At 65.4% G+C, this 55104-nt stretch carries 51 protein-coding genes, 1 tRNA gene and 1 pseudogene (1 of these 53 cut by a window edge); 31 read left to right on the forward strand and 22 right to left on the reverse strand.

Features of this window, described 5'->3' with window-relative positions:
* Positions 1-603 carry the 5' end (the start) of a sensor histidine kinase gene (locus tag BW39_RS26035; RefSeq protein WP_043825040.1) on the reverse strand. 1377 nt of this gene lie to the left of the window's left edge, so 603 of the gene's 1980 nt are visible here — the first part of the coding sequence; it begins with the start codon at positions 601-603; its stop codon lies off the left edge, out of view.
* 168 nt (positions 604-771) lie between these two features.
* Between BW39_RS26035 and BW39_RS26040 the strand changes: the two genes are divergently transcribed.
* From BW39_RS26040 to BW39_RS26050, 3 genes are all read left to right on the forward strand, one after another.
* Positions 772-1473: a response regulator transcription factor gene (locus tag BW39_RS26040; protein WP_013800907.1), complete on the forward strand. Its 702-nt coding sequence runs from the start codon at positions 772-774 to the stop codon at positions 1471-1473.
* A gap of 407 nt (positions 1474-1880) precedes the next feature.
* On the forward strand, positions 1881-4136 hold the full coding sequence (locus BW39_RS26045) for an IPTL-CTERM sorting domain-containing protein (protein WP_235264287.1): 2256 nt from the start codon (positions 1881-1883) through the stop codon (positions 4134-4136).
* Between the two features lie 123 nt (positions 4137-4259).
* Positions 4260-5207 (forward strand): bestrophin family protein, encoded by a 948-nt coding sequence (locus tag BW39_RS26050; RefSeq protein ID WP_012207174.1) that lies wholly within the window; start codon positions 4260-4262, stop codon positions 5205-5207.
* 95 nt (positions 5208-5302) lie between these two features.
* Here BW39_RS26050 and BW39_RS26055 read toward each other — a convergent pair whose 3' ends face one another.
* The 3 genes from BW39_RS26055 to BW39_RS26065 form a co-directional block, all read right to left on the reverse strand.
* On the reverse strand, positions 5303-6418 hold the full coding sequence (locus BW39_RS26055; RefSeq protein WP_043825044.1) for an acyl-CoA dehydrogenase family protein: 1116 nt from the start codon (positions 6416-6418) through the stop codon (positions 5303-5305).
* 69 nt (positions 6419-6487) lie between these two features.
* A complete protein-coding gene (locus tag BW39_RS26060) occupies positions 6488-7669 on the reverse strand; it encodes an acyl-CoA dehydrogenase family protein (protein ID WP_012207172.1) in 1182 nt (393 codons plus the stop codon).
* 114 nt (positions 7670-7783) lie between these two features.
* The gene (locus tag BW39_RS26065; protein ID WP_043796599.1) at positions 7784-8464 is read right to left on the reverse strand and encodes a YceH family protein; all 681 of its coding nucleotides are present in this window, start codon (positions 8462-8464) and stop codon (positions 7784-7786) included.
* A gap of 98 nt (positions 8465-8562) precedes the next feature.
* On the opposite strand from BW39_RS26065, the gene purN reads away from it, so the two are divergent.
* Entirely contained in the window at positions 8563-9141 is a 579-nt protein-coding gene (gene purN / locus BW39_RS26070) for a phosphoribosylglycinamide formyltransferase (protein WP_012207170.1), read from the forward strand.
* A gap of 7 nt (positions 9142-9148) precedes the next feature.
* On the opposite strand, the gene BW39_RS26075 is transcribed toward purN, so the two are convergent.
* Positions 9149-9421: a DUF1653 domain-containing protein gene (locus BW39_RS26075; protein WP_043825046.1), complete on the reverse strand. Its 273-nt coding sequence runs from the start codon at positions 9419-9421 to the stop codon at positions 9149-9151.
* A gap of 92 nt (positions 9422-9513) precedes the next feature.
* On the opposite strand from BW39_RS26075, the gene BW39_RS26080 reads away from it, so the two are divergent.
* Both BW39_RS26080 and BW39_RS26085 read left to right on the forward strand, forming a co-directional pair.
* Complete coding sequence (locus tag BW39_RS26080; RefSeq protein ID WP_043825048.1) at positions 9514-10842, forward strand: RsmB/NOP family class I SAM-dependent RNA methyltransferase; 1329 nt, start codon at positions 9514-9516, stop codon at positions 10840-10842.
* Between the two features lie 115 nt (positions 10843-10957).
* The gene (locus BW39_RS26085) at positions 10958-12181 is read left to right on the forward strand and encodes a DesA family fatty acid desaturase (RefSeq protein WP_043825050.1); all 1224 of its coding nucleotides are present in this window, start codon (positions 10958-10960) and stop codon (positions 12179-12181) included.
* Here the strand turns inward: BW39_RS26085 and BW39_RS26090 are convergent.
* Positions 12156-12524 carry a hypothetical protein gene (locus BW39_RS26090; RefSeq protein ID WP_043825051.1) on the reverse strand — a complete coding sequence of 123 codons (369 nt, stop codon included), beginning with the start codon at positions 12522-12524 and terminating at the stop codon, positions 12156-12158. The genes BW39_RS26085 and BW39_RS26090 overlap by 26 nt on opposite strands.
* Before the next feature lie 212 nt (positions 12525-12736).
* Between BW39_RS26090 and BW39_RS26095 the strand changes: the two genes are divergently transcribed.
* Positions 12737-14221, forward strand: a complete 1485-nt coding sequence (locus BW39_RS26095) for an aminotransferase-like domain-containing protein (protein WP_043825053.1) — start codon at positions 12737-12739, stop codon at positions 14219-14221.
* Positions 14222-14341: 120 nt separating this feature from the next.
* Here BW39_RS26095 and rpmG read toward each other — a convergent pair whose 3' ends face one another.
* The 3 genes from rpmG to trxB all read right to left on the reverse strand — a co-directional run bounded on the left by rpmG (position 14342) and on the right by trxB (position 15987).
* On the reverse strand, positions 14342-14512 hold the full coding sequence (rpmG, locus tag BW39_RS26100; RefSeq protein ID WP_012207164.1) for a 50S ribosomal protein L33: 171 nt from the start codon (positions 14510-14512) through the stop codon (positions 14342-14344).
* Between the two features lie 20 nt (positions 14513-14532).
* On the reverse strand, positions 14533-14766 hold the full coding sequence (gene rpmB / locus BW39_RS26105; protein ID WP_012207163.1) for a 50S ribosomal protein L28: 234 nt from the start codon (positions 14764-14766) through the stop codon (positions 14533-14535).
* A gap of 267 nt (positions 14767-15033) precedes the next feature.
* Positions 15034-15987, reverse strand: coding sequence for a thioredoxin-disulfide reductase (gene trxB, locus BW39_RS26110; protein ID WP_034396780.1), 954 nt, complete (start codon positions 15985-15987; stop codon positions 15034-15036).
* Positions 15988-16248: 261 nt separating this feature from the next.
* On the opposite strand from trxB, the gene BW39_RS26115 reads away from it, so the two are divergent.
* From BW39_RS26115 to BW39_RS26125, 3 genes are all read left to right on the forward strand, one after another.
* Positions 16249-18612 carry a DNA translocase FtsK gene (locus BW39_RS26115; protein WP_043795743.1) on the forward strand — a complete coding sequence of 788 codons (2364 nt, stop codon included), beginning with the start codon at positions 16249-16251 and terminating at the stop codon, positions 18610-18612.
* A gap of 30 nt (positions 18613-18642) precedes the next feature.
* On the forward strand, positions 18643-19278 hold the full coding sequence (gene lolA / locus BW39_RS26120) for an outer membrane lipoprotein chaperone LolA (RefSeq protein WP_043825056.1): 636 nt from the start codon (positions 18643-18645) through the stop codon (positions 19276-19278).
* Between the two features lie 169 nt (positions 19279-19447).
* Complete coding sequence (locus BW39_RS26125) at positions 19448-20974, forward strand: methyl-accepting chemotaxis protein (RefSeq protein WP_043825059.1); 1527 nt, start codon at positions 19448-19450, stop codon at positions 20972-20974.
* Here the strand turns inward: BW39_RS26125 and brnQ are convergent.
* On the reverse strand, positions 20961-22274 hold the full coding sequence (gene brnQ, locus BW39_RS26130) for a branched-chain amino acid transport system II carrier protein (RefSeq protein ID WP_043825060.1): 1314 nt from the start codon (positions 22272-22274) through the stop codon (positions 20961-20963). The two genes, BW39_RS26125 and brnQ, sit on opposite strands and share 14 nt — an antisense overlap.
* A gap of 442 nt (positions 22275-22716) precedes the next feature.
* Here brnQ and BW39_RS26135 point away from each other — a divergent pair, with 442 nt between their 5' ends.
* Entirely contained in the window at positions 22717-24021 is a 1305-nt protein-coding gene (locus tag BW39_RS26135; RefSeq protein WP_012207157.1) for a replication-associated recombination protein A, read from the forward strand.
* Positions 24022-24053: 32 nt separating this feature from the next.
* On the opposite strand, the gene BW39_RS26140 is transcribed toward BW39_RS26135, so the two are convergent.
* The gene (locus BW39_RS26140; RefSeq protein WP_043825062.1) at positions 24054-24503 is read right to left on the reverse strand and encodes a winged helix-turn-helix transcriptional regulator; all 450 of its coding nucleotides are present in this window, start codon (positions 24501-24503) and stop codon (positions 24054-24056) included.
* A gap of 90 nt (positions 24504-24593) precedes the next feature.
* Between BW39_RS26140 and BW39_RS26145 the strand changes: the two genes are divergently transcribed.
* A complete protein-coding gene (locus tag BW39_RS26145) occupies positions 24594-25322 on the forward strand; it encodes an SDR family oxidoreductase (RefSeq protein ID WP_012207155.1) in 729 nt (242 codons plus the stop codon).
* Positions 25323-25402: 80 nt separating this feature from the next.
* On the forward strand, positions 25403-26038 hold the full coding sequence (locus BW39_RS26150) for a 2-hydroxychromene-2-carboxylate isomerase (RefSeq protein ID WP_043825063.1): 636 nt from the start codon (positions 25403-25405) through the stop codon (positions 26036-26038).
* Here the strand turns inward: BW39_RS26150 and BW39_RS26155 are convergent.
* Positions 26017-26364 carry a GFA family protein gene (locus BW39_RS26155; protein WP_013800923.1) on the reverse strand — a complete coding sequence of 116 codons (348 nt, stop codon included), beginning with the start codon at positions 26362-26364 and terminating at the stop codon, positions 26017-26019. The genes BW39_RS26150 and BW39_RS26155 overlap by 22 nt on opposite strands.
* A 305-nt stretch (positions 26365-26669) precedes the next feature.
* Between BW39_RS26155 and BW39_RS26160 the strand changes: the two genes are divergently transcribed.
* The 7 genes from BW39_RS26160 (at position 26670) to BW39_RS26190 (ending at position 32689) form a co-directional block, all read left to right on the forward strand.
* Positions 26670-27599 (forward strand): branched-chain amino acid ABC transporter permease, encoded by a 930-nt coding sequence (locus tag BW39_RS26160; protein ID WP_012207152.1) that lies wholly within the window; start codon positions 26670-26672, stop codon positions 27597-27599.
* A gap of 10 nt (positions 27600-27609) precedes the next feature.
* Positions 27610-28689 (forward strand): ABC transporter permease subunit, encoded by a 1080-nt coding sequence (locus tag BW39_RS26165; protein WP_013800924.1) that lies wholly within the window; start codon positions 27610-27612, stop codon positions 28687-28689.
* Positions 28690-28706: 17 nt separating this feature from the next.
* Positions 28707-29501, forward strand: a complete 795-nt coding sequence (locus BW39_RS26170; protein ID WP_012207150.1) for an ABC transporter ATP-binding protein — start codon at positions 28707-28709, stop codon at positions 29499-29501.
* Between the two features lie 3 nt (positions 29502-29504).
* Complete coding sequence (locus tag BW39_RS26175) at positions 29505-30251, forward strand: ABC transporter ATP-binding protein (protein ID WP_012207149.1); 747 nt, start codon at positions 29505-29507, stop codon at positions 30249-30251.
* A 252-nt stretch (positions 30252-30503) separates the two neighbouring features.
* Complete coding sequence (locus BW39_RS26180) at positions 30504-30866, forward strand: DMT family protein (protein WP_012207148.1); 363 nt, start codon at positions 30504-30506, stop codon at positions 30864-30866.
* Between the two features lie 142 nt (positions 30867-31008).
* On the forward strand, positions 31009-31656 hold the full coding sequence (locus BW39_RS26185; protein WP_013800926.1) for a DUF47 domain-containing protein: 648 nt from the start codon (positions 31009-31011) through the stop codon (positions 31654-31656).
* Positions 31657-31678: 22 nt separating this feature from the next.
* Complete coding sequence (locus BW39_RS26190; protein ID WP_012207146.1) at positions 31679-32689, forward strand: inorganic phosphate transporter; 1011 nt, start codon at positions 31679-31681, stop codon at positions 32687-32689.
* Between the two features lie 90 nt (positions 32690-32779).
* Here BW39_RS26190 and BW39_RS26195 read toward each other — a convergent pair whose 3' ends face one another.
* On the reverse strand, positions 32780-33286 hold the full coding sequence (locus tag BW39_RS26195; RefSeq protein WP_043825065.1) for a TM2 domain-containing protein: 507 nt from the start codon (positions 33284-33286) through the stop codon (positions 32780-32782).
* 7 nt (positions 33287-33293) lie between these two features.
* Complete coding sequence (locus tag BW39_RS26200) at positions 33294-33818, reverse strand: GNAT family N-acetyltransferase (RefSeq protein WP_043825066.1); 525 nt, start codon at positions 33816-33818, stop codon at positions 33294-33296.
* 146 nt (positions 33819-33964) lie between these two features.
* On the opposite strand from BW39_RS26200, the gene rpsP reads away from it, so the two are divergent.
* The 6 genes from rpsP to BW39_RS26230 all read left to right on the forward strand — a co-directional run bounded on the left by rpsP (position 33965) and on the right by BW39_RS26230 (position 38069).
* Entirely contained in the window at positions 33965-34219 is a 255-nt protein-coding gene (gene rpsP, locus BW39_RS26205; RefSeq protein WP_012207143.1) for a 30S ribosomal protein S16, read from the forward strand.
* 132 nt (positions 34220-34351) lie between these two features.
* On the forward strand, positions 34352-34921 hold the full coding sequence (rimM, locus tag BW39_RS26210) for a ribosome maturation factor RimM (RefSeq protein ID WP_043825068.1): 570 nt from the start codon (positions 34352-34354) through the stop codon (positions 34919-34921).
* Between the two features lie 12 nt (positions 34922-34933).
* Positions 34934-35704: a tRNA (guanosine(37)-N1)-methyltransferase TrmD gene (gene trmD, locus BW39_RS26215; RefSeq protein ID WP_043825070.1), complete on the forward strand. Its 771-nt coding sequence runs from the start codon at positions 34934-34936 to the stop codon at positions 35702-35704.
* Positions 35705-35814: 110 nt separating this feature from the next.
* Positions 35815-36195: a 50S ribosomal protein L19 gene (gene rplS / locus BW39_RS26220; protein WP_013800930.1), complete on the forward strand. Its 381-nt coding sequence runs from the start codon at positions 35815-35817 to the stop codon at positions 36193-36195.
* Between the two features lie 87 nt (positions 36196-36282).
* Positions 36283-37011, forward strand: coding sequence for a CoA pyrophosphatase (locus tag BW39_RS26225; RefSeq protein WP_043825071.1), 729 nt, complete (start codon positions 36283-36285; stop codon positions 37009-37011).
* 68 nt (positions 37012-37079) lie between these two features.
* The gene (locus BW39_RS26230) at positions 37080-38069 is read left to right on the forward strand and encodes a CobD/CbiB family protein (RefSeq protein ID WP_034398910.1); all 990 of its coding nucleotides are present in this window, start codon (positions 37080-37082) and stop codon (positions 38067-38069) included.
* Positions 38070-38157: 88 nt separating this feature from the next.
* Here the strand turns inward: BW39_RS26230 and rsgA are convergent, their stop codons facing one another.
* Genes rsgA through BW39_RS26245 form a run of 3 tightly spaced genes read right to left on the reverse strand, consistent with a single transcriptional unit; the run spans position 38158 to position 40795 of the window.
* Complete coding sequence (gene rsgA / locus BW39_RS26235) at positions 38158-39126, reverse strand: ribosome small subunit-dependent GTPase A (RefSeq protein ID WP_013800931.1); 969 nt, start codon at positions 39124-39126, stop codon at positions 38158-38160.
* Between the two features lie 18 nt (positions 39127-39144).
* Positions 39145-39477 (reverse strand): 4a-hydroxytetrahydrobiopterin dehydratase, encoded by a 333-nt coding sequence (locus BW39_RS26240; protein ID WP_043825072.1) that lies wholly within the window; start codon positions 39475-39477, stop codon positions 39145-39147.
* 16 nt (positions 39478-39493) lie between these two features.
* A complete protein-coding gene (locus BW39_RS26245) occupies positions 39494-40795 on the reverse strand; it encodes a M48 family metallopeptidase (protein ID WP_043782752.1) in 1302 nt (433 codons plus the stop codon).
* 30 nt (positions 40796-40825) lie between these two features.
* On the opposite strand from BW39_RS26245, the gene orn reads away from it, so the two are divergent.
* The 3 genes and pseudogenes from orn to BW39_RS26260 all read left to right on the forward strand — a co-directional run bounded on the left by orn (position 40826) and on the right by BW39_RS26260 (position 45440).
* Entirely contained in the window at positions 40826-41440 is a 615-nt protein-coding gene (gene orn / locus BW39_RS26250; protein WP_043825074.1) for an oligoribonuclease, read from the forward strand.
* Positions 41441-41764: 324 nt separating this feature from the next.
* Positions 41765-43819, forward strand: coding sequence for a DEAD/DEAH box helicase (locus BW39_RS26255; protein ID WP_043825076.1), 2055 nt, complete (start codon positions 41765-41767; stop codon positions 43817-43819).
* A gap of 151 nt (positions 43820-43970) precedes the next feature.
* Positions 43971-45440, forward strand: a pseudogene (locus tag BW39_RS26260) (diguanylate cyclase domain-containing protein).
* Positions 45441-45462: 22 nt separating this feature from the next.
* Here BW39_RS26260 and BW39_RS26265 read toward each other — a convergent pair.
* The gene (locus BW39_RS26265) at positions 45463-46695 is read right to left on the reverse strand and encodes a multidrug effflux MFS transporter (protein ID WP_043825077.1); all 1233 of its coding nucleotides are present in this window, start codon (positions 46693-46695) and stop codon (positions 45463-45465) included.
* Positions 46696-46961: 266 nt separating this feature from the next.
* On the opposite strand from BW39_RS26265, the gene BW39_RS26270 reads away from it, so the two are divergent.
* Positions 46962-47960: a TRAP transporter substrate-binding protein gene (locus BW39_RS26270; RefSeq protein WP_043825080.1), complete on the forward strand. Its 999-nt coding sequence runs from the start codon at positions 46962-46964 to the stop codon at positions 47958-47960.
* Between the two features lie 36 nt (positions 47961-47996).
* Here the strand turns inward: BW39_RS26270 and BW39_RS26275 are convergent.
* Both BW39_RS26275 and BW39_RS26280 read right to left on the reverse strand, forming a co-directional pair.
* Positions 47997-48072 (reverse strand) — tRNA-Lys (locus BW39_RS26275).
* Between the two features lie 184 nt (positions 48073-48256).
* Positions 48257-49234, reverse strand: coding sequence for a GMP reductase (locus BW39_RS26280; RefSeq protein WP_043825083.1), 978 nt, complete (start codon positions 49232-49234; stop codon positions 48257-48259).
* 330 nt (positions 49235-49564) lie between these two features.
* Here BW39_RS26280 and BW39_RS26285 point away from each other — a divergent pair, with 330 nt between their 5' ends.
* On the forward strand, positions 49565-52033 hold the full coding sequence (locus BW39_RS26285) for a UvrD-helicase domain-containing protein (protein WP_043825086.1): 2469 nt from the start codon (positions 49565-49567) through the stop codon (positions 52031-52033).
* A gap of 24 nt (positions 52034-52057) precedes the next feature.
* Here the strand turns inward: BW39_RS26285 and BW39_RS26290 are convergent, their stop codons facing one another.
* The gene (locus BW39_RS26290) at positions 52058-52690 is read right to left on the reverse strand and encodes a hypothetical protein (RefSeq protein ID WP_013800941.1); all 633 of its coding nucleotides are present in this window, start codon (positions 52688-52690) and stop codon (positions 52058-52060) included.
* Between the two features lie 283 nt (positions 52691-52973).
* The gene (locus tag BW39_RS26295) at positions 52974-54926 is read right to left on the reverse strand and encodes a PhoX family protein (RefSeq protein WP_043825089.1); all 1953 of its coding nucleotides are present in this window, start codon (positions 54924-54926) and stop codon (positions 52974-52976) included.
* Between the last annotated feature and the right edge of the window lie 178 nt (positions 54927-55104).

Here is a 55104-nt window from a genome sequence, read left to right on the forward strand (position 1 = left end):
GTTGTGGGTCAGCACCACGAAGGCCAGCAAGGTCATGGCCATCAGGCTGCGCATGCGCAGGGCCAGGGCCGCGCCCGCGATCAGCAGGGTCAGCACCAGATTCACACCCTGGTGCACGCCCGATGCCCACTCGACGCTGGACAACCAGGCCATCAGCCCCGTGCTGCGCCAGACCGTGGCGTACAGCTGCATGGCGCTGCTGGTCTCGATGCGCAGTACAAAGGGCTGGCCAGCGCGCAGTGGAAACACCAGCTGGCGCACATGGATGCGCTGAGCCATGGGCACGGTGTCACCGCTTTCCCTCGCCTGCCACAGGCCGTGCGCCTGCTGGTAGAGCGTGACCCTGTCCAGATAGGTGGGCGTGATCTCCAGCCACAGCGCATCGTTGTCGGCCAGCCCGCTTGTGGGCGCAAGCGCAGGCGCGGCAACCCTCACCCAGTAAGCATGGCGGGTATAGCCCTCGTTCAGAGGCGTGCGCCGGGTTTCGAAGGCATCATCGGGCAGGGCCGCGACCTGTTCAATGGTCATGCTGCGGCCCGCATCGGCAAGCACTTGCATGGGCAGGTCCTTGCCAAGACGCAGTCCCTTGTCAGGGGGAGGCATGGACGCCGGGCTCAGCACGAAAAATGCAAGCAACCCGAGCGAGACCATGATCCATGCAATAAATGTAAATTTTTGTGTGTTTCTCTGAACTGTGAGCATTCGAGAGTGTTCGTGCATGGCGGCGGACGTTCGCCCCAATGAAAATCCGCGCACCAATAGGCAAACATCATGCAGCAGACACTAGAGCCATCGATCGAGTTCACCGTCGCCGTCGTAGAGGACGACGAGGATATTCGTATCAATGTGTGTCGATTTTTAACAAAGTCTGGCTTGCATGCCTGGGGCACGGATTCTGCAGAAGACTTCTACATAAAGCTACTGCGCGAGAAGGCAGATCTGGTCGTCGTCGACCTGGGCCTGCCCGGCGAGGACGGCCTGAGCCTGGTCAAGCGCCTGGCCGAGCAGGAGATTCCCGTCGTGGTGCTCACGGCACGCGGCGATCTGGACAGCCGCATTGCCGGCCTCAATGCCGGCGCCCTGCAGTACTTCGTCAAGCCCACCGACATGAACGAGCTGGTGGCCGGCATCCGCTCCCAGCTGCGCCGCAACACGGGCCAGCCGGCCCGGGCGGCGGCACCTTTCCTGACCTGGCGCCTTGACCCCCTTTCGGCCTGCATGGTCGCGCCCAACCACCAGATCATTGCCCTGACCAGTCGCGAGCTGGAATTGCTCGGCTGCCTGATGGCAACCCCCGGAACCATGGTGGCCAAGCAGACCTTGATCGAGACCATGGGATACGCCGATGTGGATGACGGCTTCCACCGCATCGAATCGCAGCTGACGCGGCTGCGCCGCAAGACCCTGGATATCTCCGGGCTGGCCCTGCCGGTGAGGGCAGTGTTCGGCCGAGGGCTGGTGTTCGTGCCTTAAGCGCCTTTTTCTTCTCCATTTCAGCTTTTTGAACCGCAGCCGTCCGGGCATGCGGAAGGGATTCGTTCGCCCATTTTTTTGCTGCAGAAGCGCGTGCGCGCGCTTGGGCGGCTTGGTGCTGGCTGCGTGCGCAGGCGGACGGCGTGGGCCGTCGGAGTTTTCAACCGTGATCAAACACACATGAAGAGAGGAATGGTATGGCGAGACAGAGTTTGCATATCCGGCCCACAGGGCCGCGCATGAAGGCCTGGAGGCAGGCCAGAAGTCTGGTTGCAGCCGGCACCCTGGCAATGGTGGGTGCAGTTGCGCAGGCGGCATTTCTGAATGGGGACTTCGAGGCAGGGGACCTGACTGGCTGGACCCCCCAGGCCTGGACCAACAATGGCACCCAGGCCAATCCAAAACGCTTGAGCGAGTTGCGCCTGCAGCCACCTGGCACCAAGTCCCATCTGGTCGAAATCGCCAGCGGCTCGGAAAGCGCTGCAGACGAAGTCCTGTTCCGTGGCGACGCTGGCCAGTCCGCCCTCAAACTGACTTTGGCGGGCTCCCACTCAGCCCGTATCAACCTCAAGGCGAACAGCGCCACCCCAGCCAGCAACGTGATACCGCGGTCCAGCAAGGTCACGGGGGGACTCGCCGGCTGGACCCAGCAGGTCAATACGGCAAGTTCCATCACCCAGGAAGTGACGCTGACTGCAGATGACATCGACCAGGACGGCAAGATCCACATCCGATTTGTCGCGGCGCCCGTGCTTGAGTACGCCAGCAATCACGGAGGCGAGGATCGCCCCTACTTTGCCATCTCGCTGGTCAAGACCTATGACGCCCAGACCTCCACGGATCTGACGGGCTCACCCCAGGAGTTGTTCTTCAAGTACCACTACGGCGGCGAGCCGGGAGCACCCTGGAAGACCTTTACCGACAAGGGCGGTGCCATCCAGAACTACACCGACCCTCAGGCCTACGATGTCGCACCCGGCAATGCCTACCTGCGGGTAGGCGACAAGGTCAGGCTGCAGGCCGTGGCCTCGGCCTGCAGTGCCGGTGGCCACGCAGGCCATCTGTACGTTGACAACTTCGGCACGACCCTGCCCAAGACACTGTGGATCAGCGCGTCCGGGCCTGTCAGCGCGCCCAAGGCGGACGGCACGGAGATCACCTACACCTATACCTATACGAACAACGGCAGCACCCCGGTGAACAACGTGAAGGTCACGCCCGCGATGCCCGTGGGCACGGATGCGGGCATCAGTCCGACCACGTTCGTGTCACTGGCCGGCGATGGCGGCGCTTGCACGGCCCCGGCCGTGGGCAGTTCAGACCCTGCCCAGTGCGACTTTGGGACCCTGGCACCCGGGCAGTCGGGCACGTTCACGATGACCGTGAAGGTTCCTTTGGGCACGCCGTCAGACCAGATCAACAACGGCAACTACACCATCGGAGGCGACCTGACCTCGACCCTGCTCGGTGCCATGGTGCAGACCCAATTGCTGGCTCCCGCGGCGAGCAGCGACATGGTGCCTGATGTCTCCGGACTCCCGCCCACCGCCGTGGTCGGCGTGCCCTACACCGGCAGCTTCTCCTGCAAGAACGATGGTGCAGCCAGCGCAGGCCAGGCCATCTGCGATGCCTCCGGTCTGCCCCCTGGCGTGACGGCAGGCCAATGCACGATAGACGGCGCGGCCTGGATGCAGCCCGGCGTGGTGCCTGCGGGCAAGACGGTGGTCTGCCAGGTCTCTGGTACACCGACGGGTCCAGGCGGCAGCTCGACGGTCACGGTGACCACGGGCGGCGACAACGACCTGACCCCGGGCAACAACACGACCACGTCGAACATCGCGGTCACCACAACGCCGGACATGCAGATCAATCTGAGCGGACTGCCCCCCACCTCGCCGCTGAACATTCCCTATAGCGGCAGCTTCACCTGCAGCAACCAGGGCCTGGCCAACGCCGTGAGCGGCACCTCCTGCGCCGTCACCGGCCTGCCGGCTGGCGTGACGCAAGGCGCATGCTCCATCAGCCCCGGCAATGCCGCGTGGGTGGCGGGCAATGCGGTGCCGGTGGGAGCCACGGTCACCTGTCAGGTGAGCGGTACGCCCACGGCCGCAGGTTCGTCCACGGTCACGGGCATCACGGGCGCAACGGATGATTCGAATGCGGCGAACAACACCGCGACCATGAATGTGTCCACCGTTGCAGTGCCCGACATGGGCGTCGATCTGAGCGGCCTGCCGACCGCGTTCACGGCCGGCACGCCCTACAGCGGCAGTTTTGTCTGCAAGAACCTGGGTTCGGTCGATGCATCGGCAGGCACCTCGTGCGCAGTCACGGGACTGCCCGCCGGTGTGAGCCAGGGAGCGTGCCGCATCAGCCCTGCCAATGCAGCCTGGTCGGCAGGTGATGCCGTACCTGCGGGCGCCAGCGTGACCTGCACGGTCAGCGGAACGCCCAGCTCCGTGGGAGCCGTGACACTGACGGGCAGCACCGGTGCGACCGGAGATGCCAACCCGGCCAACAACACGGCTTCCCGCGCAGTGGCAGGAGCCGTGTCGCCGGCCTCCATCCCCACGCTCTCCGAATGGGGCCTGATCCTGATGTCTGGCCTGATGGGCATCATGGGCTGGGGCATGGTGCGCCGCCGCCGCGCCAACCCGCTGTGACCGGCAGTCGGTAGTGACACAGGGCGCCCTTCGGGGCGCCTTTTTTTTCATCTGGGCGCGGCCGCAGCCAATTGACTTGCTCAATGTGTGATCGAATAAGGGTTTATACCTAGCGATATCCCCATGATCGTCCGTGATCGCCCCGCTGGCCTCAGGCTGTTTCTGATTTTGCGGGGCTCGGTGCTCCAGCGTATCCAGGTCACGCTGCTCGTGAACATCGTGTTCGCCGCCATCATCACTCTGGTGCATGGCAACCTGTTCGACGTCAAGATCACGGTGACGCCCATCCCTTTCACGCTGATCGGCCTGCCGCTGGCCATCTTCCTGGGCTTTCGCAACAACACCGCCTATGACCGCTACTGGGAAGGGCGCAAGCTCTGGGGCGAGATGGTGATCTGCGCGCGCACGCTGGCGCGCCAGTGCCAGAGCCTGATCGTCATCGACGGGGATCCGGACCCGGCCCGGCGCAGCAGCGATGTGCGCGTGCGCATGGTGCACCGGGCGATCGCCTTTGCGCATCTGCTGCGGACGCAGTTGCGTGGGCTGCACGAGGATGTGGCCGCAGGCCGCTGGCTGGTGGACAAGGAATGGCGCCAGCTCCAGGGCCTGCCGCTGGAGCAGCGCTGCGACGCACTGATGATGTCCATGGGCCGCGATCTGGCGCAGTGCGTGCGCCGTGGCGAGATGGACCCCTGCCTGGCCGCGTCCATGGACAAGACCTTCACGCGCATGACGGCGGCAGCCGCCTCGTGCGAGCGCATCCGCAACACGCCCATGCCGTTCTCCTATGCGCTGCTGCTGCACCGCACGGCCTATATGTACTGCTTTCTGCTGCCGTTCGGCCTGGTGGACACGACCGGTTTCATGACGCCCTTTGTCGTGGCCATCGTGGCCTACACCTTCTATGGGCTCGACGCCCTGGGCGATGAACTCGAAGAGCCCTTTGGCCTGGAGAGCAACGACCTGCCGCTGGACACCATCTGCCGCTCCATCGAGATCAGCCTGGGCTGCACGCTGGGTGAGACGGATCTGCCGGCACCGCTCAGGCCGGAGGGCTACCGGCTGACCTGAGGCGGCGGGCAGACATGGGCAAAGGCCTATGAAAAAAGCCCCGCAGTTTTCTGCGGGGCTTGGTGTGGTGCGGTTCGGCGCGGTGAGGTCAGACGTCAGGCAAACACGCCGGCCGTGTCCTGCATCTTCGCGGAGACGATGCCCAGGTGATGCAGGGTGTCACCGCCCGTCATCTCCATCTGCGTCAGGCGCTTGAAGTAGTGGCTGCCCGCGTACTCGTCGGTCACGCCGATGCCGCCGTGCAGCTGGACCGACTGCTGGCCGACAAAACGCAGCGACTGGCCCAGCTGGACCTTGGCGCGCGCGATGGCCACGTGGCGCTCGGCATCGGCCGCGCTCATCTTGAGGCTGGCGTAATAGCTCATGGAGCGGGCCAGTTCCAGCTGCATCTTCATGTCGGCCACGCGGTGGCGCAGGGCCTGGAAGCTGGCGATCACCGTGTTGAACTGCTTGCGCTGGTTCATGTACTCGGTGGTGAGCTTCAGGGTCTGCTCCATGGCGCCCACGCCTTCGGCGCACAGCGCGGCGTTGGCGGCGTCCTGGGCCAGCGTGAGGGCGGCCAGGCCATCGGCCGTCACCAGCGTGGCGGGGGCTGCCTGGCAGCGCAGTTCGGCCGCGCGGCTGCCGTCCTGGGTGCGGTAGCCCTGGGTGCTGACGCCGCTGGCGTCGCGCTCCACCAGGAAGAGGGCGATCTTGCCGTCCAGCTGGGCCGGCACCAGAAAGGCGTCGGCCGCGTCGCCTGCGGGCACCACGCTCTTGGTGGCGTCCACCGTGTAGCCGCTGCCGCTCTTGCTGGCCTTGGCGGCACAGACATCGAGGCGGTAGCGGGCCTGGCGCTCCTGGTGTGCCAGCACGACCAGGGCCTCGCCGCTGGCCACGCGCGGCAGCCACTGGCCGGCCATGGAGGCGTCGGCGTGCTTGCCGAGCACGCCGGCGGCCACAAAGGCCTGCGCCAGCGGCTCCATCACCAGGCCGCGGCCCAACTCCTCCATCACCACCATCACGTCGGTGGCGCCCAGGCCCAGGCCGCCGTGCTCCTCGGGCACGGTCAAGGCCGTCAGGCCCAGTTCGGCGAGCTCGCCCCAGACCTCGCGCGAAAAACCGCCCGCCTCGACGATGGAGCGGCGGCGCTCGAAGGTATAGCCCTTGTCCACCCAGCGGCGCACGGCGTCGCGCAGTTGCTGCTGGTCATCCGAAAAATCAAAGTCCATTTTCTGTCTCCCGAAGCTGATCGAAGCGCGTCCGGCGCACTTCCGGGTTCAGCGAAACTCCAGCCAAAATCAGCCCAGCACCGTCTGCGCGACGATGTTTCTTTGCACCTCGTTGGAGCCGCCGTAGATCGTCGTCTTGCGCATGTTGAAGTACGTCGATGCCAGCGGCGCGTTGTCCACCACGCCGCCGGGGAAGTCGCCCTGCCAGCCGGCTTCCATGGCCTCTTCGATGAAGGGCAGGCTGAAGGGGCCGGCGGCCTGCATCATCAACTCGGAGTAGCGCTGCTGGATCTCGCTGCCCTTGATCTTGAGCAGGCCGGCGATGTCCAGCGGGTTCTTGCCCGATTTCTCGGCCGACAGCACGCGCAGCACCAGCATTTCCAGCGCCACCACGTCGACTTCGAGCTTGGCGATCTCGTCGCGGAAACGCTGGTCTTCGTAGACGCCTTCGGCCTTGGCGATGCGCTTGAGGCGCTCCAGCTCGCGCTTGGCGCGGTTCACGTCGGCGATGTTGGTGCGCTCGTGGCTCAACAGGTGCTTGGCGTAGGTCCAGCCCTTGTTTTCCTCACCGATCAGGTTCTCGGCCGGCACCTCGACGTTGTCGAAGAAGACCTCGTTGACCTCGCACTCGCCATCGAGCAGCTTGATGGGGCGCACGGTCACGCCGGGGCTCTTCATGTCCACCAGCAGGAAGCTGATGCCGGTCTGGGGCTTGCCCTCGTTGCTGGTGCGCACCAGGCAGAAGATCCACTCGCCGTACTGGCCCAGCGTGGTCCAGGTCTTCTGGCCGTTGACGATGTACTTGTCGCCCACGCGCTCGGCACGGGTCTTGAGGCTGGCCAGGTCCGATCCCGAGCCCGGCTCCGAGTAGCCCTGGCTCCACCAGACCTCGCCGCTGGCAATGCCGGGCAGAAAGCGCTGCTGCTGCTCGGGCGAGCCGTAGGCCATGATCACGGGCGCCACCATCACGGGGCCGAAGGGAATGATGCGCGGGGCGCAGGCCAGGGCGCATTCCTCCTCGAACAGATGCTTTTGCACGGCCGTCCAGCCGGGGCCGCCGAACTGCTTGGGCCAGCCGTAGCCCAGCCAGCCTTTCTTGCCAAGAATCTTGGCCCAGTTCTGCAGGTCGTCGCGCGTCAGGCGCAGCGAATGGCGCACCTTGTGCGCGATGTCCTGGGGCAGGTTGGCCCGCACCCAGGCGCGGACTTCCTCGCGAAAGGACTGTTCTTCAGGGGTAAATGCCAGGTCCATGGACTGTGTCTCCTTCAATCCCGGCTTTTGTAGCACGCACGTTCTTTTTTGGACTGTCCAGGGCGTGACAACCTATGGCAATCCCTGATGCTGGGGCGGCCTGAGCGCAGGCGATCAGCTGGATTGGCCGGGCTCCTCCAGACCCAACTGTGCATAGACATGCGCAAGACGGGCCTGCAATTGCTGTACCTGGGCTTCGAGATCGACCACGCGCTGGGCCAGGGCATCGCCGCGTGCGCCTGCTGCAGCGGGGGGCTGGGCCATGGCGTTCACGTCCACGGGGCCGCACAGCAGATGGGCCCAGCGCTGCTCGCGTGCGCCAGGCGCGCGTGGCAGCAGCACGACCAGCGGGCCGCCTTTTTCCTCGCTGCGTTCGCGCAGCTCTTCCAGGAAGGCTTCGACCGATGAGATGTCGGCGAAGCGGTGCCAGCGCTCGGAGTTGATGCGCAGCTCGCCTGCCGTCTGCGGGCCGCGCAGCATCAGCAGGGACAGCAGCACGGCGCTCTGGTCGGGCACCCCCACGCCGCGCGGGAAGTTGTGCTCCCAGCGCGTGGCGCGCGCGCTGCTGATCTGTACGGACATGGTGCGCAGGCGCAGGCTGTCCAGCGCTTCCTGGGCCTCGCCTTCGCTGACTTCCATCACCGGATCACGGCTGCTTTTCTGGTTGCAGCCCGTGACCAGCGCGTTGAGCGTGAGCGGGTAGCTGTCGGGCACGGTGCGCGCCTTCTCCATCAGGGTGGCCAGCACGCGGGCTTCGACAGCGGTCAGGGGGGTGGAGCGGGGATCGAATGGCATGGGTGTCTGGACGGAAGAGGTGACAAGGCCCGGCAGGGCCATGGGCCTTGCCGGGGCTGGCGCAGGCCGCGCGGCCTGCGGTGCGACAATCGCCGCCCATGAAAAATATCGTGATCCTGATCTCGGGCGGCGGCTCGAACATGGCTGCCATTGTGCGTGCTTCGCAGCAACAGGACTGGGCGCGGCGTTACGGCGCCCGCGTGGCCGCCGTGGTCAGCAACAAGGCCGAGGCCTCGGGCCTTGTTTTCGCGCGCGAGCAAGGCATTGCCACCGAGGTGCTGGACCACCGCCCGTTCCCCAGCCGCGAGGCGTTTGACGCCGAGCTGGCCCAGGTGATCGACCGCCACGCGCCCTCGCTGATCGTGCTGGCCGGCTTCATGCGCATCCTCACGCCGGGCTTCGTGGCGCATTACGAGGGGCGCATGATCAACATCCACCCCTCGCTGCTGCCCGCCTTCACGGGTCTGCACACGCACCAGCGGGCGATTGATGCAGGCTGCCGCTTTGCAGGCTGCACCGTGCACCGCGTTACGGCCGAGCTGGATGTGGGCCCCATCCTGGAGCAGGCCGTGGTGCCCGTGCTGCCCGGCGACACGGCCCAGGCGCTGGCCGCGCGCGTGCTGGTGCAGGAGCACCTCATCTACCCGCGCGCGGTGGCGCAGTTGATGCGAGGCTAGGGTCTGCTCACAGGCCTTCGCTCTGAAAGGCCTGCTGCTCCACTTCGGGGCAGCGTGCAAAGCGGGGCTGCTCTACGCCGTCGATGACCACGGTTTCATTGAACATGGCGGCAGGCCTCACCCACAGGCCGCGCTCGCCGTAGAGCGCGCGGTACAGCGTCATTGACTCGCGCGTCTCGCTGTGGCGCACGGTGGCGAGCACTTCGTAGAGGGCGCCCTTGTAGTGGCGGTACAGGCCCGGGGGCGTGGCAATCAGAGGGGGCAGGTCGTCGTCGGTCATGGGGCGCCATGGTAGCTGCGCCAGCCGGGGGCTGCTGCGGGTTCCGACCTGTGGCCCTCTCGGATTTGCAAGGCGGTGGGACAATTGCGCCCATGCATCCCAAACAGCTTCTCGACGCCTGCGCCGAACTGGTCAAGCGCACCCTGACTTTCGAACACCCGGCCGACGCCGTGGTGTCACGCTTTTTCCGTGAAAACCGCAACCTGGGCCCGCGCGAGCGTGCCGCGCTGGCCGAAACCGCCTACACCGTGCTGCGCAAGAAGCTGCTTTTTGAGAGCCTGGCACGTTCTGGCAGCGGCTCGCGCGAGCGCAGGCTGGCCATCCTGGGCTTTGCCCATAGCCAGGAAGCCCTGGCCCGCGTGGCCGGCAAGTCCGAGCAGGGCGTCAAGGAGGCGCTCGGCTTTGCGCGCGCGGCGCTGTCCCCCCAGGAACTGCAATGGCTGGACGCCTGCGATGCCGTGCGCCCCGATGAACTGATGGAACCGCACCGCCACAACCTGCCCGAGTGGCTGGTCGCGCCGCTCAAGCAGCAGCTGGGTGAAGATTTCTGGGCCTTTGCCCAGAGCATGGAGCAGGCCGCACCGCTGGATCTGCGCGTCAATGCGCTGAACGCCAAGCGTGCCGATGTGCAAAAGGAACTGGCCGATGCCGGCATCGCCGCCGAAGCCACGCCGTACTCGCCCTGGGGCCTGCGCGTGCAGGGCAAGCCCGCGCTGGCCCGGCTGGACGCCTTCACGCGCGGCGCCATCGAGGTGCAGGATGAAGGCTCCCAGCTGCTGGCGCTGATGCTGGACGCCAAGCGTGGCGAAATGGTGGTCGATTTCTGCGCCGGCGCAGGCGGCAAGACCCTGGCCATTGGCGCGTCCATGCGCAGCACGGGGCGCCTGTACGCCTTCGATGTGTCCGGCCACCGGCTCGAAGCCCTGAAGCCGCGCCTGGCGCGCTCGGGCCTGTCGAACGTGCACCCCGCGGCCATCGCCCATGAGCGCGACGACCGCGTCAAGCGCCTGGCCGGCAAGATCGACCGCGTACTGGTCGATGCGCCCTGCTCGGGCCTGGGCACGCTGCGCCGCAATCCCGACCTCAAGTGGCGCCAGTCGGCCAAGGCCATCGAGGAGCTCACGCAAAAGCAGGCGGCCATCCTGGCCAGTGCAGCGCGCCTGGTCAAGCCGGGTGGGCGCCTGGTCTATGCCACCTGTTCGGTCCTGCCGCAGGAAAACGAGGCCATCGCCGAGGCCTTTGCAGCGGAGCACTCTGACTTCGTGGCCATGGATGCGGGCGAACTGCTGGCCCAGCTCAAGGTGGAGCAGGGCGATGCGCTGTGCAGCGGCGGCGAGACCGGCACGCAGTACCTGCGCCTGTGGCCGCAGCGCCATGAGACGGACGGATTTTTCGCCGCCGTTTGGACCCGGAAGCCGTAACTTGCAGACGCAATAAGCTGTAAATCGCAGGAGATTGCCGAATGCCTTTGTAGGCGCATCGCCTAAAATTGAGGCATCGGTGCCACTGGGCGCCGCCTTGCCAAAGGCTTCGGTTATGTCGCTGGATTTCGGATCGGTTTGGAACCTCGCCGTGGATTGGATGGCCCATGGCCTGTGGCAGCTGTCGTGGTGGCAGCTGCTGCTGTACGCCCTGGTCACCACCCACATCACCATTGCTGGCGTCACCATCTTCCTGCACCGCTGCCAGGCCCACCGCTCGCTGGACTTGGGGCCAGTTCCTTCGCACTTCTTCCGTTTCTGGCTGTGGCTGGGCACGGGCATGGTCACCAGGGAGTGGGTGGCCATCCACCGCAAGCACCACGCCAAGTGCGAAACCGAGGACGACCCCCACAGCCCGCAGACACGTGGCCTGGACACCGTGATGCGCCAGGGTGCGGAGCTGTACCGCGAAGAGGCGGCGAACGCCGAGACACTCAGGAAGTTCGGCCACGGCACGCCCGACGACTGGATCGAGCGCCATCTCTACAGCCGGCATTCGATCTGGGGCCCTTCGCTGATGCTGATCATCAATGTGCTGCTGTTCGGTGCCATCGGGCTGACGATCTGGGCCGTGCAGATGGCCTGGATTCCGTTCTGGGCTGCCGGCGTGGTCAACGGCCTGGGCCATTTCTGGGGCTACCGCAACTTCGAAGCCCAGGATGCCAGCACCAACCTCGTGCCCTGGGGCCTGATCATTGGCGGCGAGGAACTGCACAACAACCACCATACCTACCCGACCTCGGCGAAGTTCTCGGTCAAGCGCTATGAGTTCGACGTGGGCTGGGTTTACATCAGCGCCATGCAGAAGCTGGGCTGGGCCAAGGTCAAGAAGACGGCGCCGCGGCTGGTCATGGGCGCCGTCAAGCCCGTGGCCGACGAAAAGACGCTGGAGGCCGTGATCGCCAACCGCTACGAGGTCATGGCCCGCTATGCGCGCGGCGTGCGCGCCGCCGTGCAGATCGAGCTCGATGCGCTCAAGCAGCGCAAGGCCCGGCAGGCCGACCTGTCCCTGCTCAAGACGGCGCGCCGCTGGCTGCACCGCGATGCCGACAAGGTGCCCGCCCAGGCGCAGGGGCAACTGGCCCAGGCGCGCGCAGCCCACCCCGTGCTCGACCAGATGCTGGTCATGCGCGAGGAGCTGCGCCAGCTGTGGCTGAACACCTCGCTGTCGCGCGAGCAACTGACGGCCCATCTGCAGGCCTGGTGCCATCGCGCCGAGGCCAGCGGCATTGCCGCGCTCAAGGAGTTTTCCGTCAAGCTGCGCGCTGCCCACGCCTGAGGCCGCGAAGCCAGCCGGCAACCGACCATGCCCGGGGCCGCATCCCCTCTTCGGAGGCGATGCGGCTTTTTGCTGTGGGGCTCTGCCGCAGTTCCAGGCTTGCCATGGCCTGGGACAAGGAGCGGACCCGTATCTGCAGATCGGCGCCCGCACGCCAGCCCTGGCCCGGCCGCAGTCTGAAGGCCGGCGCGGGCACCCCATCCGCCCAGGCCTGTTGCGGAGCGGTGATTTCCAGCGGGCCGTGGCGGCAGAACAGTTCACTGCCCTCCAGCACATGCAGGTGAAGATCGTTGCCGGGGGCAAGATGGCGCAGTTCGAAGGAGCGGGTGTCGGCGTTGTGCATGGTCTGTGTCCTGTGATTCCAGGCCCTCAAGCGTAGGCACGCGGCCCTCATCGGCACAGGCACAGCCTGCGGCTTGTTGCATCGCAGCAGTGCAGATAGCGATGGATCTGTTCTGCTTTGTGGTCGATGGATCTGTATCTGTTGCGTAACAGCGCTTTGCGGCAAGATCGCGGGCAAGTCCTCTCGTCCCCGATTCGTTGTCGACCTGTTCCATGACCCTTGCAAGCGCCTCTCCGACCCTGTACCGCCGCCTGGCGGCCGACTACAGCCTGGCCATGGAACTGGGCACGCTCAAGGCGGGCGAGCGCATGCCTTCCGTGCGCGAGCTGATGCGCCGCCATGAGGTCAGCCTGTCCACGGCGCTGCAGACGCTGCGGCATCTGGAGGACCTGGGCCAGCTCGAAGCCCGCCCGCGCGTGGGCTACTTCGTGCGCGATGCCCGGCCTGCAGGCCTGGCCCCGGCCAGCGAGCCCGACCTGAGCCAGCCGGTGCAACCGCTGCCGCAGCCGCACTTCGCAGGCATCAATGAACACATTTCCCTGATGCTGGAGCGCGGCCGCCAGGCCGATGTGCGTGTGGACCTGGGCGGTGCCACGCCGCCGCCCGAACTGTTCGATCGCGGCTACCTGAACCAGGCCGCCGCCCGGCTGCTGCGCGAGCAGCCTGACCTGTTGGTGCTGGGGCGCTCCATGATGGGCAGCCACCCTGATTTCCAGCGCGCCATGGCGCGGCGCGCGCTGGCGGCGGGCATCCATGTGGCACCGGCCGATGTGCTGGCGACCACGGGCAATTCCGAGGCCGTGAGCCTGGCGCTGGCCGCCGTGGCCTCGCCCGGCGACTTGGTGGCCGTGGAGTCGCCGACCTACTACGGCCTGCTGCAGGTGGTGGAGTCCTTGCAGATGCAGGCGCTGGAGATTCCCTGCAGCCCGCGCACCGGCCTGTCCATCGAGGCGCTGGAGCTGGCCCTGCAGACCCAGCCGCGCCTGAAGGCCGTGGTGGTCGTGCCCGAGCTGCAGATGCCGCTGGGTACGCGCATTCCCGATGAGCACAAGGCCAGGCTGGTCGATCTGTGCGGCGCCCACGGCGTGGCATTGATCGAGGACGACTCCTATGGACTGTTCGTGGAAAGCGGCCAGCCCGTGCGCCCCATCAAGGCCTGGGATCGCCTGCCGGGCCATGTCATCTATTGCGAGGCCTTCAACAAGAGCATGGCGCCTGGCCTGCGCCAAGGCTGGATGAACGCTGGCCAGTGGCATGGCCGGGTGCAGATGCTCAAGTTCGCGCGCAGCCGGGGTACCCAGACCCTGGCCCAGTTGCTGGCGGCCGCCTGCGTGGGCTCGCCCGCACACCTGCGCAATCTGCAGCGCCTCAAGCAGCAGTTGCGGCGTCAGCGTGAAGGCATGGCGCAGCTGGTGGCGCGGTTTTTCCCGCTGGGCACGCGGCTGAGCCTGCCGCCCGGCGGACTCAGCCTGTGGCTGGAGTTTCCGGTCGGAGTCTCCACCTCCGGGCTTTTCACCGAGGCGCTGGCGCGCGGCATCCGCACGGCGCCGGGCAGCATGTTCTCGAACTCGGGGCGCTACGAGCACTGCATGCGCCTGGGCTGCACCCTGCCGGTGGATGCCGTGATCGAGCAGGCCTGCCGCGAGCTGGGTGCCATGGCCTGTGCGCAGCTGGGTCAGCCGGCGCGCGGTGGGTGACAGGCGAAAAACAGACGTAAAACGGACGCAAAGCGGGCACAAAGCCAACACAAAGCGGACGCAAAAAAACCGCCGGGCTTGCGCCGGGCGGTTTTTTGTCGGTACCGGGAACAGGCTGAATTACTTCAGCTTGATTTCCTTGTACGTGACGTGCTTGCGAGCCTTGGGATCAAACTTCATGATCGCCATCTTCTCGGGCATTGTCTTCTTGTTCTTGGTCGTGGTGTAGAAGTGGCCGGTTCCTGCAGTGGATTCCAGCTTGATCTTTTCGCGTCCGCCTTTAGCAGCCATGGTGTTTCTCCTTGAGGGATTTAGGCTTGGCCACGGGCACGCAGGTCTGCGAGCACGGAGTCGATACCGTTCTTGTCGATCAGGCGCAGAGCAGCGCTGGAAACGCGCAGGCGCACCCAACGGTTTTCGCTCTCAACCCAAAAACGGCGGTATTGCAGGTTGGGCAGGAAACGACGCTTGGTCTTGTTGTTGGCGTGGGAAACGTTGTTTCCCACCATGGGCTTCTTGCCCGTTACTTCACATACGCGTGCCATCAGGACACTCCGATAGTTGTACAGCCGCCGACGCTGATGCCCTGCATTTGCTGCATGGCTTGCCGGCAACCTCACCTCGCCATAAAGGGTGGCGGTAACCCCATGCTGAAAGTGTCCTGACCATGCAAGCAAGGCGCGCTTCAAATTCAGCAAAGCCACGGATTATAGCGTCTCCATGAGAAAAGCCCCTGGGCCAGCCAAACACGGCTGCAGCCAGGGGCTTTTGCCGCCCTGCGGGAGAGCAGGGTGGGCAGGGTGGCGTCCTGCTTATTCCTGTTCGAGGAAGCGCTGGGCGTCCAGCGCGGCCATGCAGCCCGTGCCGGCGCTGGTGATGGCCTGGCGGTAGACATGGTCCTGCACGTCGCCGGCCGCGAACACTCCGGGCACGCTGGTCTGCGTGGCAAAGCCCTTGAGGCCGCCCTGGGTGATGATGTAGCCGGTCTCGTCCATCTCCAGGTGGCCCTTGAAGATCTCGGTGTTGGGCGCATGGCCGATGGCGATGAAGCAGCCCTGCAGCTGGATATCCTCGGCATGGCCGTCCTGGGTGCTCTTGATGCGGATGCCGGTCACGCCGGACTGGTCGCCCAGCACCTCTTCGAGCACGAAGTGGGTCTTGAGCTCGATCTTGCCGGCCCGGACCTTGTCCATGAGCTTGTCCACGAGGATGGGCTCGGCCTTGAACTTGTCGCGGCGGTGCACCAGGGTGACCTTGCTGGCGATGTTGGACAGGTACAGGGCTTCCTCGACGGCCGTGTTGCCTCCGCCGACCACGCACACGGGCTGCTCACGGTAGAAGAAACCGTCGCAGGTGGCGCAGCCGGAGACACCGCGGCCCATGAAGGCCTCTTCGGAAGGCAGGCCCAGGTACTTGGCCGAGGCGCCGGTGGCGATGATCAGGCTGTCGCAGGTATAGGTGCCGGAATCGCCGGTCAGCGTGAAGGGGCGCTTGGAGAAATCGACGCTGTGGATGTGGTCGAACACCACCTGGGTCTTGAAGCGCTCTGCGTGCTCCAGAAAACGCTGCATCAGCTCGGGGCCCTGCACGCCGTTCACGTCTGCAGGCCAGTTGTCCACCTCGGTCGTCGTCATCAGCTGGCCGCCCTGGGCCATGCCGGTCACCAGCAGCGGGTTGAGGTTGGCGCGCGCGGCATAGATGGCGGCCGTGTAGCCGGCAGGGCCGGAGCCGAGGATCAGGACTTTGGCGTGTTGGGTAGAAGACATGGATGCAGTTCTTGAAAAAGGCGCACGCCGGCAGTCGGCGTGCAGAAAAAAAGATACATCGGGAACAGCTGTGGAGTATCGCTCCGCAGTCAGGTTCCCGTTGCCATATGGATCAATGGCCCGGATTGTCAAAAATGATCGACGTAGCGCCGTCATGCGGCGGTGTCATGCTCTGTTGCAAGTGCTTGCATTACGCTTGCGGGTCGCCCTGGCTGTTTTTGCGGCCAGTCCGAGGGGGCTGGGGTAAGCTCCCGCCTGCGTATGACTTACTCATTGAACGCTCTGAACGCTTCCACATCCGCCAAGGGCAAATCCAGGTCTGCGGCGCGCCCCGGCATGGTGGCGCGCTTCGGCCACGAAATGCTGCTGCTGGCGGGGCTGCTGGCCCTGGTGTTCTGGCTTGCCTCCATGCTCAGCTACTCGCCCCAGGATCCAGCGTGGTCCACCTCCGGGGCGGGACACGCGCGCCTGGTCGCCAACTGGATGGGCCGCGTCGGAGCCTGGCTGGCCGACGCCTGCTATTTCGGTTTCGGCATGTCGGTCTGGTGGCTGGTGCTGGCCTCGCTGCAGACCTGGCTGTCTTCCTTTGCGCGCTGGCTGCGCGGCGGCGTGCCGCGCGACGGTGTGCCACTGCCGCCCCTGTGGCGCCGGCGCCTGCGCTTTTGGGGCGGGCTGCTGCTGCTGCTGGGTGCGAGCTGCGCACTGGAGTGGACGCGCCTGTACCGCTTCGAGAGCGTGCTGCCCGGCCCGGCCGGCGGCGTCTTCGGCTACATGCTGGGGTACCACAGCCTGCAGTGGCTGGGCTTCATGGGCTCGGGCCTGATCGGCATCTGCGTGGCCGTGATCGGCCTGGCCATGGTGTTCCGCTTTTCCTGGGGCCATCTGGCCGAATCCATGGGCGCACGCCTGGACGGCTGGGTGCTCTTTCTTTTTGCGCGCCGTGAAAAGGCCCGGGACGAAGCCGCAGGCCGCCGCGCTGCGCGCGAGCGCGAGGAAGTGGTGCAGGAAGAGCGCACGGAAAGCGCCGTGCAGCACCCGCAGCCCGTGCAGATCATCGAACCCGTGCTCCAGGAGGCTGCGATACCCAGCGTGCGCGTGGTCAAGGAGCGCCAGAAGCCCCTGTTCTCCGAACTGCCCGACAGCAAGCTGCCCCAGGTGGATCTGCTCGATGCGGCGCAGCAGCGTCAGGAAAGCGTGTCGCCCGAAACGCTGGAGATGACCAGCCGGCTGATCGAAAAGCGCCTCAAGGACTTTGGTGTCGATGTGCATGTGGTCGCCGCCATGCCCGGCCCCGTGATCACGCGCTACGAGATCGAGCCGGCCACGGGCGTCAAGGGCTCGCAGATCGTGAACCTGGCCAAGGATCTGGCGCGCTCGCTGTCCCTGGTGTCCATCCGCGTGATCGAGACGATTCCCGGCAAGAATTTCATGGCGCTGGAGCTGCCCAATGCCAAGCGCCAGTCCATCCGCCTGTCCGAGGTGCTGGGCTCGCAGGTCTACCACGACGCCAAGAGCATGCTGACCATGGGCCTGGGCAAGGACATCGTGGGCAATCCGGTCGTGGCCGATCTGGCCAAGATGCCGCACGTGCTGGTGGCCGGCACCACGGGTTCGGGCAAGTCGGTGGGGATCAACGCCATGATCCTGTCGCTGCTGTACAAGGCCGAGGCCCGCGATGTGCGCCTGCTGATGATCGACCCCAAGATGCTGGAAATGTCGGTCTACGAAGGCATTCCTCACCTGCTGTGCCCCGTGGTCACCGACATGAAGCAGGCCGCCAATGGCCTGAACTGGTGCGTGGCCGAGATGGAGCGCCGCTACAAGCTCATGAGCAAGCTGGGCGTGCGCAATCTGGCGGGCTACAACACCAAGATCGACGAGGCCAAGGCGCGCGAGGAATCCATTCCCAACCCCTTCAGCCTCACGCCCGAGGAGCCTGAGCCGCTGCAGCGCCTGCCGCACATCGTCATCGTCATCGACGAGCTGGCCGACCTGATGATGGTGGTCGGCAAGAAGATCGAGGAGCTGATCGCGCGCCTGGCCCAGAAGGCCCGCGCGGCCGGCATCCACCTGATCCTGGCCACCCAGCGCCCCAGCGTGGACGTGATCACCGGCCTGATCAAGGCCAACATCCCCACACGCATCGCCTTCCAGGTCAGCAGCAAGATCGACAGCCGCACCGTGCTTGACCAGATGGGCGCCGAATCCCTGCTGGGCATGGGCGACATGCTCTACATGGCCAGCGGCACGGGCCTGCCCGTGCGCGTGCACGGCGCCTTCGTGTCGGACGAGGAAGTGCACCGCGTGGTGGGCTACCTCAAGGAGCAGGGCGAGGCCGACTACATCGAAGGCGTGCTCGAAGGCGGCACGGCCGAGGGCGACAGCGAGTTCGGCTCGGAGTCCGGCGACGGCGGCAACGGCGAGAAGGACCCCATGTACGACCAGGCCGTGGAAGTGGTCCTCAAGGACCGCAAGGCCAGCATCTCGTATGTGCAGCGCAAGCTCAGGATTGGTTACAACCGCTCGGCGCGCCTGCTGGAAGATATGGAAAAGGCGGGCCTCGTCAGCGGTCTCACCGCCAGCGGGCAGCGCGAAGTGCTGGTGCCCGCGCGCGCCGGGGAATGAGCCCGCTTCCCCCGCAATCATGGAGAAAGAATGAAACGTCTGTTGACTGCAGTTGTGATCGCGGCAAGCGCGACGGCCTCGTGGGCCGATGGCCTCAAGAGCCTGGAAGCCTTCATGAAGAATTCCCAGGCCGGCCGCGCCGAATTCACCCAGGCCGTCACGGCCCCGTCCAAGGATGGCCAGCCCCCGCGCACCAAGAACTCCAGTGGCCAATTCGAATTCCAGCGTCCCGGCAAGTTCAGGTTCGTCTACACCAAGCCGTTCGAGCAGACTATCGTCGCCGACGGCAAGACGCTGTGGCTCTATGACGCCGACCTCAACCAGGTCACGCAGCGCCCCCAGGCCCAGGCCCTGGGCAGCACACCGGCCGCCATCCTGGCGTCGGCCAACGATCTCAAGGCGTTGAGCGCCGACTTCGATCTGCAATCCGCGCCCGAGCAGGATGGCCTGCAATGGGTCCAGGCCAGTCCCAAGGACAAGAACGGCCAGCTCAAGAGCGTGCGCGTGGGCTTTGCGGCCGATGGCCAGCTTTCGGCGCTGGACATCCTGGACAGCTTTGGCCAGCGTTCGCTGATCCGCTTCAGCCAGCTGCAGACCCAGGCGTCCCTGCCGGCCTCGACTTTCGATTTCAAGGTGCCAGCGGGCGCCGACGTGCTCAAGCAGTAAGCCGCGCTGCCGCGCGGGGCAACCTTTCAGGCCGGTCACAGGCTGCGGTGCGCAGTTTGTGAGGTTTTGTAATGGTTTTGCCTAATATCGTCGAGACAATGGCGGCCTGCGGCCAGCGATTGTTTCGACGTCCCTCCGAGGACATGCTGGCCGGCTCTCGCATGCCTTTATGAACCTCAGTCGCAAGTTGCCGCTCGCCATTGCCATGGCGCTGCTATTCACCCTCGCTGCCGGATTCTTCGGACTCTGGTCGGCCCATCGATCCCTAGGCGTCTTTCACGGCGATGTCCAGCGCCACATGGCGGCGGAACGCCTTGCCGCCGAGGTGGAAGGCCACTTCAAAACCCAGGTCCAGGAATGGAAGAACGTGCTGCTGCGCGGCTCGGACAACGCGCTGCGCGAGCAGCACTGGAAGGGCTTTCTGGCCGATGAGCGCGCCGTGCAGGACAAGACCGCGGCCTTGCTGGCCCTGGTGGACGATGCCTCCCTGCGCGAGATCGCCCAGGGCTTTGTGGCGCAGCACCGCAAGATGGCCGAAGGCTACCGCGTGGGACTGGACAAATTCGAGGCCACGGGCTTCGACCCCTCCGTGGGCGACATGGCCGTGCGCGGCGTGGACCGCGAGCCGGCCGAGCTGCTTTCCCAGCTCAAGGCCGGCATTGCGGCGCAGAGCAAGGCGGTGGCCGACGATGCCTACAGCAGTGGCAAGCACGCCACGGAGCTGAGCCTGGTGCTGATGCTGGTGGCGGCCGTGGCCGGCGTGGCCATTGGCTGGCTCATCACCCGTGCCGTGGTGGCACCGCTGCGCAGCGCGGTCCAACTGGCCGAGAAGGTGGCCCAGGGCCATCTGACCAATGCCATAGCGAGCGGCGGGCACGACGAACTGGGCCAGCTGCTGCGGGCGCTGGGCGCCATGCAGGAGCAGCTGCGCAGCATCGTCGTGGAAGTGCGCGGCAATGCGGAGCAGGTGGCATCCGCCAGCTCGCAGATCGCGGCCGGCAACAGCGACCTGGCCCAGCGCACCGAGCAGCAGGCATCGGCCCTGCAGATGACGGCTTCGTCCATGGACCAGCTCGACTCCACCGTGCGCGGCAATGCCGATCACGCAGAGAAGGCCAACCTGCTGGCTTCGTCCGCCAGCGACATCGCCACGCGCGGTGGCGATGCCATCTCGGCCGTCGTGGGCACCATGCGCAGCATCCAGGATGCGTCCGAGCGCGTGGTCAGCATCATCGAGGTGATCGACGGCATTGCGTTCCAGACCAATATTCTTGCGCTCAATGCGGCCGTGGAGGCCGCACGGGCCGGCGAACAGGGCCGGGGCTTTGCCGTGGTCGCCGCCGAGGTCCGCACGCTGGCCCAGCGCAGCTCCGGCGCGGCGCGGGAAATCCGTGACCTGATCCAGGCCAACGCCCAGCGCGTGGCCCTGGGGGCCGAGGAGGTGGACAGCGCGGGTGCGACCATGGCCTCGGTGCAGGAGGTGATTGCCAAGGTCTCGCGCATGATCGGCGCCATCAGCCACTCCAGCGGCGAACAGAGCGCTGGCGTGAGCCACGTCAACAGCGCCATCGTCCGCATCGAGGAGGGGACCCAGCAGAACGCCGCGCTGGTGGAGCAGACCAGTTCGGCCGCCGAGAGCCTGCGCAAGCAGGCCCATCAGCTGGTCGAACTCATGGCGCGTTTCAGGACGGCCTGAACGCGGTGGCCGGGGCCGGGCGCAGCCGGTCGTGGAGCGCCGCCAGCACCAGGGTGGCTGCCACGGGCAGGGCCCAGCCCATGCCGTTGCCCGGCAGGCTGTTCAGGAAGGCCGGCAGCCAGTCCTGCCAGCCGGCCGCCTTGGCGGCATCGACAAGGCCGAACACCAGCGCCACGGCCAGCACCGGCGCGAACACGCGCTGCGCATTGCGCCACAGGCCTGACAGCAGGCTCAACACCACCAGGGCGATGGCCAGCGGATAAATGCCCACCAGCACGGGGCCGGACAGGGCGATCAACTGGGCCAGGCCCTGGTTGGACACCAGGATGCACGCCAGGCCAATGGCCACCACCACCGCGCGGTAGGGCAGACGCAGCATCTCGCTGAAGTAGGCGCCACAGGCGCTGACCAGGCCCACGGCCGTGGTCAGGCAGGCCAGGGAAATCACCACGGCCAGCAGCAGGCTGCCGATGGGGCCGAAGGTGTGATCCACATAGCGCGTGAGGATGAGCACGCCGGTCTGCGCCTGCGGGGCGATGGACTGGCTGGTGGCACCCAGATGGATCAGCGACAGATACACCAGGCCCAGGCCCACGGCCGCGATCACGCCCGCGATGATGGCGTAGCGCGTCTGCAGCCCGGTGTGGGAGATGCCCCGGCCCCGGATGGCGTTGACGATGACGATGCCGAAGGCCAGGGCGCCCAGCGCGTCCATGGTCTGGTAGCCCTCCAGAAACCCTTCGGTCAGGGGCGCGACCAGGTAGTCGCCGCTGGCGCTGGTGGCGGCACCGGCCGGCAGCAGCACGGCGGCGGCACCCAGCACCATCAGGGCCAGGATCAGTACGGGCGTGATCAGCTTGCCGATGGTGTCGATCAGCTTGCCGGGGAACAGGGACAGGCCCATGACCAGCACAAAGTACACCGCCGAGTAGATGAACAGCGCAGTGCTGCTGTGGCCCACGAAGGGCGCAAAGCCCATCTCGAACGACACGGTGGCCGTGCGCGGCGTGGCAAACAGCGGGCCGAGGATGAGATAGATCAGCAGGCCCAGCACCATGCCGGCCTTGCGGCCCACGGGCGAGGTCAGCGCATCGAGCCCGCCGCCCACGCGCGCCAGCGCCACCACGGTGAGCAACGGCAGGCCCACGCCCGTGAGCAGAAAGCCCGTGGCCGCAGCGGCCGCGTGCTCGCCGGCGCCCTGGCCGACCATGGGCGGAAAGATGATGTTGCCCGCGCCGAGGAACAGCGCAAAGGTCATGAAGCCTAGGGCGATAAGGTCCCGGGTCTTGAGTGTTTGCATGGATGTAGAAATGAAAAGGTCCCGCCTTGCCGCATGGCAGGCAGTTCCGGAAACGGTGGGAGGCGCGGAGCGATGGGGCAGCAATGGCGCAGGCCCTATGGCCGCGCATGCCGCGCGGCCGGCTCCGCAAAGGGCAGCATTTTAGGGCGGCGGCCCGAAGCGGGTGAAAAATGTCAGTGATTGCTCTTTATGAGATGCATGCAAACCATTCATGTCATGTGAGTGACATGCCTGCAGGCGATGGCCAGGCTCCCGGCTGGCGATCCATGGCTTCATCCCCCGCGGCCAGGTACAGGCATCAGGGGCCGGCGCACCCGCTGCCGCCATGGCGTGGACAATGGCGTCATGGTTTTGCAACTGCATCTGTTCCCCTCGGCAGCGAATCCGGCACATGGGCTGCCGAACGCCTTCTGCGCGGCGCTGCCTGCGACGGAGCTGGCCCATGGCTGATCTGTTCACCCAGGAGCCCTCCGCACCACTGGCCGAAGCCCTGCGGCCCAAGACCCTGGACGAGGTCGTGGGCCAGTCCCATCTGCTGGGCGAGGGCAAGCCGCTGCGCCTGGCCTTCCAGTCAGGCAAGCCGCATTCCATGATCTTCTGGGGGCCGCCCGGCGTGGGCAAGACCACGCTGGCACGGCTCACGGCCACGGCCTTCAAGTGCGAGTTCATTGCGCTGTCGGCGGTGTTCTCCGGGGTCAAGGACATCCGCGCGGCCATGGAGCAGGCGCAGCAGAACCTGGCCATGGGCCGGCACACCATCCTCTTCGTGGACGAGATCCACCGCTTCAACAAGTCCCAGCAGGATGCGCTGCTGCCCTATGCGGAAAGCGGGCTGGTCACCTTCATCGGTGCCACCACGGAGAACCCTTCCTTCGAGGTGAACTCGGCCCTGCTGTCGCGTGCGCAGGTCTATGTGCTGCAATCCCTGACCGACGATGAACTCCGGCAACTGCTGCTGCGGGCGCAGGAAAAGGCCCTGGGCGGGCTGGAGTTCGACGACCTGGCGCGGGACACCATCGTCGGCTATGCCGATGGCGATGCCCGGCGGTTCCTGAACCTGCTGGAGCAATGCCAGACGGCGGCCGGTGCTGCGGGCGTCACGCGGATCGATGCCGAGTTCGTGCAGAACGCGCTGACCTTGAATGCCAGGCGCTTCGACAAGGGCGGCGACAACTTCTACGACCAGATCTCTGCCCTGCACAAGTCCGTGCGCGGCTCCCATCCGGATGCTGCGCTCTACTGGCTCACGCGCATGCTCGATGGCGGCGCCGATGCGCGCTACCTGTCGCGGCGCATCGTGCGCATGGCCTGGGAGGATATCGGCCTGGCCGATCCGCGTGCCATGCAGATCGCCAACGACGCAGCCCTGACCTATGAGCGCCTGGGCAGCCCCGAGGGCGAGCTGGCGCTGGGCCAGGCCGTCATCTACCTGGCCATGGCCGCCAAGAGCAACGCCGGCTACAACGCCTACAACAAGGCCCGGGCCTTCGTGAAGCAGGACAGGAGCCGCGAGGTGCCCGTGCACCTGCGCAACGCTCCCACCAAGCTCATGAAGGAGCTGGGCTACGGCCATGAATACCGTTACGCGCACGATGAGCCCAACGCCTACGCGGCCGGCGAGACCTATCTGCCCGAAGGCATTGCGGAGCCGGGCTGGTACCAGCCCGTGCCCCGGGGCCTGGAGATCAAGATCGGCGAGAAGCTGGCCGTGCTGCGCAAGTGGGACGAAGAGGCTGGCGGCGCATAGCCGAAGCCGGTGAGGGCAGGCCGGTGCCGGGGCTAGGCGCCCGGGCCGGGCTCCACCGCCACGTCCCGCGCGTGCAGGGGGGCGTGGCACTCCGAGCAGACAACCAGGGGGTCGAACGTGTGGCCGCACACCGTATGCCGGTGCAGCAAGGGCCGGCCTTCCTCGCCGGACATGTGTACATCACCCCAGTGCACGATGGCCATGACCACCGGATGCAGGTCCAGTCCCTTGGGCGTGAGGCGGTACTCGTGCCGTACCGGCGCCTCCTGGTAGGCCACTTTCTTGAGCACGCCTGCCTCGACCAGCCTGGCCAGCCTGTCCGACAGCATGGGGCGTGAAATGCCCAGGCGTCCCAGGAATTCATCGAAGCGGCGCACTCCCAGAAAGCAGTCGCGCAGCACCAGCAGTGTCCAGCGGTCGCCGATGACCGAGACCGTGCGTGCGATGGAGCAGCGCTCCTCTTCCAGTTCGTTCCATTTCATTGGGCAGTTCCCCGCTTGACGGGTTCTGATTTTAAACCTACCGTGCATTGGGTTCAAAAAATGAACTGACCAATCATCCACGGAGATCCCATGACCGACAAGAAAGCCATTCTCGTGATCGGCGCTGGCGACGCCACGGGCGGCGCCATCGCCCGGCGTTTTGCGCGCGAAGGCTATATCGCCTGCGTCACGCGCCGCGACGCGGACAAGCTCCAGCCCCTGGTCGAGCAGATCCGCGCCGCCGGCGGGCAGGCACATGGTTTTGGCAGCGACGCGCGCAAGGAAGAGGAAATGGTGGCCCTGGTGCAGAAGATCGAGGCCGAGATCGCACCCATCGAGGTCGCCGTCTTCAACATCGGCGCCAACGTGCGCTTCGGCATCACCGAGACTACGGCGCGCGTCTACTTCAAGGTCTGGGAGATGGCCTGCTTCGCCGGCTTCCTGATGGGGCGGGAGGCGGCCAGGGTGATGCTGCCGCGCGGCCGGGGCACCATCATCTTCACGGGTGCCACCGCCAGCCTGCGCGGGCGCGAGGGCTTTGCGGCGTTTGCCGGTGCCAAGCACGGCCTGCGTGCGCTGGCCCAGAGCATGGCGCGCGAGCTCTGGCCCAAGGGCATCCATGTGGCCCATCCCGTAATCGACGGCGCCATCGACACGGAGTTCATCCGGACCAACTTTCCCGATCGCTATGCCCTCAAGCAGCAGGACGGCATCCTCAATCCCGACCACATCGCCGACCTCTACTGGCAACTGCACCAGCAGCCGCGCGACGCCTGGACGCATGAAACCGAAATCCGCCCCTGGATGGAGTCCTGGTAGGCCCTTCAGCCATTTGCGTCCCTTCAGCCGCTTCAGCCCCTTCGCTTCGATGTTCCATCCCATTTGATGCAGGCCGTGCCATGAAACCCCACGTGCAATTCCTCTTCGACTTCGGTAGCCCCAACGCCTATCTCTGCCACCAGGTCATCCCCGCAATCGAGGCGCGCAGCGGCATCCGCTTCGACTATGTGCCGGTCCTGCTGGGCGGCCTGTTCAAGCTGGCCAACAACCGCTCACCGGCCGAGGCGAATGCCGACATTCCCAACAAGCGCGCCTATGAGGCGCTGGAACTGCAGCGTTTCGTGCAAAGGCATGGGCTCACGCGCTTCCGGATGAATCCGCACTTTCCCGTCAACACCCTGCAAATCATGCGCGGGGCCGTGGCGGCGCAGGGCCTGGGCTGCTTCGAGCGCTATGTGGATGCGGTGTTCTCCAGCATGTGGGAGAAGGGCTGCAAGATGGACGATGCCCAGGTGATCGGCACCGAGCTGTCCGGGGCGGGCCTGGACGCCCCAGCCCTGATCGCCGCAAGCCAGACGCCCGAAGTCAAGGCCCGGCTGCTGGCAAATACCGAGCAGGCCTTCCACCGTGGCGCTTTCGGATCGCCCACCTTTTTTGTTGGCGACGAGATCTACTTCGGCAAGGACCGCCTGCGCGATGTGGAGGAAGAAGCGCTACGGGCCTGCAGCCAGCCTCAGGCCGATCGCCCGTCGTAGCGCGTGATGCGCAGCGCCTCGGGGTCCACGCCTTCCAGGCAGCGCACGTTGACGGCCGCCATGTGCCGGCCCTGGGGATCGATGGCCTCGCCGAACGGATGGATGCCGCAGGTCGGGCAGAAGCGGTGCTGGATCAGGTGCCGGTTGAAGGTGTAGGTCCGCATCTGTTCATCGGGCGTCTGCAGCTGCAGCTGTTCGCGGGGAACGAACCACATGAGCGCGCCCTTGCGTGCGCAGATGGAGCAGTTGCAGGCCATGGCCTGGGTGAGTTCGCCTTCCACATCGAAAGCGATGCCGCCGCAGTGGCAGCTGCCGTGGTATTTCATCGGGGTTCTCCGTGGCCACCTCTGGCTGGCGGCACTGCCGTTGATGGTAGGAGTTCATGCTGGCTACGGCAAATTGCTGCAGTGCTACATAAGAGCACGTGGCTTGTAAAGCCTCGGGAAACCCCCCTGCAACAAGGCGTTGCAGGCCACCGGGGGGTGCCTAGAATCGCCAATCCCCTGCGGTTTCCGGGCCACAAGCCAGGATGCGGCGGGAGAGCTTCCACCACCATGGCATTGCTGGCTCCGTTCGTTTGGATGCGAGGCACGCTGAATGTCTCCATCCTAGACTAAAGGGGAGAGCGCATATGGACATACTGCTTCAGCAGGTCATCAACGGATTGGTCCTGGGCAGCATGTACGCCCTGATCGCCCTGGGCTACACCATGGTGTACGGCATCATCCAGCTCATCAACTTCGCCCATGGCGAGGTGCTCATGGTCGGCGCGCTGACCAGCTGGAGCTGCATAGGCCTGATGCAGGAGGCCATGCCCGGTGCGCCGGGCTGGCTGATCCTGCTGCTGGCGACCGTGATCGCCTGCGTGGTGGCCGCGGCACTGAATTTCGTGATCGAGAAAGTGGCCTACCGCCGCCTGCGCAGCAGCCCGCGCCTGGCGCCGCTGATCACGGCCATCGGCGTCTCGCTGCTGCTGCAGACGCTGGCCATGATCATCTGGAAGCCCAACTACAAGGCCTATCCCACGCTGCTGCCGAGCACGCCCTTCGAGATCGGCACGGCGGTGATCACGCCCACCCAGATCCTGGTGCTGGTGGTCACGGCGATCGCGCTGGCATCGCTGACCTATCTGGTCAACTACACCAAGCTCGGACGCGCCATGCGGGCCACGGCCGAGAATCCGCGCGTGGCGGCCTTGATGGGTGTCAAGCCTGACGTGGTGATCTCGGCCACCTTCATCATCGGCGCCGTGCTGGCGGCCATCGCGGGCATCATGTACGCCTCCAACTACGGCACGGCCCACCACACCATGGGCTTTCTGCCGGGGCTCAAGGCCTTCACGGCGGCCGTGTTCGGCGGCATCGGCAACCTGGCCGGCGCCGTGGTCGGCGCCATGCTGCTGGGGCTGATCGAGTCCATAGGCTCGGGCTACATCGGCGACCTCACGGGCGGCGTATTGGGCAGCCACTACACCGACATCTTCGCCTTCATCGTGCTCATCATCATCCTGACGCTGCGCCCCTCGGGCCTGCTGGGTGAGCGTGTGGCCGACCGCGCCTGAGGAGATCCGCATGAACAGCAAGAAGACCGTGCAATGGATTCTGGGCGGCCTGGCGCTGATGGTGCTGCCGCTGGTGCTGCAGTACTTCGGCAATGCCTGGGTGCGCATCGCCGACCTGGCCCTGCTCTATGTGCTGCTGGCACTGGGCCTGAACGTGGTGGTGGGCTATGCAGGCCTGCTGGACCTGGGCTACGTGGCCTTCTACGCCGTGGGCGCCTACATGTTCGCGCTGATGGCCTCGCCGCATCTGGCGGAGACCTTCGAGGGCTTTGCCGCCATGTTCCCTGACGGGCTGCATACCTCCATCTGGCTGGTGATACCGCTGGCGGCGCTGCTGGCGGGCATCACGGGAATACTGCTGGGCATCCCGGTGCTCAAGCTGCGCGGGGACTACCTGGCCATCGTCACGCTGGGCTTCGGCGAGATCATCCGCATCTTCATGAACAACCTGGACCAGCCGGTCAACATCACCAACGGCCCCAAGGGCATAGGCCAGATCGACTCGGTGAAGATTCTGGGCCTGGACCTGGCCAAGCGCCAGGAGATCTTCGGCTACGACATCAGCTCGGTCACGCTGTACTACTACCTGTTCCTCTTCCTGGTGCTCGTCAGCATCGTGATCTGCTGGCGCCTGCAGGACTCGCGCATTGGCCGCGCCTGGATGGCCATCCGCGAGGACGAGATCGCCGCCAAGGCCATGGGCATCAACACGCGCAACATGAAGCTGCTGGCCTTCGGCATGGGCGCTTCCTTCGGTGGTGTCTCGGGCGCCATGTTCGCGGCCTTCCAGGGCTTCGTCTCGCCCGAGTCGTTCAGCCTCATGGAGTCCATCATGATCGTGGCCATGGTGGTGCTCGGCGGCCTGGGCCATTTGCCGGGCGTGATCCTGGGGGCGGTGCTGCTGTCGGCCCTGCCCGAGGTGCTGCGCTATGTGGCCGGTCCCTTGCAGCAGATGACCGATGGGCGGCTTGACGCCTCCATCCTGCGCCAGTTGCTGATCGCGCTGGCCATGATCGTCATCATGCTGATGCGTCCGCGGGGCCTGTGGCCGTCGCCCGAGCATGGCAAGAACCTGCCGCACCAGTCCTGAGCATGGAGACAACGCAGATGGCGAACACGGCAGACAACGGCTCCACCTCCCCGGTGCTCAGGGTTTCGGGCATTTCCAAGCGCTTTGGCGGACTGCAGGCCCTGTCCGATGTGGGCATGACCATTGGCCGTGGCCAGGTCTACGGCCTGATCGGTCCCAACGGCGCGGGCAAGACCACTTTCTTCAACGTGATCACGGGCCTGTACACGCCCGACAGCGGCAGCTTCGAGCTGGCCGGCAAGGCCTACGAACCCTCGGCCGTGCACAAGGTGGCCAAGGCCGGCATTGCGCGTACCTTCCAGAACATCCGGCTGTTTGCCGAGATGACGGCGCTGGAGAACGTGATGGTCGGGCGCCATGTGCGCACGCATTCGGGCCTGATCGGCGCGGTGTTCCGCACGCCCGGCTTCAAGGCCGAGGAAGCCGCGATCCGCGCGCGGGCCCGCGAACTGCTGGACTACGTGGGGATTTCCAAATACGCCGACTTCAAGGCCCGCACGCTGAGCTACGGCGATCAGCGCCGCCTGGAGATCGCGCGGGCGCTGGCCACCGACCCGCAACTGATCGCGCTGGACGAGCCCGCCGCCGGCATGAACGCCACCGAGAAGGTGCAGCTGCGCGAGCTGATTGACCGCATCCGCCGGGACCAGCGCACCATCTTGCTGATCGAACACGACGTGAAGCTGGTCATGGGCCTGTGCGATCGCGTCACCGTGCTGGACTATGGCAAGCCCATCGCCGAAGGCACGCCGGCCGAGGTGCAGAAGAACGACAAGGTGATCGAAGCCTATCTGGGCACCGGAGGACACTGAACCATGGGTGAGCAAGTGCAAGACAAGGGCGTGTCCGCGCCGGTGCTGTTGAAGGTCCAGGGACTGAAGGTGGCCTATGGCGGCATACAGGCCGTCAAGGGCGTGGACTTCGAGGTCCGCCAGGGCGAGCTGGTCTCGCTGATCGGCTCCAACGGTGCGGGCAAGACCACGACCATGAAGGCCGTCACGCGCAGCCTGCAGATGGCGGATGGCGACGTGCACTACCTGGGCCGCAGCATCCGCAACGTGGGCGCCTGGGATCTGGTGGCCCAGGGCCTGGTCATGGTGCCGGAGGGGCGCGGCGTGTTCGCGCGCATGACCATCACCGAGAACCTGCTCATGGGCGCCTACACGCGCAACGACAAGGCCGGCATTGCCGCCGACATCGAGCGCATGTTCGGCATCTTCCCGCGCCTGAAGGAGCGCCGCGACCAGCTGGCCGGCACCATGTCGGGTGGCGAGCAGCAGATGCTGGCCATGGCGCGCGCGCTGATGAGCCAGCCCAAGGTGCTGCTGCTGGACGAGCCCTCCATGGGCCTGTCGCCCATCATGGTGGACAAGATCTTCGAGGTGGTGCGCGATGTGCATGCGCTGGGCGTGACGCTGGTGCTGGTCGAGCAGAACGCCAGCCGTGCGCTGGCGCTGGCCGATCGCGGCTATGTGATGGAGTCCGGCCTGATCACCATGACCGGGCCAGGCCAGACCCTGCTCAGCGATCCGCGCGTGCGGGCCGCCTACCTGGGCGAGTGAACTCCGGGGCAGCCGCCTGCGCAGAGGTTGCTGGAATGTCCCGTGCCATCGACGGGATATGGCAAAAATATGACGATTTGATGAAGATTCATCGAATGCCCATCGATGCGGGATGTTGCGTATCTGTGCGATGAAGCAGGTTTTTCAAGAAAATTCGCGCAAAAAAGCAATTTTTGGAAAGCAATCGAAAAACCGGCTTCTGGCGCTGCGGGCGCGATAATTCAGGCCTTCCAGCACCCGGGCGCACCTCACATGAACTGGCTCCAACACATCCCCGTCGGGCTGCAGACCGTGGTCCTGCTGGCCATGAGCAATGTCTTCATGACGTTTGCCTGGTATGGGCACCTGAAGAACCACGCCTCGTCGCCCTGGTACGTGGCAGCCCTTGTCAGCTGGGGCATTGCGCTGTTCGAGTACCTGCTGCAGGTGCCCGCCAACCGCATAGGCCACACGCAGTTCAGTGTGGCGCAGCTCAAGATCATCCAGGAGGTGATCACGCTGTCGGTGTTCGCGCCTTTTGCCGTGCTCTACCTGAACCAGCCCCTCAAATGGGACTTCCTCTGGGCCGGCCTGTGCATGGTGGGCGCGGTGTATTTTATTTTTCGCAGCGGCTGACAAGGCGGCGCGCCGGCGCGCAAAAACGCGCTTGGGACTCAAGAGTACACTTCGCCCCGTTCAAGCCGGGAAGCCATGCCAAGCATCCGCAATGTGACGCAGTGAGTCGCCTGGTTCCCACTTTTCCCGGTAAGGAGCATTCATGCTTTTTGGCAAACTATTGCCACGCGAAGGCAATTTCTTCGAGATGTTCAACCAGCATGCCGACCGCATCGTCGATGCCGCGCATGCCTTCTCGCAGCTTGTCGCCAACTACAACGATCCTCATCTTCGCGAGAAGTACAACGAGGACGTGAACAACGCCGAGCGTGCCGCCGACCGCGTGACGCATGACGTCACCAAGGCGCTGCACAAGACCTTCATCACGCCGCTGGACCGCGAGCAGATCCACTCGCTGATCAACACCATGGACGACGTGGCCGACCTGATCCAGGACTCGGCCGAGACCATGGCGCTGTACGACGTGCGCCACATGACGGATGAGATCACGCGCCTGACCGACCTGTGCGTGCGCTGCTGCGAGCGGCTGCGCGATGCGGTCAAGCTGCTGTCGCGCATCTCCGATCCATCGGTGGTGGACGCGGCGATGAAGACCTGCGAGGAAATCGACCGCCTCGAATCGGACGCCGACCGCGTGATGCGCTCGGCCATGAGCAAGCTGTTCCGCGAAGAGCCCGATGTGCGCGAAGTCATCAAGCTCAAGGCCATCTACGAGCTGCTGGAGACGGTGACCGACCGCTGCGAGGACGTGGCCAACCTGATCGAGGGCATCGTCCTCGAGAATTCCTGAGCCCTCGCGGAGTCGTTTCGTTATGGAATCCGTACAAGCGGCCCTGTGGGTCGTGATCCTGCTGGTGGTGCTGGCCTTGCTGTTCGACTTCATGAACGGCTTCCACGATGCTGCCAACTCGATCGCCACCGTGGTCTCCACGGGCGTGCTCAAGCCCACGCAGGCCGTGGCCTTCGCGGCCTTCTTCAACGTGGTGGCGGTCTTTGTCTTCCACCTCAGCGTGGCGGCCACCGTGGGCAAGGGGATCGTCCAGCCCGGCATCGTGGACACGCACGTGGTCTTCGGCGCCCTGGTCGGCGCCATTGCCTGGAACGTGATCACCTGGCACTACGGCATCCCCAGCAGCTCCTCGCATGCGCTGATCGGCGGCATCGTGGGCGCCGTGATCGCCAAGGCTGGCGCGGGCGCACTGATCGCCAGCGGCATCTGGAAGACCGTGGCCTTCATCTTCGTCTCGCCGCTGCTGGGCTACCTGCTGGGCTCGCTGATGATGGTGCTAGTGGCCTGGATCTGCCGCCGCGCCGCTCCCAACCGGGTGGACCGCTGGTTCCGCCGGCTGCAGCTGGTCTCCGCCGGCGCCTACAGCCTGGGCCATGGCGGCAATGATGCGCAAAAGACCATCGGCATCATCTGGCTGCTGCTGATCGCCACCGGCTATGCCAATGCCGGCGACGCGGAGCCGCCGCTGTGGACCATCGTCAGCTGCTACCTGGCCATCGGCCTGGGCACCATGTTCGGCGGATGGCGCATCGTCAAGACCATGGGCCAGAAGATCACCAAGCTCAAGCCCGTGGGAGGCTTTTGCGCCGAAAGCGGTGGCGCGCTGACGCTGTTCTTCGCGACCTTCCTGGGCGTGCCGGTCTCGACCACGCACACCATCACGGGCGCCATCGTCGGCGTGGGCTCCACCCAGCGTGCCAGCGCCGTGCGCTGGGGCGTGGCAGGCAACATCGTCTGGGCCTGGGTGCTGACGATTCCTGCTAGCGCCTTCGTGGCTTCCATTGCCTACTGGATCAGTCTCCAGCTGTACTGAGCCAAGGCAAGTGCCTCCAAAAAGAAAGACCGCCATTGGCGGTCTTTCTTTTTGGGCGGAGGCACGCGCTGGCGCACCACAGCGAAAACTTCACTGCGAAATCTTGCGCGCTTCCTCCACCTGGTGCTCGAAGTAATGCTGGAAGCTGTAGGCAATGCTGGCCATGAGCACGGCGGCGCCCAGCATCAGGGACAGCGCAATGGCAAAGATGGTGGGCCAGCCCGTGCGCCCGGCCTGCGCCTGCACGTCAATGCCGGGGTTGTGGCGCCGGTTCCAGGCTTCGGTGTCGGTCAGCCCGTAGAGGATGGCGCGCAGCGCGCAGCCGGCGATGGTGAAGCCCAGCAGTGGAATCAGCAGCCAGCTGAGCTGGTCGTCCTGTCCCAGTTGCTGGACGCGTTCGATGCCGTACACGCCCAGCGCCGTGGGCACGGGCAGCAGCCAGCCCAGCCAGTCGCGGAAGCCATGCAGATAGAAGCGGTGCAGCCCCAGCGGCCCGCCGACAAAGGCCAGCCAGGTCGCCAGGGTCTTGCTTTTGGAGCGCGCAGCCCCCTGCTGTGCTTGAGCGGGCTGAGGCAATGGCGTGCTGGGTCGGTTCATGCGCCCATTATTCGGGCGAACTGCGGTTGCCGTCTCCCAGGGTCTTCTCCATGAGAACGATGTCCAGCCAGCGGCCGAACTTCCATCCCATGGAGCTCAGCGTGCCCGCCGGGGTGAAGCCCGCGGCGCGGTGCACGCCGATGGAGCCGGCATTGGCCGAGTCGCCGATCACCGCCAGCAGCTTGCGCACGCCGGCCGCCTCGCATTCGCGCGACAGCGCATCGAGCAGCAGTCGGCCCACGCCCTGGCCGCGCGCCGCGTCATGCACGTAGATGGAATCCTCGGCGGAGAAGCGATAGGCCGGGCGCGGCTTGAACCAGTTGGCGTAGGCAAAGCCCAGCACCTGGCCCTGTTCGTCCACGGCGACCAGATAGGGCAGGCCCTTGGCCAGCACGTCCGCGCGGCGCGTGGCCATGTCCGATTCGACAGGGGGATCGGTCTCGAATGTGCCCGTGCCGTGCAGCACGTGGTGGCGGTAAATGGAGGTGATGGCGGCGAGATCGCCGTCCAGGCTTGAGCGAATGGTAGGCATGGAAAGGGAAGTTGGATATAATCGCTGGTTTTACGGCGTGTCGCTGGCCGGGTGGCCATGTCGCGTGTCTCAAACGCCGCAAAACATGTGCAGCCATTCATTGTCTAGTTAATTGTGTGGTGGCTGCGCCCACCCGAAGGAAAATCATGGTCGTCATTCGACTCTCTCGCGGCGGTTCCAAGGCCCGTCCGTTCTACAACATCGTTGCCGCCGACAAGCGCGTGCGCCGCGATGGTTCGTTCATCGAACGCCTGGGCTTCTACAACCCCAACGCCCGTGGCGGCGAAGAGGGTCTGCGCGTTGCTCTGGACCGCGTGAACTACTGGAAGGGCGTTGGCGCGCAGGCTTCCGAGACCGCAGAGCGCCTGATCAAGCAGGCCACCCAGAAGACTGCTGCCTAATTCAGCATCCCTTCTGAAATCGGGTTCCGTTGGCTTGTCTGACGGAGCCCGTTTTTGTTTTCCCTTCCGGATCGCCTTGCACGGATCTGCAACGATCTGCATCGACTGTCCATCTACTGCCTACCGACTGCCATGAGCCACATGCCTGAACTCGAAGCCAGCGTCCTGCCCGCCGATGCCGTGGAGGTCGGGCGCATCGCCGATGCCTGGGGCATCAAGGGCTGGTTCAAGGTGGCCGCCTTCAGTGCCGACCCCGAGGCCCTGTTCACCGCAAAGCAGTGGTATCTGCAGCCCCCCGAGAAGGGTGCGCGGCAGTTCACCGGAACCGTGCTGCTGCCGGTCAAGCAGGCGCGCGTCCACTCCGATTCCGTCGTCGCCACATCGCCTGTCGTGAACGACCGCAATACCGCCGAGGCCCTGCGTGGCGCGCGCATCTTCGTGGCGCGCAGCGATTTCCCGCAGCCCGAAGATGGCGAGTATTACTGGGTCGATCTGCTGGGCCTGTCCGTGGTCAACCGCGAGGGTGTGGCCCTGGGCGTCGTCCGCGACCTGCTGTCCACCGGCCCGCAGACCGTGCTGGTGCTGGCCTATGAAGAGGATGGCAAGGAGCGCGAGCGCATGATTCCCTTTGTCGATGCCTATGTGGACAAGGTGGATCTGCAGGGCAAGACCATCGTTGCCGACTGGCAGCCCGACTATTGATCGCCGACCTCCATGCGCTTCGACATCATCACGCTGTTCCCTGAGCTGTTCACGCCGTTTCTTGAAAGCGGCGTCACGCGCCGTGCTTATGCCTCGGGCCAGGTCGGCGTGCACCTGTGGAATCCGCGCGACCATGCCCAGGGCAACTACCGGCGCGTGGACGATCGCCCCTTTGGCGGCGGTCCGGGCATGGTGATGATGGCCGAGCCGCTGCGGCGCTGCCTTGAGACGGCGCAGCAGGCGCGCCGCGAGGCCGGCGAGCCCGAGCCGGCTCCCGTGGTGCTGTTCTCGCCGATCGGCACCACACTGCGCCATGCCGTGGTGGCCGACTGGGCGCAGGGGCAGGGCGCAATCTTGCTGTGCGGCCGCTACGAGGGCCTGGACCAGCGCTTCATCGATACCCATGTCACGCACCAGTTGAGCCTGGGCGACTTCGTGCTGTCTGGCGGCGAGATCGCTGCCATGGCCCTGCTGGATGCCGTCGCACGGCTGCAGCCCGGCGTGCTCAATGACGAAGGCAGTTTCCAGCAGGACAGCTTCAATCCGGCGCTCGACGGCCTGCTCGATTGCCCGCACTACACCCGTCCCGAAGTCTGGGAAGGGCGGGAAGTGCCGGCGCCACTGTTGTCCGGCCACCACGCGCAGATCGAGCGCTGGCGGCGCGACCAGCGCCTGTCCATCACGGCCAGGCACCGGCCCGAGCTGATAGAGCAGGCGCGCGCCCAGGGCCTGCTCAACGCCAAGGACGAGGGGTTTTTGGCAAAAAACGTCTCCGGGCTATAATCCGCGATTCTTCGATCCTCTATCCGGCCGCTGCTACGAACAAAGCAGCCATGGCGCCAATCCCGGCGCTTGCCAATCCTGGCGCGGACAAGATCGATTGGATGTTGACCATGAATCTGATCCAGATCCTCGAGCAAGAGGAAATCGCCCGTCTGAACAAGACCATCCCCCAGTTCGCCCCCGGTGACACCGTCATCGTGAGCGTGAACGTGGTCGAAGGCAGCCGCAAGCGCGTGCAGGCTTACGAAGGCGTGGTGATCGCCAAGCGCAACCGTGGCCTGAACAGCGGCTTCACCGTGCGCAAGATCTCCAGCGGTGAAGGCGTGGAGCGTACGTTCCAGACCTACTCGCCCCTGATCGCCGGCATCGAAGTCAAGCGTCGCGGTGATGTGCGTCGTGCCAAGCTGTACTACCTGCGCGAGCGCAGCGGCAAGTCGGCCCGCATCAAGGAAAAGCTGCCGTCGCGTGTCAAGGTTTCTGCCGAAGCCTAAGCACCTGCGTCACAGCTGGAAAGCCGCTACAGTCGCCTGTAGCGGCTTTTTTGTTGTCCGGCCGTTTCCCATCACAAGCCTTCATTCGTGTCCTCTCTGCCCGATACCGCCATTCCCGTGCCGACCGGCGGGCCAGTGCCCGCAGCCGTGCCGTCGATCGCCGACCCGCGCATGGCGCAACTGATTGGCAAGGACAGCCACCTGCCTGCCGTGCCCCCCGAGGCCCGCACGCCCGAGGCCCTGCGCCAGCGCTTTGCGCTGCCGCCCCAGTGGGCTCCCGAGGTGGTGCGCGAGAAACGCTTCAGCGATCGCCAGCCCACCGATGCCGCCGTGCTCGTGCCCATCGTGCTGCGCCCCGAACCCACGGTGCTGCTGACCGAGCGCACGGCCCACCTGTCCACGCATTCGGGGCAGGTGGCATTTCCGGGTGGCAAGCGCGATCCGGAGGATGCCTCTGCCCAGGCCACGGCCCTGCGCGAGGCGCATGAGGAAGTCGGACTGGCCGCCAGCGATGTGCAAGTGCTGGGCACGCTGCCCATCTACATCACGGGCACGGCCTTCCTGATCACGCCGGTGGTGGCCCTGGTCGATCCCCGGGCGCACCTCAATCCCAATCCCTACGAAGTGGCGGATGTGTTCGAGGTGCCGCTGGCCTTCCTGCTCGATCCTGCCAACCATGAGCGCCACTCCATGGTCTGGAACGGCGTGCCGCGTGAATGGTTTGCAATGCCCTACCAGGATGGTGATCGCCAGCGCTACATCTGGGGCGCCACGGCCGGCATGCTGCGAAATCTTTACCGATTCCTGTCGGCCTGATGCCCGGATCGCGGGCCGTGCCACCCCGGGGTCACTGACCTGTCTGCATGCGCCAGTATGATGGCCGGATGAGTTTCTTTGCCATTCTGATCGCCTTGCTGATCGAGCAGGCGCGCCCGTTGACGCCGGCCAATCTCGTGCACACAGGCTACAGAGCCTGGACGGTTTCGGTGCGCCGCAACTTCGATGCCGGCCAGGCACACCATGGCTGGCTGGCCTGGACCGTGGCGGTGGCATTGCCCTGCGTGTTGGTGACGGGCATCTATCTGCTGCTGCTGTGGGGCGTGGGCTGGCCGCTGGCCATGGTCTGGAATGTGGCCGTGCTCTATGTGACGCTGGGCTTTCGCCAGTTCAGCCACCACTTCACACGCATCCGCGATGCGCTGGATGCAGGCGATGAGTATGCCGCGCGCGAGGCGCTGGCTCACTGGCAGCAGGTCGATGCCAGCGAGGTGCCGCGCAGCGAGGTCGTGCGCCATGTGATCGAGTACTCGGTGCTGGCCGCGCATCGCCATGTGTTTGGCGTTCTGTTCTGGTTCTCTGCGCTGGCAGCGCTGGGGCTGGGCCCGCTCGGCGCCGTGTTCTACCGCATGACCGAGCACCTTTCGCGCTCCTGGTCGCGCAAAGGCCTGGTGGGCGGCACCCAGGTCAGTCCCCAGTTGCAGCACACCTCCCGGCTGGCCTGGACCGTGATCGACTGGTTGCCTGCACGGTTGACGGCGCTGTCCTTTGCCGTGGTCGGCAGCTTCGAGGAAGCCATCGAAGGCTGGCGCTTCCATGCCCAGCGCTTTCCCAACGACAACGATGGCGTGATCCTGGCCGCCACCTCGGGTGCCATCAACGTGCGCCTGGGCGGCGAGGCGCTCAAGCGCCGCGAAGGCATCTCGGTGACCCGCGACGACGGCGAGGAGATCGATCTCGATGTGGACAGCGAAGCCACGCCGGGCCGCGAGCCCGAGATCGGCCATCTGCGCAGCGTGGTCGGCCTGGTCTGGCGTTCGGTCGTGGTCTGGCTGCTGCTGCTGGCCCTGCTGTCGCTGGCGCGTTTGCTGGGCTGATCGCTGCGCCGCAGAAGGCGAGCCCTGCCTGTCTTGCCAGGCAGCAGCCCGCCCTTCCTGATGCAGCCGGGTCGTTGTTTTGAGGAGGTCAGTACTTCTGCGCCTGGCTCAATTCATCGAACAGCTCGGCGTAGATGTAGTAGCGGTTGGCGCTGATGTCGTGGTCGGCATCCATTCCGGTTTCCTCGTCTTCCACGCGCGGCATGACGGCGCATCCCGGCTCGTGCAGGTGGGTGCAGTTGTAGAACTTGCATTCCTGCGCATGGGCGCCGATGTCGGGCATGCAGCGGGGCAGGTCCGTGGGCTCTATGTGGCGCAGGCCGAATTCCTGGAAGCCCGGTGAGTCGATCAGCGCCGTGGTGCGCTCTTCGTCCATCCAGTACCAGCTGGTCGTGGTGGTCGTGTGCTTGCCGGAGTTCAGCGCCTGCGAGATCTCGTTGGTGGCCGCGCGTGCGCCGGGCACCAGCAGGTTGATCAAGGTGCTTTTGCCCGAGCCGGAGGGTCCCAGGACCAAGGTGGCCTTGCCCTTGAGGTGTTGCATCAGCAACTGCCGGTCGGCCTCGCCTTCGTTGGCCAGCGACAGCGACAGCACCTCGTAGTGCGGCGTTTCCTGGCCCAGGTACATCTCGCGATAGGGCTTCAGGCGCTCCCAGGCATCGGCGAAGGGCTCGGCCAGGTCACGCTTGTTCAGGGCGATCAGGGGCTTGATGTGGGTGGCTTCGGCGGTGATGAGGGCACGGGCCAGCTGGCTTTCGGAGAACACCGGCTCGGCCGCGATCAGGATCAGCACCTGGTCGATGTTGGCCGCAAAGGACTTGGTGCGTATTTCGTCCTGGCGGTAGAACAGGTTGCGCCGTTCCAGCACCTTCTCTATGGTGCCTTCCTCGCCCTGGCCGGCGGGTGGCAATTGCCAGCGCACGCGGTCGCCGACCACGGTCTGGCTCTTCTTGCCGCGCGGATGGCAGATGTGGCGTGCGCCTTCTTCGGTCTCGACCACGCAGTGGCGGCCATGGCTGGAGACGACCAGGCCTTCTCGCAATGCGGAGCGCTCAGCCATGGGATGCCGGGGTGGGATTCATGGACGCTCCAGCAGCGCATCGATGCGCCGGGCGCACTCGATGTCGGTGGACGAGATGCCGTTCACGTCATGCGTGTTCAGGCGCACACCGCAACAGCCGTAGCTCACGGTGAGGTCGGGGTGGTGGTCCTGCTGGTGGGCGATCAGGGCCAGCGCGTTCACGAAGGCCATGGTCTCGTAGTAATTGGCAAAGGCGTAGCTCTTGGCGATGGCATCGCCATCGAGCTGCCAGCCCGGCAGGGCCGCCAGTGCGGTGCGCAATTCGTCCGGCGTCAGCGCGCGGCGCTGCTGAGTGGACCAGTCCTGTTGTTGCAAGCGTTGTGTGCTCATGGTGGATGTGAAAGGGTCAGGTCGGAGAAGGCATGCGCGCCAGCCGGGCGAGGGCGGGCGGATGCGAGTAGTAAAAGCCCACGTACCAGGGATCGGGCGTGAGCGTTGAAGCATTGTCCTCGTACAGCTTGAGCAGTGCCGAGGCCAGATGGGCGCCGCTGGCCTGTTGCATGGCATAGGCATCGGCTTCGAACTCGTCGCGGCGCGACAGGGCCGAGAACAGCGGGGTGACAAAGAAACTGAACACCGGCACGGCCAGCAGGAACAGCAGCAGTGCCACGGCCTCGTTGCCGGCGCCTATCCCGCCATGGCCCAGCGCAAGGTCCAGACCCGGGCGCACGCCCAGGCCCAGGTAGAACCACAGCTGCTGCGACAGCCAGCCCAGCAGTGCGAAGCCGGCCAGGCTGGCGGCGAACATCAGCAGCATGCGCTTGAGGATGTGGCGGTGCTTGAAGTGGCCCAGCTCGTGCGCGAGCACGGCCTCCACCTCGTCGGCGTCGAGCTGCTTGAGCAAGGTGTCGAAGAAAACCACGCGCTTGGAATGGCCGAAGCCCGTGAAATAGGCATTGGCATGGGCCGAGCGGCGGCTGCCATCCATCACGAACAGGCCTTTGGCCGTGAAGCCGCAGCGCTGCATCAGCGCGCTCACGCGCTCCTTGAGCGTGCCTTCGGCCAGCGGTTCGAACTTGTTGAACAGCGGTGCGATGAAGGTCGGAAAGATCCACATCAGCAGCAAGTTGAACGCCGTCCACACGGCCCAGGCCCACAGCCACCACAGGTCGCCGGCCGAGCCCATGAGCCACAGGATCAGGGCCGCCAGGGGAAGGCCGATGGCCGCGCCCATGGCGGTGGACTTGATGGCATCGGTCAGCCACAGCCGCAGCGTCATCTGGTTGAATCCAAAGCGCTGCTCCAGCACAAAGGTCTGGTAGAGCGACAGCGGCAGCTCCACCAGCCCGGAGATCAGGGCAAAGCCGGCCAGCAGTGCCAGTTGCTGCCACAGGCCGGCGCCCATCAGTTCCAGCAGCCACTGGTTGAGCGCATCGAGCCCGCCCAGCAGCGTCCATGCGAGCAGCACCACGGCGCCCAGCGTCATCTCGATCAGTGCGATGCGGGCCTTGGCCAGCGTGTAGTCGGCGGCCTTTTGATGGGCCGCGAGGCTGATGCGTTGCGCAAAGGCCTCAGGCACCTCGGCCCGATGGCGGGCCACATGGCGGACCTGGCGCGAGGCCAGCCAGGCGCGCAGCAGCCACTGGGCCAGCACGGCTGCGGCAAACAGCAGGGACAGCGTCGAGGAAAAATCGGGGTTGAAGGCCATGTGGCCGCAGTGTAGGCGACAATTTGGGCCATGTCCGAAGCCTCCGAAGCCGCCAGCGCTTGCATTCCCGTCCCCGCCGAACCCGGCACGTCCATCACCCTGGCCAAATCCGATCTCAACCTCGTCTGGCTCGACTGCGAGATGACCGGGCTGCAGCCCGATACCGATCGCATCATCGAGATCGCCGTGGTCGTCACCAGCCCGGACTTGGCCATTCGCATCGAAGGGCCGGTATTTGCCATCCATCAGGCAGATGCGCTGCTCGATGGCATGGATGCCTGGAACAAGGGCACGCATGGCAGGAGCGGCCTGATCGATCGCGTCAAGGCATCGACCACCAGCGAGGCCGATGCGGAGGCTGCGCTGATCAAGTTCCTCTCGCAGTACGTTCCCAAGGCCAAGGCCCCGCTGTGCGGCAACAGCATCGGGCAGGACAGGCGCTTCATGGAGCGCTACATGCCCAAGCTCAACAACTTCTTCCACTACCGCAATGTCGATGTCAGCACCCTCAAGGAACTGGCCAGGCGCTGGAAGCCCGACGCCTACGCCTCCTTCAAGAAGGCCCAGCGCCACACGGCACTGGCCGATGTGCACGAGTCCATCGATGAGCTGGCGCACTATCGCGCGCGCCTGCTGAACGTCTGAATCTGGCGGCCCCGGCCATTTTTTATGACAGGGGCTTGCGGGAAAACCCGGGGAGTGCGACAATCTACAGCTTGCCCCCATCAACAAGGGGCAATTTGCACATCTCCATCACACAAGGGCCCCTGCGCTGTGTGTCTGTGGTCGGTGTCCATAGACCACCATGAAGGATTTCATGGATGGCGGGACCACCGGTTTCGGACCAGCCGAAAATGCCCATCCGCCCTTTTGCGAAGGGCCGGTTAAGTCTGACGGTGGATGTTGACCCAACCGTCGAGAAAAGCGTGCCAGATCGCTGACTGCGCGTGCTTTTCGTTAGAGCCATTCATGAACGATATCTCTCAAGAGCAGGGCATCATTGCCGCTGCCGATTCCTCTTTTGCTTCCGCCGCTGAAGCATCTTCCGTGCTGAACGCCGCCGTTGCCAGCGCCGAGCAGGCCGCCGAATCCCTGGCCGCCGCCGAAGTCGTGGAAATCACCGAAGGCGCCGAGGCTGTTGAAGCAGCCCCCGAACTGCCCAATGCCTTCATCGAGCTGGGCCTGGCTGAAGAACTGGTCCGTGCCGTTGCCGATCTGGGCTACACCCAGCCCACGGCCGTGCAGGCGCAAGCCATTCCCCTGGCCATGGGCAGCGATGACCAGGCCTTCATCGACCTGATGGTGTCCAGCCAGACCGGCTCGGGCAAGACCGCTGCCTTCCTGCTGCCCGTGCTGCACACGCTGATCCAGCAAAAGGCTGACGAAGAAGCCGCCATCCGCGCCGAATATGACCGCCAGTGCGCCGAAGCAACGGCCAGCGGCCAGCCCACGCCCAAGCGCAACAAGCGCAAGGACCCCACGAATCCCCGCAACTTCAAGGCAGCCGTTCCCGGCGCCCTGATCCTGTGCCCCACGCGCGAGCTGGCACAGCAGGTGGCGCATGACGCCATCGAGCTGGTCAAGCACTGCCGCGGCATCCGCATCGCCAACGTGGTGGGCGGCATGCCCTACCAGCTGCAGATCGCCAAGCTGCAGAACGCCAACCTCGTGGTGGCCACTCCCGGCCGTCTGCTGGACCTGCAGCGCTCGATGCAGATCAAGCTCGACCAGGTTCAGTTCCTGGTGGTGGACGAAGCCGACCGCATGCTGGACCTGGGCTTCTCGGATGACCTGGCCGAAGTCAACGACCTGACGGCACAGCGCAAGCAGACCATGATGTTCAGCGCCACCTTCGCGCCCCGCATCCAGCAACTGGCCATGCGCGTGATGCATGACGGCGGCTCCGGCGTGAAGAAGGTCACCATCGACACGCCTCAGGAAAAGCACGCCAGCATCAAGCAAGTGCTGTTCTGGGCCGACAACTCCCAGCACAAGCGCAAGCTGCTGGACCACTGGCTGCGCGACACCACGATCAACCAGGCCATCGTTTTCGCATCGACCCAGGTCGAGTGCGACGGTCTGGCCAATGACCTGCAGCAAGACGGCTTCTCCGCCGTGGCACTGCACGGCGCTCTGAGCCAGGGCCTGCGCAACCGCCGCCTGATGGCGCTGCGCAGCGGTCAGGTGCAGGTGCTGGTGGCTACCGATGTGGCGGCACGCGGCATTGACGTGCCCACCATCACCCACGTCTTCAACTACGGCCTGCCCATGAAGGCAGAGGACTACACCCACCGTATCGGCCGCACGGGCCGTGCCGGTCGCGAAGGTGTGGCCGTCACGTTCGCGGAATTCCGTGACCGTCGTCGCATTTTCGATATCGAGGCCTACAGCCGCCAGCAATTCAAGGCCGAAGTGATTCCTGGCCTGGAACCTGCACAGCGCGCACCCAGCAGCAACGAAGGCCGTGGCGGCCGTCGTGGCGGCGGTGGTTTTGAAAGCCGTGGCGGCGATCGTCGCGGTGCCGGCGGCGGTGGCCGTGGCGGTTTCGGTGGTGATCGTGGCTTTGGCGGCGATCGCGAGCGCAGCTTCGGTGATCGCGGTGGCGATCGTGGCTTCGGCGCACGCCGTGATTCCGAAGGCTATGGCCGCAAGGCTGGCTTCGGTGGCTTTGGTGGTGGCCAGCGCGAAGGCGGCTTCGGCCAGGGCCAAGGTCAGCGTGAAGGCGGCTATAGCCAGGCTCCGCGTGAAGGCGGCTACAGCCAGGCCCCGCGCGAAGGCGGCTTTGGCCGTGGCGGTGAAGGCCGTGGCTTCAGCGGCGACCGTGGCGCTCCGCGTGGCGGCGATCGCCGTGATGGCGCTCCCCGCGAAGGCGGCTTCCGTGGTGCATCCGGTGAGTCGCGCGGCTTTGGCGGTGGCGAATCCCGTGGCGGCTTCGGCGGCGGCGAGCGCCGTCCTGCCTTCGGCAAGAGCGCTCCCAAGCCTTACTCGCCCCAGGGCGGTGATCGCAAGCGCGTCGTGCGCTGATCGATCTCGGCATTGCATGCAGACCGGCCCTTCGGGGCCGGTTTTTTTTCGGCCATCTGCGTCCTCGCGTGGTGCGGCCTGTCCTTGATGGTGCAGAACCTGCTGTCTGGCGGGCTCTGTGACTGCCATAATCGCGGCGCGGAGGTGCCCTGTGGAGTCTTTGATCGCGTCCAGTGTGGATTTTGAACACATGTTCGAACTGGCCCCCGTCTCGCTATGGCTGGAGGACTACAGCGCGCTCAAGCGGCTGCTCGACCAGTGGCGTGCACAGGGCGTGACCGATCTGCAGGCGCATTTCCTGGCCCACCCTCAGGCGCTGCAGCAGTGCAGCGCGGCGCTCAAGGTGGTGCGCGTCAACCAGCGCACGCTGGACCTGTTTGGCGCCAGTGATCAGCAGACCTTTCTTGCCAGCCTGGGCCAGGTGTTCCGCGATGACATGCACGCGGGTCTGGCCTGCGAGCTGGAGGATCTGTGGCAAGGCTCTCTGAGCTTTGCCAACCGCACCGCCAACTACACGCTGGACGGGCGACGGCTCGATGTGCAGATCCGTGGCCGCATCCTGCCCGGTCATGAAGCGCTTTGGGACTGCGTGCTGGTGTCGCTGGAAGATGTGACGGCCGAGATGCGCAGCGCGCGCCAGCTGCACCGCAGCGAACAGTACTCGCGCGACCTGTTCGAGTACTCGCCCGTGTCGCTGTGGGTCGAGGATTTCAGCGCCATCAAGCGCCTGCTCGACGATGTGCGCGCCCAGGGCATCAGCGACTTCGCCACCTTCCTCAAGGTGCACCCGGAATTCGTCTCGCGCTGCATGCAGGAGATTCGCGTCGTGGACGTGAACCGCCAGACGCTGCGCATGTTCGGCGCCACCGACAAGCTGCAACTGCTGAGCCGGCTGGGCCGCATCTTCCGTGACGAGATGATCGACTCCTTTGCCGATCAGTTGCAGGACCTTTGGAGCGGCAAGCTCGTGCAGCACCGCGAAGTGGTGAACTACGCCCTGTCAGGCGACGCTCTGCACATCCACATGCAGCTGGCCGTGCTCGATGGCCATGCCGATGACTGGGGGCTGGTGCTGCTGTCGCTGGTGGACATCACGGCGCGCAAGAAGGCTGAGGCCTACCTCGAATACCTGGGCAAGCACGATGTGCTGACCCAGTTGCGCAATCGCGCCTTCTATATCGAGGAACTCAATCGCCTGGCACGCAAGGGTCCCTGGCCGCTGGCGGTGATTGCCATCGACATGAATGGCCTCAAGGAGGCCAATGACGAGCATGGCCATGCCGCAGGCGACGACATGCTGCGCCGCGTGGGCGAAGTGCTGACCAAGGCCGTGGATGCGCCTGCCTGCGCGGCGCGCATAGGCGGCGACTAATTCATGGTGCTTTTGCCGGCTTCGGACGAGCGCGGCGCCGAGGCGGTCAAGGAGCGCATCCTCTCGCTGCTGGAGCTCAACAACCAGTTCTATCCGGGCCAGGCGGTCAGCCTGTCCATGGGCGTGGCCTGCTGCGATTCGGGCAGCCAGGTCGAGGCCACCGTCTCGCGCGCCGACCAGGCCATGTATGCCGAAAAGGCGCGCTACTACAAGGAAAGAATGCTGGACCGCCGCGCGGGCCGCGCTTAGCGGTCTTGCACTGTAGTGCCTGTCAGGTCTCCGAGGCGTGCCGCCCGATTTCGGGCCAGCGGTGGTGCAGGTAGATCCAGGACGCCAGCCCGATCAGCATCATGCTGATCGAGCCCAGGGCCAGCAGTACGGTCGAATGCATCACCAGCGGTGCAATCATGCCGGCCACGATGCCGTTGGCAGTGGAGCCGACCACGGCCTGCAGCGATGAGGCCAGGCCGCGCCGCTCCGGGTGGATGTCCAGCACCAGCAGCGTGACCACGGGCACCATCATGGCCCAGCCGAAGGCGAACACCCCCACGGGAATCAGCGCCCAGCTCACGTGGGCGGGCCAGATCAGGTTGGCGACCAGGTTGACGATGGACACGACGAACATGATCAGAAAGCCATGTCGGATCTGGTGCTTGGGCGGAATGCGCCCGGCCAGACGGCCGCTCACCCATGCGCCGCCCATGATTCCCGAGATCGAGATCACGAAGAACCAGAAGAACTGCTGCGGCTGCAGGTGCAGCAGGTCGCCCAGGAAGGCGGGCGCCGACAGCACATACAGAAACATGCCGTTGAACGGCACGCCGCTGGCAAAGGCCAGCAGCACAAAGCGCGGATCGCTGCACAGCTCCTTGTAGCCGTGCATCAGAGGCTTGAAGCGGAAGGGCTGGCGCTGCGCCTGTGGCAGGGATTCCGGCAGGAATCGCCAGTTGATACCCCACAGCAGCACGCCCACCAGGGTCAAAAACCAGAACACTGCCGCCCAGCCCAGGTGTATGAACAGCCAGCCGCCCATCACAGGGGCCAGGGCTGGCGCGATGCCAAAGAAGATGGTGATCTGCGCCATCACGCGCTGGGCCTGGGCGGGTGGAAACAGGTCGCGCACCACGGCGCGCGACACCACGATGCCGGCACCCGTGGACAGGCCCTGCAACGCGCGAAACAGCACCAGCTGCGTGATGTTCTGCGACAGCGCACAGCCCGCCGATGCCAGCGTGAATACGGCCAGCCCCCACAGCACCACGGGGCGGCGGCCAAAGCTGTCGGCCATGGCGCCGTGGAAAAGGTTCATGAAGGCAAAGCCGAACAGATAGGCCGACAGCGTCTGCTGCATCTGCAGCGGCGTGGCGTTCAGGGCCTGGGCGATGCCGGAGAAGGCGGGGATGTAGGTATCGATCGAGAACGGCCCCAGCATGCCCAGGATGGCAAGCAGGACGGCCAGGGCCCAGCGCGGGCCCTGCCAGAGCGGGGAAACATTTTGTGGCATGCAGGCGAGGCGGTTGTGCGTTGCGGGAGACCGCAGGCGCAGAAAAAGGCCGCGCGCCCTTGCGCCTGCGGCAGGGTGACACTGTAGCGGCTTGGCTGGAATCCGGTGTGACGGATGGCTTGGCGAATGCCCTGGGCGATGGAATGGGTCGATAGTTTGTATCTAAATGATGTAAATATCGATAGAATTTATCTTTTGCGCCAGCATGCACAGGTCTGCCGTGGGGGGGATGGCATGGTTCTGGGCGCTTTCGCCAAGGATCTTTCATGACTGTTTCTCGCCGCACGTTGATATCGGGTCTGGCCCCGGCTGCGTTGCAACTGACCGCCGGCGCTGCCTGGTCCAAGGGCCGCCGACTTCAGCTGTCGGCGGCCTATGGCGATGGCATCTTCCACACGCAGAACCTGCGCAACTTCGCGGCGCGCGTGGGTGCCGATACCCAGCAGGCGCTGGAGATTGATGTGGTGTCCAACTCTGCGCTCAAGCCCATGGCGCAGGTGCTTCCTGCACTCAAGCGCAATGAAATCCAGTTCGGCGAAGTTCTCATGTCGTCCTATGTGGATATCCATCCGCTGCTGGCCATGGACTCGCTGCCTTTCATCGTGCGTGGCTTTGACGAGGCTGCGCACCTGTGGCAACTGACCCGTCCCGTGCTGCAGGAGTTTTTGCTGGCTCAGCAGGGTGTGCGCCTGCTGTTCGCCGTGCCTTGGCCGGCGCAGGGCCTGTTCTGCCGGCGCCCGGTCAACAGCATCGTGGATCTCAGGGGGCTCAGGCTGCGTGTGCAAAGCGATGCGACCAAGCGGCTGGCGGAACTCTGGGGAGCGCAGCCGGTGGTGCTCGCGGCCGGTGATCTTGGCATGGTGCTGGAGCAGGGCGGTATTGACGCCATGGTTTCATCCAGTGCCACCGGCGTCGACAGCCAGGCTTGGAAGACCATGAAGGTGTTTCTGGACATCAAGGCCTGGATTCCCAAGAACATGTTGTGCGTCAGCGAACTTGCCTGGAAGGGCTTTGCCGAGCCGGAACGCCAGGCCATCAGCCGCGCCGCCGCGCTGGCCGAGAAAGAAGGCTGGGCGCTGGCCCAGCAGGCCGATGAGCTGGGCAAGAAGGTTCTTGTCGACAACAAGATGTCCGTGGCCGCGCCATCGGCGGACCTGCGCCGCATGCTGGATTTGATGGGGGAGCGCTTTGGCCGGGAGTGGGTGGCCAAGGCTGGCAGCAGCAATATGTCTGTGCTGATGGAATACAACAAGAAAAGGCACTGAGCGCTGTCGCGCCGAGTGCCTTGTTCTAGGTATTGGTGGTGGGCCCTGAGTGATTCGAACACTCGACCAACGGATTAAGAGTCCGCTGCTCTACCAGCTGAGCTAAGAGCCCCAAAAACAAGTCTGCGCTGCAAACGAGACCGCAATTATGCGGCATTTTTTGTGCGCTTGCAGGAAGACGCGCCAAATTTTTAGTTCATGGCATGGTGGCGCTGAGCCGGGCCTGCGTGCCACCCGGTGCGCAGCCGCAAAAAAGGCGGCCGAGGCCGCCTTTGGGGTGCTGGCGCGCAGCGCGTTTACATCAGCAGATGTTCGCCTGCGTTGTCACCGCCCAGGATCACGTAGTTGACCTTGCGGATGTCCATCAGCTTCTTGCCGCCGGAGTAGCTGATCGAGCTTTGCACGTCCTGCTCCATCTCGATCAGGGTGTTGGCCAGAAGGCCCTTGACGGGCTCGAGGATGCGCTTGCCCTCCACGTGCTTGTACTCGCCCTTGTTGAAGTCCGAGGCCGAGCCGTAGTACTCCTTGAAGCGTTGGCCGTTTTCCTCGACGGTCTGGCCCGGCGATTCCTCGTGGCCCGCGAACAGCGAGCCGATCATCACCATGGTGGCGCCAAAGCGCACGCTCTTGGCGATGTCGCCGTGGCTGCGGATGCCGCCATCGGCAATGATGGGCTTGGTCGCCACGCGCGCGCACCACTTGAGCGCCGACAGCTGCCAGCCCCCCGTGCCAAAGCCCGTCTTGAGCTTGGTGATGCAGACCTTGCCGGGGCCGATGCCGACCTTGGTGGCGTCAGCGCCCCAGTTCTCCAGGTCGATCACGGCTTCGGGCGTGCCCACGTTGCCGGCGATCACGAAGGACTTGGGCAGCTTCTCCTTGAGGTAGCCGATCATGTTCTTCACGCTGTCGGCATGGCCGTGGGCGATGTCGATGGTGATGTATTCGGGGTACAGGCCTTCGGCGACGAAGCGGTCCACGGTGTCGTAGTCGGGCTTCTTGACGCCCAGCGAAATGGAGGCGAAGCAGCCCTTGCCCTGCATCTCGCGCACGAATTGCACGTTGTCCAGGTCAAAGCGGTGCATCACGTAGAAGTAGCCGTTCTGGGCCAGCCAGGTGCAGATGCTCTCATCCACCACCGTCTTCATGTTGGCCGGCACGGCCGGGATGCGGAAGGACCGACCGCCCAGCTCCACGCTGGCATCACACTCCGAGCGGCTTTCCACGCGGCACTTGCGCGGCAGCAGCAGGATGTTGTCGTAGTCGAAGATTTCCATTTGATTCCAAGCTCCATGAAAGGTCGCGGCAGGAACATCCCTCCGCGATGGGGCGCTTGGCTTGGAGGCCGGTCTTGCGGGCGGCGCGGGCGGGCCGCGTCGCCAGGGCGGCTGTGGCCCGGGCACAAAAAACCGGACCGCAAGAAACTTGGGCCCGGTGATTGATTCTATACGTTGCCGGCGACGGGCCTGGGCACCCTGTCGATATAGCGGTTATAGGGATGGCGTTATGAACCTGCAAGGGCGCGCTGCGCGTGCCGATTTTGGGCCGATTGCGGGAAATGCGGCGTCGGTTTCCCTGGGGGGCAAGGTGCTTTCTACAATGCCAGGATGTTCCCGATCGATCTGCTCGACGGCGCCTCCGGTGCCGCACCCGCCTCCAACTCCCCTTTGCTGGTTAACCTCAACGAGGAGCAGCTCGCTGCCGTCACGCTTCCGGCCGGCCACGCGCTGATCCTGGCCGGTGCGGGCTCGGGCAAGACGCGGGTGCTGACCACGCGCATCGCCTGGCTGCTGCAGACGGGCCAGGCCACGCCGGGCTCCATCCTGGCCGTGACTTTCACCAACAAGGCGGCCAAGGAAATGCTGGCCCGCCTGTCGGCCATGCTGCCCTACAACGTGCGCGGCATGTGGATCGGCACCTTCCACGGCCTGTGCAACCGGCTGCTGCGCGCCCACCACCAGGCGGCAAAGCTGTCGTCCACCTTCCAGATCCTGGACACGCAGGACCAGCTGTCGGCCGTCAAGCGCCTGTGCAAGCAGTTCAATGTGGACGACGAGCGCTTCCCGCCCAAGCAGCTGCAGTACTTCATTGCCGGCTGCAAGGAAGAGGGCATGCGCCCCGGCGACGTGGTGGCCAATGACCCGGACACGCGCAAGAAGGTCGAGATCTACCAGCTCTACGAGGAGCAGTGCCAGCGCGAGGGCGTGGTCGATTTCGGCGAGCTGATGCTGCGCTCCTACGAGCTGCTGCGCGACGATGCCGCGCTGCGCGCCCACTACCAGCGGCGCTTTCGCCACATCATGGTGGACGAGTTCCAGGACACCAACAAGCTGCAGTACCAGTGGCTCAAGCAGCTGGCGGGCGACATGGTGGATGGCCGCCTGCAGGCCACGGGCAGCGTGATCGCCGTGGGCGACGACGACCAGAGCATCTACGCCTTTCGCGGTGCGCGCGTGGGCAACATGCAGGACTTCGTGCGCGAGTTCGATGTGCGCCAGCAGATCAAGCTGGAGCAGAACTACCGCTCCTACAGCAACATCCTCGACTGCGCCAACGCGCTCATCAGCCACAACAGCCAGCGCCTGGGCAAGAACCTGCGCACCACCCAGGGCCCGGGCGAGCCCGTGCGCATCTACGAAGCGCCCACGGACATGGCCGAGGCGCAGTGGATGGTCGAGGAAATCCAGCAGCTCGTGAAAAAGGACGGCTGGCAGCGCCAGGAAATCGCCGTGCTCTACCGCAGCAATGCGCAAAGCCGGGTGATCGAATCGCAGCTGTTCAATGCCGCCATTCCCTACCGCGTGTACGGCGGGCTGCGCTTTTTCGAGCGCGCCGAAATCAAGCATGCGCTGGCCTACCTGCGCCTGCTGGAGAACCCGCACGACGACACCAGCTTTCTGCGCGTGGTGAACTTCCCGCCGCGCGGCATCGGCGCGCGCAGCGTGGAGACGCTGCAGGACGCGGCGCGCAGCGCGGGCTGCTCGCTGCACGATGCCGTCTCGGCGGTGCCGGGCGCGCCGGGCACCAAGCTCGCAGGCTTTGTCGCCAAGATCGACGTGCTGCGCGAGCAGACCCAGGGCCGCACGCTGCGCGAGATCATCGAGGCCATCGAGGAAGAAAGCGGCCTGCTCGAGCACTACCGCAACGAAAAGGAAGGCGCCGACCGCATCGAGAACCTGCAGGAACTCGTGAACGCGGCCGAGAGCTTTGTCACCCAGGAAGGCTTTGGCCGCGATGCCGTGGCCCTGCCGCTGGACGAGCACGACGGCGCCCGGGCGCTGACGCAAAGCCCGGCCAGCCAGGGCCTGGACCCTGCGCTGCCGCTGCTGGACACGCCGCTCACGCCGCCGGCCGGCACCGTGGCCGGCATGGTCGATGCCGATACCGGCGAGACACTGTCGCCGCTGGCCGCCTTCCTGACGCACGCGGCGCTGGAGGCTGGCGACAACCAGGCCCAGGCCGGCCAGGACGCCGTGCAACTGATGACCGTGCATGCCTCCAAGGGACTGGAGTTCGACGCCGTCTTCATCGGCGGCGTGGAAGAGGGCCTGTTCCCGCATGAGAACGCCATGATGGACCGCGGCGGCCTGGAGGAAGAGCGCCGCCTGGCCTATGTGGCCATCACCCGCGCGCGCAAGCGCCTGTACCTGAGCCATTCGCAGACGCGCATGCTGCACGGGCAGACGCGCTACAACGTCAAGAGCCGCTTCTTCGACGAGCTGCCCGATGAGGCGCTCAAGTGGATCACCCCCAAGCAGGGCGGCTTTGGCAGCTACGCGCCCCGCCCCGGTGGCGGCGGTGGTGGCGGCTATGGTTCACGCGATCGCGGCGGCTTCGGCAACAAGGCCGAAGGCTGGCGCAGCGAGGTCTTCGCCAGCCCGCCCGTGCCGCCGCAAAAGGCCGCTCCGGGCCACGGCCTGCGCGTGGGCCTGAACGTGTTCCACAACAAGTTCGGCGAAGGCAAGGTGCTGGCCCTGGAAGGCACGGGCGACGATGCGCGCGCCCAGGTCAGCTTTGGGCGCCACGGCACGAAGTGGCTGGCGCTGTCCATTGCCAAGCTCACGGTCGTGGAGTGAGGCGCGGGCTGCCGCGCCCGGCGTTCAGGGCTTGACTTCGAAGCTCAGCGTCGTGGTGTGGCGCACGTCGGTGTATTTCTTGCCGTCCAGCGTGACCGAGCCGTTGTCCACGCGCGCCGTCACCTCCAGCACGTACAGGCCCGGGAAGTAGGGCTTGAAGCTCACCGTGCCGTCCTGCGATGGCGTGAGCGTGCGGTACCAGCCCTCGCTGGTCTGCACGTTGACCTGGCTGGCCGCGACCTTGCGGCCCTTGAACACCAGCTGGAACGTATCGCCTCCCGCCGTGGTGGGCACCAGCTCCAGGTCGTTCACGGCCTTGGTGTCGTTGCGGCCGAAACGGGCCTGGTAGTAGGTCAGCACGCCATTGGCGCCGGGGCGCGTGGCGGCGATGCGCACATCGCCCTGGCCTGCGTCCGCGGTGAAATGATTGGCGTCGGCCTTCAGGGGAAGGCTCTTGCCGTCGGGCAGGACCTGCTTGGCGTCTTCCAGGGCCGGCAGCTGTTCCAGCGGCTTGCGCAGCTCTCCGGCATAGGCCCGGGCCTGTCCTGCGTCCTGCTGCAGCCAGAGATAGTCGGCATGCGCGGCCGGCACCGCCAGTGCGGCGGCGGCGGCCAGCCATGCGGCGGTGCTGCGAAGGATGCGGGAAGGTTCGGTCATGGAGTCTCTCCTGTAGTGTGGCTCTGCGTGCGCCTGCCGGGCCTTGAGGGGCGTGATCCGGCGGGGCTGAAGATGGTGCGATGGCGGGCGAGCGACGCCGCAATGCATCAGAAATTATAGCGATCAGGTGAGAATGACTCTTGTTTTGCACGCTAAGAGTCGGGTTCATGACATCCATGCAATTGCGGCGCAGACATGCAAAAAGGCCATGGAAATCCATGGCCTTTGTGTGGCTGCGCCACTCGCCGCAGGGCGGCGGGGCGACGGGGCGCTATGGCGGTGGTTAGGCCGACAGCTTGGGCTGGGCAGCGGTGCCCGTCAGGTAGCCGACGGCGGCGCCGAACTTGCCGCGATAGTTGGCGCTGATCAGCGGGTCCAGCGTGGGCTTGACCACGTTGTGGATGGCGCCCCAGTCACCGGCGTGCTGGAAGTTGCTCATGATGTAGGTCCAGCCGTTGATCTCGTCCACGGCATGCAGGCCGGTGGATTCGCCGCCGGCGGGAATCGACATCAGGCGCGACAGCTGCTTGGTGTCGATGTTGTAGGCCCACAGGAAGTTGTTCACGTGCTGGCCGCTGTCCTCGCCGATGAACAGGGTGCGCATCTTCTCCGAGAACTTGAGGTTGTCGGGGTTGCAGATCTTGTTCGGGTTGCCGGTGTTGCCCAGCGCGTCGGCGCTGATGTCCTCGCCGGCCAGCAGGGCCTTGGTGTCCACGGGCATCCACTCGCTGTTGATGGCGGCGCCTGCCGTGTCCTTCTGGCCGCCGCGCAGGTTCAGTGCCATCACGGCGCCGGCCTTGAGCTGCTTGGGGATGAACACGCCGTTGCCGGCCACGTTCAGCGCATCACCGGCCACCATGGACTTTTCGCAGTTCTGCAGGGCCGAGTAGGCCACCTTGTCCTTGGCGTTGACGGTCGTGCCTTCCATCTTGGTGAAGCCCATGCTTGCGCCCTTGAAGGCGGCGTAGCGGTGGGTTTCCAGGAAGGCGGCAGCCTTGTCCATGCCGGGGTTGATCTTGATCCACTCGACCTTGCCGTTGGCCGTGATCTTGGTGTAGCTGGCGTCGCCCGGATCGGTCTTGGCCACGGTCATGATGTCCGTGGGCTTGAGCGTGTTGGCCAGTTGCTCGATCTCGGCGCTGGTGGCCGAGCCCAGCTTGATCCAGGTCAGCGCGGCGGCGCTGCCCGATGCGGGGTCGATGGAGAAGCCCGCGCCCACCTTGGCCACGTACAGCGAACCCGAGGACAGGTCCTTTTCCTTGTCGGCCACGAAGACGAAGTAGCCGCTGTTGGTGGCGTCGTCGCCCATCAGCGCCGTGCGCTGGTCGGGCATGACCTGGACCAGCTCGTGCGAGATGCGGCCCATGCAGAAATGCTTCTTGATGCTGGCCGTTCCGTCCACGTTGACCGTCACTTCGGGCATGTGGCCGTAGTGGTAGGGGTTGGCCTTGTTCTGGTCGCCATACAGGTTCTGGCTGAAGGCCAGCAGCTGCGCATTGCCGGTGGCGAAGGCGTCGGGCTCGTACTCTTCGCTGGACAGGTGGGTGCCCCAGGGCGACAGGCTGGCGCCGCAGGTGATCCACAGGCCGTGCACCTTGGAGGTGTCCACGTTGTGGTACTTGACCAGGCTGAGCTTGCCGGTGGTCTGGTCCTGGTCCAGCGTCAGCACGGCGATGGGAGAGGGCAGCTTGCCGTACATGTCGGTCTTGCCGTCCTGTGCCCACGTGGTGTATTCGAACTGCACCACGGCGAACACGGGCTTGCCCTTGACGCCGTCCACCTTGGCATTGGGCACGGTCAGCAGCGAGGTGCCGTCGGGCGAATCGGAGAAGAAGTGGCGCTCGCTGCCGGCCACGGTGCGGTCGATGATCTTGTTGTTGTTGATGTCGTAGTAGCCGCCGGCCAGGATCTTGCCGCCCTTGCCGTCGGACACTTCATCGCCGGTGACGAAGAAGGGCTGGTAGCCCAGATCGAAGCTCTGCTCGCTGTTGTCGCTGAACTGCACCTTGAGCTGCGAGGCCACGGTCATCCTGGCCATGGCCTGGGGGTTGGCCAGCGTAGGCGCTGCCATGGAGGTGAAGCTGGCCGCCACATAGTTCTTCGCGGGGCCGTCGTCACCGCCGCCGCAGGCGGTCAGCAGGCCTGTGGCGGACACGGCGGAGCCGAGCGGCAGCAGGGGGGCGCCGGTCAGGAATTGCAGCGCCTTGCGGCGGGAGAGCATCGTGGATTGGGACATGGGGCTTCCGTTATGGGTTTGTCAGCGTCAACCCATCGGGGGCGGGATGGGCCGGGATGCCGCCGCGCACTCGCTGGCTTGACATCCGCACGGCATGCTAGGCAGCCGGTGTGACAGAGCAATGGCATCCGCATGACGAAACCGTGACAGCGTCATGTGACAGCCGCCAGGCGAGGGG

The sequence above is a fragment of the Delftia sp. RIT313 genome (assembly GCF_000632165.1).
GTDB lineage: Bacteria > Pseudomonadota > Gammaproteobacteria > Burkholderiales > Burkholderiaceae_C > Comamonas > Comamonas acidovorans.

What these genes read in the sequence shown, in the direction of transcription:
- BW39_RS26040 (WP_013800907.1), top strand. Translation starts at nt 772, where the DNA reads ATGCAGCAGACACTAGAGCCATCGATCGAGTTCACCGTCGCCGTCGTA.
- BW39_RS26050 (WP_012207174.1), top strand. Translation starts at nt 4,260, where the DNA reads ATGATCGTCCGTGATCGCCCCGCTGGCCTCAGGCTGTTTCTGATTTTG.
- BW39_RS26055 (WP_043825044.1), bottom strand. Translation starts at nt 6,418, where the DNA reads ATGGACTTTGATTTTTCGGATGACCAGCAGCAACTGCGCGACGCCGTG.
- BW39_RS26060 (WP_012207172.1), bottom strand. Translation starts at nt 7,669, where the DNA reads ATGGACCTGGCATTTACCCCTGAAGAACAGTCCTTTCGCGAGGAAGTC.
- BW39_RS26065 (WP_043796599.1), bottom strand. Translation starts at nt 8,464, where the DNA reads ATGCCATTCGATCCCCGCTCCACCCCCCTGACCGCTGTCGAAGCCCGC.
- purN (WP_012207170.1), top strand. Translation starts at nt 8,563, where the DNA reads ATGAAAAATATCGTGATCCTGATCTCGGGCGGCGGCTCGAACATGGCT.
- BW39_RS26075 (WP_043825046.1), bottom strand. Translation starts at nt 9,421, where the DNA reads ATGACCGACGACGACCTGCCCCCTCTGATTGCCACGCCCCCGGGCCTG.
- BW39_RS26080 (WP_043825048.1), top strand. Translation starts at nt 9,514, where the DNA reads ATGCATCCCAAACAGCTTCTCGACGCCTGCGCCGAACTGGTCAAGCGC.
- BW39_RS26085 (WP_043825050.1), top strand. Translation starts at nt 10,958, where the DNA reads ATGTCGCTGGATTTCGGATCGGTTTGGAACCTCGCCGTGGATTGGATG.
- BW39_RS26090 (WP_043825051.1), bottom strand. Translation starts at nt 12,524, where the DNA reads ATGCACAACGCCGACACCCGCTCCTTCGAACTGCGCCATCTTGCCCCC.
- BW39_RS26095 (WP_043825053.1), top strand. Translation starts at nt 12,737, where the DNA reads ATGACCCTTGCAAGCGCCTCTCCGACCCTGTACCGCCGCCTGGCGGCC.
- rpmG (WP_012207164.1), bottom strand. Translation starts at nt 14,512, where the DNA reads ATGGCTGCTAAAGGCGGACGCGAAAAGATCAAGCTGGAATCCACTGCA.
- rpmB (WP_012207163.1), bottom strand. Translation starts at nt 14,766, where the DNA reads ATGGCACGCGTATGTGAAGTAACGGGCAAGAAGCCCATGGTGGGAAAC.
- trxB (WP_034396780.1), bottom strand. Translation starts at nt 15,987, where the DNA reads ATGTCTTCTACCCAACACGCCAAAGTCCTGATCCTCGGCTCCGGCCCT.
- BW39_RS26115 (WP_043795743.1), top strand. Translation starts at nt 16,249, where the DNA reads ATGACTTACTCATTGAACGCTCTGAACGCTTCCACATCCGCCAAGGGC.
- lolA (WP_043825056.1), top strand. Translation starts at nt 18,643, where the DNA reads ATGAAACGTCTGTTGACTGCAGTTGTGATCGCGGCAAGCGCGACGGCC.
- BW39_RS26125 (WP_043825059.1), top strand. Translation starts at nt 19,448, where the DNA reads ATGAACCTCAGTCGCAAGTTGCCGCTCGCCATTGCCATGGCGCTGCTA.
- brnQ (WP_043825060.1), bottom strand. Translation starts at nt 22,274, where the DNA reads ATGCAAACACTCAAGACCCGGGACCTTATCGCCCTAGGCTTCATGACC.
- BW39_RS26135 (WP_012207157.1), top strand. Translation starts at nt 22,717, where the DNA reads ATGGCTGATCTGTTCACCCAGGAGCCCTCCGCACCACTGGCCGAAGCC.
- BW39_RS26140 (WP_043825062.1), bottom strand. Translation starts at nt 24,503, where the DNA reads ATGAAATGGAACGAACTGGAAGAGGAGCGCTGCTCCATCGCACGCACG.
- BW39_RS26145 (WP_012207155.1), top strand. Translation starts at nt 24,594, where the DNA reads ATGACCGACAAGAAAGCCATTCTCGTGATCGGCGCTGGCGACGCCACG.
- BW39_RS26150 (WP_043825063.1), top strand. Translation starts at nt 25,403, where the DNA reads ATGAAACCCCACGTGCAATTCCTCTTCGACTTCGGTAGCCCCAACGCC.
- BW39_RS26155 (WP_013800923.1), bottom strand. Translation starts at nt 26,364, where the DNA reads ATGAAATACCACGGCAGCTGCCACTGCGGCGGCATCGCTTTCGATGTG.
- BW39_RS26160 (WP_012207152.1), top strand. Translation starts at nt 26,670, where the DNA reads ATGGACATACTGCTTCAGCAGGTCATCAACGGATTGGTCCTGGGCAGC.
- BW39_RS26165 (WP_013800924.1), top strand. Translation starts at nt 27,610, where the DNA reads ATGAACAGCAAGAAGACCGTGCAATGGATTCTGGGCGGCCTGGCGCTG.
- BW39_RS26170 (WP_012207150.1), top strand. Translation starts at nt 28,707, where the DNA reads ATGGCGAACACGGCAGACAACGGCTCCACCTCCCCGGTGCTCAGGGTT.
- BW39_RS26175 (WP_012207149.1), top strand. Translation starts at nt 29,505, where the DNA reads ATGGGTGAGCAAGTGCAAGACAAGGGCGTGTCCGCGCCGGTGCTGTTG.
- BW39_RS26180 (WP_012207148.1), top strand. Translation starts at nt 30,504, where the DNA reads ATGAACTGGCTCCAACACATCCCCGTCGGGCTGCAGACCGTGGTCCTG.
- BW39_RS26185 (WP_013800926.1), top strand. Translation starts at nt 31,009, where the DNA reads ATGCTTTTTGGCAAACTATTGCCACGCGAAGGCAATTTCTTCGAGATG.
- BW39_RS26190 (WP_012207146.1), top strand. Translation starts at nt 31,679, where the DNA reads ATGGAATCCGTACAAGCGGCCCTGTGGGTCGTGATCCTGCTGGTGGTG.
- BW39_RS26195 (WP_043825065.1), bottom strand. Translation starts at nt 33,286, where the DNA reads ATGAACCGACCCAGCACGCCATTGCCTCAGCCCGCTCAAGCACAGCAG.
- BW39_RS26200 (WP_043825066.1), bottom strand. Translation starts at nt 33,818, where the DNA reads ATGCCTACCATTCGCTCAAGCCTGGACGGCGATCTCGCCGCCATCACC.
- rpsP (WP_012207143.1), top strand. Translation starts at nt 33,965, where the DNA reads ATGGTCGTCATTCGACTCTCTCGCGGCGGTTCCAAGGCCCGTCCGTTC.
- rimM (WP_043825068.1), top strand. Translation starts at nt 34,352, where the DNA reads ATGAGCCACATGCCTGAACTCGAAGCCAGCGTCCTGCCCGCCGATGCC.
- trmD (WP_043825070.1), top strand. Translation starts at nt 34,934, where the DNA reads ATGCGCTTCGACATCATCACGCTGTTCCCTGAGCTGTTCACGCCGTTT.
- rplS (WP_013800930.1), top strand. Translation starts at nt 35,815, where the DNA reads ATGAATCTGATCCAGATCCTCGAGCAAGAGGAAATCGCCCGTCTGAAC.
- BW39_RS26230 (WP_034398910.1), top strand. Translation starts at nt 37,080, where the DNA reads ATGAGTTTCTTTGCCATTCTGATCGCCTTGCTGATCGAGCAGGCGCGC.
- rsgA (WP_013800931.1), bottom strand. Translation starts at nt 39,126, where the DNA reads ATGGCTGAGCGCTCCGCATTGCGAGAAGGCCTGGTCGTCTCCAGCCAT.
- BW39_RS26240 (WP_043825072.1), bottom strand. Translation starts at nt 39,477, where the DNA reads ATGAGCACACAACGCTTGCAACAACAGGACTGGTCCACTCAGCAGCGC.
- BW39_RS26245 (WP_043782752.1), bottom strand. Translation starts at nt 40,795, where the DNA reads ATGGCCTTCAACCCCGATTTTTCCTCGACGCTGTCCCTGCTGTTTGCC.
- orn (WP_043825074.1), top strand. Translation starts at nt 40,826, where the DNA reads ATGTCCGAAGCCTCCGAAGCCGCCAGCGCTTGCATTCCCGTCCCCGCC.
- BW39_RS26255 (WP_043825076.1), top strand. Translation starts at nt 41,765, where the DNA reads ATGAACGATATCTCTCAAGAGCAGGGCATCATTGCCGCTGCCGATTCC.
- BW39_RS26265 (WP_043825077.1), bottom strand. Translation starts at nt 46,695, where the DNA reads ATGCCACAAAATGTTTCCCCGCTCTGGCAGGGCCCGCGCTGGGCCCTG.
- BW39_RS26270 (WP_043825080.1), top strand. Translation starts at nt 46,962, where the DNA reads ATGACTGTTTCTCGCCGCACGTTGATATCGGGTCTGGCCCCGGCTGCG.
- BW39_RS26280 (WP_043825083.1), bottom strand. Translation starts at nt 49,234, where the DNA reads ATGGAAATCTTCGACTACGACAACATCCTGCTGCTGCCGCGCAAGTGC.
- BW39_RS26285 (WP_043825086.1), top strand. Translation starts at nt 49,565, where the DNA reads ATGTTCCCGATCGATCTGCTCGACGGCGCCTCCGGTGCCGCACCCGCC.
- BW39_RS26290 (WP_013800941.1), bottom strand. Translation starts at nt 52,690, where the DNA reads ATGACCGAACCTTCCCGCATCCTTCGCAGCACCGCCGCATGGCTGGCC.
- BW39_RS26295 (WP_043825089.1), bottom strand. Translation starts at nt 54,926, where the DNA reads ATGTCCCAATCCACGATGCTCTCCCGCCGCAAGGCGCTGCAATTCCTG.